This window comes from Thioclava sp. JE_KL1 (assembly GCF_009296265.1).
Lineage (GTDB): Bacteria > Pseudomonadota > Alphaproteobacteria > Rhodobacterales > Rhodobacteraceae > Thioclava.
The window spans coordinates 55,378-113,048 of record NZ_WBJS01000004.1 but is presented as its reverse complement, the minus strand read 5'-3'; the positions used below and the strand labels follow the sequence as shown (position 1 = coordinate 113,048).

The 57,671-nt window shown below is 63.9% G+C and carries 40 protein-coding genes (2 of these 40 only partly in view); 9 read left to right on the top strand and 31 right to left on the bottom strand.

The features are described from left to right. From F8R15_RS08385 to F8R15_RS08300, 18 genes are all read right to left on the bottom strand, one after another. Window positions 1-459, bottom strand: partial view of a SulP family inorganic anion transporter gene (locus F8R15_RS08385; protein WP_078550334.1) — the 5' portion only. 1,293 nt of this gene lie to the left of the window's left edge; the window shows 459 of its 1,752 coding nt (coding positions 1-459); the start codon lies at window positions 457-459; its stop codon lies off the left edge, out of view. A 24-nt stretch (window positions 460-483) separates the two neighbouring features. Continuing rightward, the gene (locus F8R15_RS08380) at window positions 484-924 is read right to left on the bottom strand and encodes a TIGR01244 family sulfur transferase (RefSeq protein ID WP_083076851.1); all 441 of its coding nucleotides are present in this window, start codon (window positions 922-924) and stop codon (window positions 484-486) included. A 68-nt stretch (window positions 925-992) separates the two neighbouring features. Continuing rightward, window positions 993-1,856, bottom strand: coding sequence for an MBL fold metallo-hydrolase (locus F8R15_RS08375; protein ID WP_368731029.1), 864 nt, complete (start codon window positions 1,854-1,856; stop codon window positions 993-995). A gap of 48 nt (window positions 1,857-1,904) precedes the next feature. Then, window positions 1,905-2,606, bottom strand: coding sequence for an HAD family hydrolase (locus F8R15_RS08370; protein WP_152844282.1), 702 nt, complete (start codon window positions 2,604-2,606; stop codon window positions 1,905-1,907). Beyond that, window positions 2,600-3,262 carry a phosphoglycolate phosphatase gene (locus F8R15_RS08365; RefSeq protein WP_078520689.1) on the bottom strand — a complete coding sequence of 221 codons (663 nt, stop codon included), beginning with the start codon at window positions 3,260-3,262 and terminating at the stop codon, window positions 2,600-2,602. The genes F8R15_RS08370 and F8R15_RS08365 overlap by 7 nt, the downstream gene beginning before the upstream one ends. After that, entirely contained in the window at window positions 3,259-3,813 is a 555-nt protein-coding gene (locus F8R15_RS08360; RefSeq protein WP_152844281.1) for a thioredoxin family protein, read from the bottom strand. The genes F8R15_RS08365 and F8R15_RS08360 overlap by 4 nt, the downstream gene beginning before the upstream one ends. 8 nt (window positions 3,814-3,821) lie before the next feature. After that, complete coding sequence (locus F8R15_RS08355) at window positions 3,822-4,778, bottom strand: MBL fold metallo-hydrolase (protein WP_368731021.1); 957 nt, start codon at window positions 4,776-4,778, stop codon at window positions 3,822-3,824. A 2-nt stretch (window positions 4,779-4,780) separates the two neighbouring features. After that, window positions 4,781-5,689, bottom strand: a complete 909-nt coding sequence (locus F8R15_RS08350; RefSeq protein ID WP_152844280.1) for an MBL fold metallo-hydrolase — start codon at window positions 5,687-5,689, stop codon at window positions 4,781-4,783. Between the two features lie 112 nt (window positions 5,690-5,801). Then, on the bottom strand, window positions 5,802-6,503 hold the full coding sequence (gene rpe, locus F8R15_RS08345) for a ribulose-phosphate 3-epimerase (protein WP_078550350.1): 702 nt from the start codon (window positions 6,501-6,503) through the stop codon (window positions 5,802-5,804). Window positions 6,504-6,518: 15 nt separating this feature from the next. Beyond that, window positions 6,519-8,846 carry a nitric oxide reductase activation protein NorD gene (locus F8R15_RS08340; protein ID WP_152844279.1) on the bottom strand — a complete coding sequence of 776 codons (2,328 nt, stop codon included), beginning with the start codon at window positions 8,844-8,846 and terminating at the stop codon, window positions 6,519-6,521. 12 nt (window positions 8,847-8,858) lie between these two features. Further along, entirely contained in the window at window positions 8,859-9,695 is an 837-nt protein-coding gene (locus F8R15_RS08335) for a CbbQ/NirQ/NorQ/GpvN family protein (RefSeq protein ID WP_078550355.1), read from the bottom strand. An 85-nt stretch (window positions 9,696-9,780) separates the two neighbouring features. Next, window positions 9,781-10,146 (bottom strand): ribulose bisphosphate carboxylase small subunit, encoded by a 366-nt coding sequence (locus F8R15_RS08330; RefSeq protein WP_078520682.1) that lies wholly within the window; start codon window positions 10,144-10,146, stop codon window positions 9,781-9,783. Between the two features lie 41 nt (window positions 10,147-10,187). Continuing rightward, window positions 10,188-11,621, bottom strand: coding sequence for a form I ribulose bisphosphate carboxylase large subunit (locus F8R15_RS08325; RefSeq protein ID WP_078540934.1), 1,434 nt, complete (start codon window positions 11,619-11,621; stop codon window positions 10,188-10,190). 71 nt (window positions 11,622-11,692) lie between these two features. Continuing rightward, on the bottom strand, window positions 11,693-12,772 hold the full coding sequence (fba, locus tag F8R15_RS08320) for a class II fructose-bisphosphate aldolase (protein ID WP_078540936.1): 1,080 nt from the start codon (window positions 12,770-12,772) through the stop codon (window positions 11,693-11,695). A 44-nt stretch (window positions 12,773-12,816) separates the two neighbouring features. Beyond that, the gene (gene gap, locus F8R15_RS08315; RefSeq protein ID WP_078601427.1) at window positions 12,817-13,818 is read right to left on the bottom strand and encodes a type I glyceraldehyde-3-phosphate dehydrogenase; all 1,002 of its coding nucleotides are present in this window, start codon (window positions 13,816-13,818) and stop codon (window positions 12,817-12,819) included. 13 nt (window positions 13,819-13,831) lie between these two features. Continuing rightward, a complete protein-coding gene (gene tkt, locus F8R15_RS08310; RefSeq protein ID WP_152844278.1) occupies window positions 13,832-15,805 on the bottom strand; it encodes a transketolase in 1,974 nt (657 codons plus the stop codon). A 17-nt stretch (window positions 15,806-15,822) separates the two neighbouring features. Continuing rightward, a complete protein-coding gene (locus tag F8R15_RS08305; protein ID WP_078520678.1) occupies window positions 15,823-16,695 on the bottom strand; it encodes a phosphoribulokinase in 873 nt (290 codons plus the stop codon). A 3-nt stretch (window positions 16,696-16,698) separates the two neighbouring features. Further along, window positions 16,699-17,694, bottom strand: a complete 996-nt coding sequence (locus tag F8R15_RS08300; RefSeq protein WP_152844277.1) for a class 1 fructose-bisphosphatase — start codon at window positions 17,692-17,694, stop codon at window positions 16,699-16,701. Between the two features lie 107 nt (window positions 17,695-17,801). Between F8R15_RS08300 and cbbR the strand changes: the two genes are divergently transcribed. Beyond that, window positions 17,802-18,731, top strand: a complete 930-nt coding sequence (cbbR, locus tag F8R15_RS08295) for a LysR family regulator CbbR (protein WP_078540940.1) — start codon at window positions 17,802-17,804, stop codon at window positions 18,729-18,731. 47 nt (window positions 18,732-18,778) lie between these two features. After that, window positions 18,779-19,750: a quinone oxidoreductase gene (locus F8R15_RS08290; RefSeq protein WP_152844276.1), complete on the top strand. Its 972-nt coding sequence runs from the start codon at window positions 18,779-18,781 to the stop codon at window positions 19,748-19,750. Between the two features lie 123 nt (window positions 19,751-19,873). Here the strand turns inward: F8R15_RS08290 and F8R15_RS08285 are convergent, their stop codons facing one another. The 6 genes from F8R15_RS08285 to F8R15_RS08260 are packed head-to-tail and all read right to left on the bottom strand — an operon-like array spanning window position 19,874 to window position 30,843. Beyond that, complete coding sequence (locus tag F8R15_RS08285; RefSeq protein ID WP_152844275.1) at window positions 19,874-21,499, bottom strand: alpha-D-glucose phosphate-specific phosphoglucomutase; 1,626 nt, start codon at window positions 21,497-21,499, stop codon at window positions 19,874-19,876. Further along, window positions 21,496-23,514, bottom strand: coding sequence for a glycogen debranching protein GlgX (gene glgX / locus F8R15_RS08280; protein ID WP_152844274.1), 2,019 nt, complete (start codon window positions 23,512-23,514; stop codon window positions 21,496-21,498). The genes F8R15_RS08285 and glgX overlap by 4 nt, the downstream gene beginning before the upstream one ends. After that, a complete protein-coding gene (gene glgA, locus F8R15_RS08275; RefSeq protein WP_152844273.1) occupies window positions 23,511-24,932 on the bottom strand; it encodes a glycogen synthase GlgA in 1,422 nt (473 codons plus the stop codon). Before glgA ends, glgX begins: the two co-directional genes overlap by 4 nt. 58 nt (window positions 24,933-24,990) lie before the next feature. Continuing rightward, entirely contained in the window at window positions 24,991-26,262 is a 1,272-nt protein-coding gene (gene glgC / locus F8R15_RS08270; RefSeq protein ID WP_078520671.1) for a glucose-1-phosphate adenylyltransferase, read from the bottom strand. A 26-nt stretch (window positions 26,263-26,288) separates the two neighbouring features. Next, entirely contained in the window at window positions 26,289-28,433 is a 2,145-nt protein-coding gene (gene glgB, locus F8R15_RS08265; protein WP_152844272.1) for a 1,4-alpha-glucan branching protein GlgB, read from the bottom strand. Between the two features lie 13 nt (window positions 28,434-28,446). Further along, a complete protein-coding gene (locus F8R15_RS08260) occupies window positions 28,447-30,843 on the bottom strand; it encodes a glycogen/starch/alpha-glucan phosphorylase (protein WP_216644116.1) in 2,397 nt (798 codons plus the stop codon). A 166-nt stretch (window positions 30,844-31,009) separates the two neighbouring features. Between F8R15_RS08260 and F8R15_RS08255 the strand changes: the two genes are divergently transcribed. The 3 genes from F8R15_RS08255 (at window position 31,010) to F8R15_RS08245 (ending at window position 37,480) form a co-directional block, all read left to right on the top strand. Beyond that, entirely contained in the window at window positions 31,010-32,596 is a 1,587-nt protein-coding gene (locus F8R15_RS08255; RefSeq protein WP_152844271.1) for an alpha-amylase family glycosyl hydrolase, read from the top strand. Between the two features lie 239 nt (window positions 32,597-32,835). Continuing rightward, complete coding sequence (gene mprF, locus F8R15_RS08250; protein ID WP_152844270.1) at window positions 32,836-35,442, top strand: bifunctional lysylphosphatidylglycerol flippase/synthetase MprF; 2,607 nt, start codon at window positions 32,836-32,838, stop codon at window positions 35,440-35,442. Window position 35,443: 1 nt separating this feature from the next. Continuing rightward, window positions 35,444-37,480, top strand: a complete 2,037-nt coding sequence (locus F8R15_RS08245) for a bifunctional DedA family/phosphatase PAP2 family protein (protein WP_152844269.1) — start codon at window positions 35,444-35,446, stop codon at window positions 37,478-37,480. 9 nt (window positions 37,481-37,489) lie between these two features. Here F8R15_RS08245 and F8R15_RS08240 read toward each other — a convergent pair whose 3' ends face one another. Both F8R15_RS08240 and F8R15_RS08235 read right to left on the bottom strand, forming a co-directional pair. Continuing rightward, complete coding sequence (locus F8R15_RS08240) at window positions 37,490-37,846, bottom strand: YigZ family protein (protein ID WP_078550384.1); 357 nt, start codon at window positions 37,844-37,846, stop codon at window positions 37,490-37,492. A 72-nt stretch (window positions 37,847-37,918) separates the two neighbouring features. Then, on the bottom strand, window positions 37,919-38,893 hold the full coding sequence (locus F8R15_RS08235) for an NAD(P)-dependent oxidoreductase (protein WP_256365674.1): 975 nt from the start codon (window positions 38,891-38,893) through the stop codon (window positions 37,919-37,921). A gap of 48 nt (window positions 38,894-38,941) precedes the next feature. Between F8R15_RS08235 and F8R15_RS08230 the strand changes: the two genes are divergently transcribed. After that, on the top strand, window positions 38,942-41,425 hold the full coding sequence (locus tag F8R15_RS08230) for a penicillin acylase family protein (protein ID WP_152844267.1): 2,484 nt from the start codon (window positions 38,942-38,944) through the stop codon (window positions 41,423-41,425). 46 nt (window positions 41,426-41,471) lie between these two features. On the opposite strand, the gene F8R15_RS08225 is transcribed toward F8R15_RS08230, so the two are convergent. From F8R15_RS08225 to F8R15_RS08210, 4 genes are all read right to left on the bottom strand, one after another. Continuing rightward, window positions 41,472-42,764, bottom strand: a complete 1,293-nt coding sequence (locus tag F8R15_RS08225; RefSeq protein ID WP_152844266.1) for an HlyD family type I secretion periplasmic adaptor subunit — start codon at window positions 42,762-42,764, stop codon at window positions 41,472-41,474. Between the two features lie 35 nt (window positions 42,765-42,799). Next, window positions 42,800-44,698 carry a calcium-binding protein gene (locus F8R15_RS08220; protein WP_152844265.1) on the bottom strand — a complete coding sequence of 633 codons (1,899 nt, stop codon included), beginning with the start codon at window positions 44,696-44,698 and terminating at the stop codon, window positions 42,800-42,802. A gap of 3 nt (window positions 44,699-44,701) precedes the next feature. After that, complete coding sequence (locus F8R15_RS08215) at window positions 44,702-46,474, bottom strand: type I secretion system permease/ATPase (RefSeq protein ID WP_152844264.1); 1,773 nt, start codon at window positions 46,472-46,474, stop codon at window positions 44,702-44,704. Between the two features lie 72 nt (window positions 46,475-46,546). Continuing rightward, the gene (locus F8R15_RS08210) at window positions 46,547-53,323 is read right to left on the bottom strand and encodes a peroxidase family protein (protein WP_152844263.1); all 6,777 of its coding nucleotides are present in this window, start codon (window positions 53,321-53,323) and stop codon (window positions 46,547-46,549) included. Window positions 53,324-53,577: 254 nt separating this feature from the next. On the opposite strand from F8R15_RS08210, the gene F8R15_RS08205 reads away from it, so the two are divergent. Together F8R15_RS08205 and F8R15_RS08200 are read left to right on the top strand one after the other, a co-directional pair. After that, complete coding sequence (locus tag F8R15_RS08205; protein ID WP_152844262.1) at window positions 53,578-55,068, top strand: sensor histidine kinase; 1,491 nt, start codon at window positions 53,578-53,580, stop codon at window positions 55,066-55,068. A gap of 191 nt (window positions 55,069-55,259) precedes the next feature. Then, window positions 55,260-55,922: a response regulator transcription factor gene (locus tag F8R15_RS08200; protein WP_172976189.1), complete on the top strand. Its 663-nt coding sequence runs from the start codon at window positions 55,260-55,262 to the stop codon at window positions 55,920-55,922. Window positions 55,923-55,961: 39 nt separating this feature from the next. Here F8R15_RS08200 and F8R15_RS08195 read toward each other — a convergent pair whose 3' ends face one another. Beyond that, window positions 55,962-56,735, bottom strand: a complete 774-nt coding sequence (locus tag F8R15_RS08195) for a 3-hydroxybutyrate dehydrogenase (RefSeq protein WP_078520656.1) — start codon at window positions 56,733-56,735, stop codon at window positions 55,962-55,964. Window positions 56,736-57,053: 318 nt separating this feature from the next. Between F8R15_RS08195 and F8R15_RS08190 the strand changes: the two genes are divergently transcribed. Beyond that, a protein-coding gene (locus F8R15_RS08190) for an extracellular solute-binding protein (RefSeq protein ID WP_152844260.1) crosses the window boundary here: on the top strand, window positions 57,054-57,671 show its start. The gene runs 1,209 nt beyond the window's last position; only the first 618 of its 1,827 coding nucleotides appear in the window; it begins with the start codon at window positions 57,054-57,056; its stop codon lies off the right edge, out of view.

Sequence of the window (57,671 nt, the reverse complement as noted above, 5' to 3'; positions counted from 1 at the left end):
GAAATGCTTCATCTGACCCGCAGCGATCAGGATGCCCACGGCGGAGGTGAAGCCCGACAGAACCGGGTGGCTGAGGAAGGCCGTGATGAAGCCCATCCGCAGGAAGCCCATGATCACCAGCATCACGCCCGACAGGAAGGCCAGCGCCACGGCGGCGGCGATATATTCAGGCGTGCCCTGTGCCGCAACCTTGCCCACCGCGGCCGCCGTCATCAACGAGATCACTGCGACCGGCCCCACGGCGAGAGGCCGCGAGGTGCCGAAGACGGCGTAGATCAGCAGCGGCAGCACCGAGGCGTAGAGCCCGTATTCCGGCGGCATGCCAGCCAGCAGCGAATAGGCCAGCGATTGCGGGATCAGCATGATCGTCACAATCACAGCCGCAATCAGGTCGGCCTCGAAGGTCGGGCGATCGTAGTCGCGCCCCCAGCTGAGGATCGGCAGGTAGCGTTTGAGCATCTCGGTCTTCGGATTAGGCGCGGATCAGGCCTGATCGCGGCGGCTGGCGTAATACTGCATCACCGGCACCAGCGAGGAATGGTCATAGCCCGCTTCGGCCGCCGTGGCGACGATCTTGTCGATCTCCATTTCGCCCGCTTGGCTGACCCCCCACAGATGCGACGAGCGGGTGCCCGAGCGGCAATAGCCCAAGGCGGGCTTTTCCGCGGCATCCATGATCGTCGCGAAATCGTCGACCAGTTCCAGGCTCAGTTCGCCGGGATAATAGGGAAGGTAATAGGGGGTGAGGCCATGCGACTGGCACAGCGCCGCGATTGCGTCCGAGCGCTGATCCGCGTCCTCGATCTCTTCGTCGGGGCGATTGATAATCAGCGTGCGAAAGCCCATTTCGGCGAGCTTCGGCACGTCCTCGGGTTCGATCTGCGGGGCGACGGAAAACTCGTCGGTAAGTTTGCGCAGTTCCATAATCTGTCCTGTTATCCTGCCTTTAGATGGAGACGGGCGGGATCATGCCCGCCCGCTCGCTTATGGTCTCAGAGCCCGTTCACCGGAACCTTGAGATAGGTCTTGCCCTCGTCATCGGCGGGCGGCATCTGGCCCGCGCGCATGTTGACCTGCAGCGAGGGAATGATGAGTTTCGGCATCGCCAGCGTCGCGTCGCGCTCGGTCCGCATCTTGACGAATTCGGCCTCGGACTTGCCGCCGCCGATATGGATATTGCGCGCCTTTTCCTCGGCGACGCTGGTTTCCCACGCGTATTCGTCGCGGCCCGGTGCCTTGTAATCGTGGCCCACGAAGATGCGGGTCTCGTCGGGCAGGGTGAGGATCTTCTGGATCGAGGAATAGAGCGTTTCCGCCGAGCCCCCGGGGAAGTCGCAGCGCGCGGTGCCGAAATCGGGCATGAAGAGCGTATCGCCCACGAAGGCCGCATCGCCGATCACGTAGGTGAGGCAAGCGGGCGTGTGGCCCGGCGTATGCAGAACGCGGCCCTCGAGCGCGCCCACGGAGAACGTGTCGCCTTCCTTGAAGAGCTTGTCGAACTGCGAGCCGTCGCGCTGGAATTCGGTGCCCTCGTTGAAGATCTTGCCGAACGTGTCCTGCACGACCTGAATGCGGTCGCCGATACCGATCTTGCCGCCGACGCGCTCCTGGATATAGGGCGCGGCGGAGAGGTGGTCGGCATGGACGTGGCTCTCGAGGATCCATTCCACCTCAAGACCGTGCTCTTGCACATAGGCGATGACCTCGTCGGCGGATTTGGTATCCGTGCGGCCCGAGGAATAGTCGAAATCGAGCACGCTATCGACGACGGCGCAGGATTTGCTGCCCGGATCTTTCACGACGTAAGAGACGGTGAAAGTCGCGGTGTCGAAAAACGCTTTGACGTCTGGTTTGATCATGGCGGCCTCCGTTAACCTGCCCAGCAGATAGTGCCGGGGATAATCTTATGAAATTGCGGCACTCTGTCCCAGTCCTCTCGTGATCTCGGGCGGTAAGGCATGCGAGAGGTCGGGAAGAACCCACTCCGCGCTCGAGAAATCGCCCCCGTCGGTATAGGCCGAAGGGGTTATCAGTACGCGCAGCCCGGCTCCTTGCGCCGATTGTAGACCCATTTCGCTATCCTCGAAAGCGATGCAGGCCTCGGGCGACAGATGCAACCGGTTCAGCGCCAGCTCGAACACGTCCGGCGCGGGCTTCTTTGTCTCCACCTCGTCGCCCGCTGCGATCGCGTCGAACAGGTGATCGGGATCGGCGCCCAGCGTCGCGCGGATCAGCGCATCGACATTGGGCCGGTTCGTGGTCGTGGCGATGGCGAGCTTCAATCCCGCGTCGCGCGCATTGGCGATCAGCCGCGCCACGCCGGGGCGCAGCGGCACCTCGCCGTCGGTGATGATCTCGACATAACGCCGGGTCTTGATCTTGTGCAGATCGGCGATTTCGTCGTCAGAGGGGCCGAAGCCCATGACCTCGCGGTGGCGCGCCATGCGCTCCTTGCCGCCGGTGGTCTTCAGCAGTTCGCGGTAGGTTTCCTGCGACCAGTTCCAGTCGACGCCGCGTGCCGCGAAAGTCTCGTTGAAGGCGCGGCGATGCGCTTCTTCGGTCTCGGCCAGCGTGCCGTCGACGTCGAAGATCAGGCCGCTTACCATTTCCAGCCCTCCACCAGACCGGGCAGCATCGCCCAATCCGAGAAGGCCACGTCATGGGGCACTTCGGTCAGCGGCGTCTTGCGATAGCCCTCGGAATAGATCGCGAAGGGCGCCTGCGCGTTCACTGCCGTCTCCGCATCGACCTCCGAGTCGCCGACATAGATCATCGCGCCGCCGCCGAGCGCCTGATGGCAATGGTGCAGCATCTGCGGCTCGGGCTTGCGGGTGGGCATGGAATCCCCGCCAAGCGTCAGCTCGAAATACTCCCAGAGACCGACATGGCGCAAAGCGGCCTCGGCGGGCGCGAAGGGCTTGTTGGTGCACACAGCCATCCGGCAGCCCATCTCCTTGAGCGTGTCGAGCGCGGCGATCACGTTCGGATAGGGCACGTTGCCCTCGACGTCCGTCTCGTAGCGCGCGATCAGCGCGTGCTCCACGCGGGCGAAAAGCGGCCCGTCCGGGTCTTCGCCCGAGGTGATGAGGAGCTGGCGCACGAGGTTGGGCACGCCCTTGCCGACGAAGCTGCGGATCATTGGCAGCGAGAGCGGCTCGAAGCCCATCTCGGTCAGCACGGCATTCGAGACGGCATGGATCGCGGGCACGGAATCGATCAGCGTCCCGTCGAGATCGAAGATGACGGAAGGGGCGTCGCTCATGCGGCTTTCCACTTGATCGAACAGCCCATCGACGGGATCTGGTCGCGCGGGCCTTCGCCGGTTTCCGCGACCATCATCATGCCCTCGTAAAGTTCGCGCTTGGCATCTGCCGAAGCCGCCTGCTTGGTCGAGGCATCGAGACGCCCGCGATATTGCAGCCCGTCCTCGGCGTTGAAGCCGAAGAAATCGGGTGTGCAGGCGGCGCCGTAAGCCTTCGCGACCGCCTGGCTTTCGTCATAGAGATAGGGGAAGGGGAAGCCCTTCTCCTCGGCCAGTTTGGCCATGTTCTCGAAGCTGTCCTCGGGGTAGTCGTCGACATCATTAGCCGAGATCGCCACGACCCCGATCCCCGCCTTCTGCAACTCCGCCGCATCGCGCAGGATGCGGTCGAGGATCGACTGGACATAGGGGCAATGGTTGCAGATGAACATCACCAGCGTGCCCTTGGGGCCACGGATGTCTTCAAAGCTGTATTGCTTGCCATCGGTGCCGGGCAGGGTGAAGCCCGGAGCCTTCCAGCCGAAATCGCAGACGGGGGGTGTGACGGCCATGAGACCTCCTATTCGAATTCCATTTCCTCGTAGACGACGCCCGCGTTCTTCGTCGCCAGTTCCTCGAACGTGTCGAGGTTTTTGTAGGGGCTTTGATCCACGTAGTAGGCCTCGGCCAGATCGCCACCATTGTCGATATGCTCGCCGATCTTGTCGCGCAGGTATTTCAGGTAGCCGGTCGTGCCACGCGTGACCTTGTCGAGATTGGTCGGGTGGCCGTGGCCGGGGATGATGAAGGCAGGTTCCAGCGGTGCGAATTTGGTCTCGAAGGTCTCGATCCAGCAGCTCGTGCAGGTTCCCGAGAAGATCGGCGGCATCCGTTCGGAGAAAGCGATATCGCCCGCAATCATGAACTTCTGTTCCGGCAGCCAGACCTGCGTATCGCCGGGGCTATGCGCGGGGCCGAGATGCATCACTTCGATCGTCATGTCGCCCATCTCGATGACGCGCTTGTCCTCGAAGGTCTCGGTGGGCAGTTTCGGATCGGTGCCTTCGGCGGTCTCCTTGCCGTAAGACTTCAGCGCCTCGAAGGCGCCACCTGCGTCATGCTCGAATTCGGCCGCCGCATCGACATGGGCGAGCACCGGCACACCCTGTTCGATCCAGTAATTATTGCCGAGCATCGCGTGGCCCTGACCGTTCTCGTTGATCACCAGCTTCACCGGCCGATCGGTCACCGCCTTGATCTCGTCATGCAGCGCACGGGCGAGCTGGTAGGACGCGCCGGAATTCACAACGACCACGCCATCGCCGGTGACGATGAAGCTGAGATTGTTGTTATGGCCCGCATTCTCATAGGTCGGCGGTGCGGTCGCGCCGATCGAGGTCCAGACGCCGGGGATCACCTCATAGGGTTTCGAATAGAGCACGGAGCCGGGATACATGTCCGGCACGTCCTCGGAGGCGAGCGCGGGGCTTACATGAAGAAGTGCCGCCAAGGCGCTGGTCAGGATTAGGTTTTTCACGTTTAGAGCTCCGCGACATAGCGATAGGCATCGCCGTCGCGCTCGACCCGGCCCAGACCGCCTTCGGGCAGGTGATAGCCGATGATCGGCAGCTTGTCGGCCGCAAGTTGGTCCAGCAGCGCCACGCGCGTCTTCGCGCCCAGCTCCGGGTTCTGATCCGAGCCCGCCTCCATGCCCGGCGCCGCGAAGGCGAGGTAGTGGTTCACGATCGCATCGCCGATGATGAAGGCTTGGGTCTCGCCGTTCTTGACGTGGAAGGACATGTGGCCGGGCGTGTGGCCGGGCGTCATCTGCGCCATGATGCCGGGCAGGATTTCCGCGCCATCGCCGAAGGTGTCGATCTGATCTTCAAGGATTTCGAGGCGCCGCAGCGCGCCTGCCGCGAAGGTCTTGCGACCGTCGTCGATCGTGTCGAGCGTCTCGGGATTCAGCCAATATTCGAACTCGTCCTTGCCCATCATGTGCTGGGCGTTGGCGAAGAAAGGCTCGTCGAAATCGTCGAGCACGCCCCAGAGGTGATCGGGGTGGCCATGGGTGAAGACGACATGGGTCACGTCATCGGGCGCGACTTCGAGCGCATCCATCGCTTCCATCAGCTTGCCGGCCGAGGGCATGAAATCATTGCCCGAGCCCACGTCGAACAGCACCGTGTTGGTCCCGTCGCGATAGAGCGTGACGTTGCAGGGCGGCTCGACCGAGTCACCGGTAATGCCGTAGCTCTCGAGGATCGGCTTGGCGTCGGGGTTGTCGCTCACGAAGCTGAGCGGCAGGACGAGATTGCCATCGGACAGCGTGTCGAGCCGGGCCGACCCCATTTCGAGGGTCTGGGCGGCGAAGCTGAGCCGGGGAAGGGCGGTCATGGCGCCCATCGCCAGCCCTCCGCGCAGAATGGTGCGTCGCGTGAAAGTCATGCCAGTCCTCCCTTACTGGTATTCAATTCCACGAATATGAACGAGAGGCGGCGGCAGGGCAAGCGATCAGATCACAAGAATGCGACCGTGCCGCCCCGCGCAGTTCCGGCCGTCATTGCGCCGCTTTGAGAGCGCCCTGAGCCGCCTCGCGGATCGCGCGCATATTCGCGCCATAGACCTCGGGTTTGTCGACCGAACCGCCCTTGAAGACCGCAGAGCCCGCCACGAAGCAATCCGCACCGGCTTCGACCAGCGGGCCGACCGTGGTCGGATCGACGCCGCCATCCACCTGAATGTGAATCTCGCGATCGCCAATCATTTCGCGCACTTGGCGGACCTTGTTGACGCTGCCGGGGATGAATTTTTGGCCACCAAAGCCGGGGTTCACGCTCATCACCAGAACCATATCGACGAGGTCGAGCAGTTCCGAAATCACGTTCGCGGGCGTGCCGGGGTTCAGCGATATGCCGCATTTCACGCCCTGCGCCTTGATCGCCTGCAGCGTGCGGTGCGGGTGCGGACCGGCCTCCCAATGCGCCACGATCATGTCGGCGCCAGCTTCGGCATAGGCCTCGATATAAGGGTCGACCGGCGCGATCATCAGGTGCACGTCCATGAAGGTCTTCACATGCGGGCGGAACGCTTTCACGGCGGGCGGGCCGAAGGTGAGGTTCGGCACGAAATGCCCGTCCATCACGTCGACATGGACCCAGTCGGCCCCCTGATCTTCGATGGCGCGGATCTCTGCGCCGAAATTGGCGAAATCGGCCGACAGGATCGAGGGCGCGATCTTGATGGAACGGTCAAAGCTCATGGGGTCCTCCGGGGATCATTTCGTCAGTTGCGCGAACAGGGTCGGCAGTTTCTCGGGCAGGCGCTCGACCTGATCGATCACAGTGAAGTTGTTGGCCCCGAAGATGCGCGACACATAGGCGTCGGCCTCGGGGTCCAGCGTCAGACAATAGCTGTTAATGCCGATCTGCTGGAGTTCCGCAACCGCCTTCTTGGCATCCATGCGCAGATATTGCGGGTCGCGCTCGTCGATATCGGCCGGTTCGCCATCGGTCACGATCAGTAGCAGCTTATGCGCCTCGGGACGCAGCGACAGGTGATGGGCGGCATGGCGCATCGCAGCGCCCATCCGGGTCGAGAGTCCGCCTTTCATGCCCGCAAGGCGGCCTTTGACCTCGGAATCGAGCTTCTGCTCGAAATCCTTGAAGCGCTGATATTGCACGTCGTGGCGGCCATCCGAGGAAAAGCCGTGGATCGCGAACGGATCGCCAATGCCCGAGATCGCCGAGGCCACGAGCGCCGAGGCCTCGCGCGTCAGTTCAAGCACGGTCTTGTCCGAGCCGCGCACGGTCTCGTTCGTGCTTTCCGAAAGGTCGAGCAGGATGCAGACCGCCAGATCGCGCCGGTTGATGACGTTGCGCATGGTGATCCGCATGTCGGGCTGCATGCCGATCCGCTGCATCACCATCGCATCGACGGCGGCGTTGATATCCAGCTCGTCGCCATCCTCCAGCCGCCGCTGGCGCGAGATGCCCTGCGGGCGCAGCCGGTCGACGATCTGCTTGATGCGATGCCGGATGCCGCGATGGGCGGTCAGGATCGTGTCGATCTCGTCCGGGTCGCCCATCGGCGGGCGGTGTTCATAGACGGTCGACCACGACGGGCGCATCAGCTGCACCTTGTAATCCCATTCGCCGTAATGAAACGGGTCCGAGATCGGGGCCTTGCCCTCCATCTCGTTATAGCTGACGCCTTCATCCTCGTAGGGGAACAGTTCTGACGAGAGCACCCAGACCTCCTGCGCATCGTCGCCCGCGGTCTCGACATCGACCTCGTTGACGAATTCCATCAGGCCCACGCGCTTGCGCACCTGACCTTGCGTGGGCTGGTAGGCGTTCTGGTTCGACCAGTCGTAATCTTCGAGCGACCAGATGAAGCGGTTGTCGTCGCGATACGGAATTTTCAGAGATTCGAGAATGCGCAGGGACGGCACCGCGCGGCGCTGCGCGAGCAGGTTGAACAGCTCGACCCCCAGCGACCAGGAGAACATCGTCTCGCGCGCATTGCCCGCGATCTCGCCGTGGAAGGTCTCGACGAGATTGTCGATCTCCAGATCGCCGGTGCGGGTGCCGGGCGTGTTGAGCGCGCGGGCGACTTTTTCCAGCAGATACATCGTCTCGTGTTCGTAAGCTCCGGGCGGCGTGTCCGGCATCAGCCGGTCGAACATCGCGCGCAGCCCCGGAAAGGCCTGCGTCGCGCAATATTCGACCCGGGCATCCTCGATCATGCCGATCAGGAATATCTGCGCAGGGTTGAGCGATTCCTGCCCCAGCCCGTGATCGGAATAGACGATATGGGCCGCCATATGGGCGCACATCGCGCGGTAGAGATCGAGGCCGGAGGCGCCGATGATCCCGTCCACCGCGTCGGGCAGGTGCAGCGCGCCGTCCTCGATGAAGGGGCGGAAGCCCTCGAAGTCGGCGGCAGAGGGGCGCAGGAAGAAGTCGCGGGCCCAGAAGGCGCGGAGATAGAAATTCAGCCGTCGCTGGCTGTCGATGAAGAGCGTGCCGCGGCGTTCCTGTTTCAGGACCGCGCGGCTGTCTTCCGAGACGAGCCCGAAATAATCCGCCTGTTTCGGCAGGTCGCGGCGATAGGCCTCGGCCCCGAAATCCACCCAGCGGCGCAGGCCCGAGAGCGTGAGTTTGCTCAGCAGCTCTTCGAGCACGCCGAACATCGGGCGCAGGCCGCGCGGCGCGCGGGCCGCCAGCCGGTGCAGCAGCGCGAGATAGCCGCGCAGCAGCTCCGGGTCGCCGAAACGGTTGGCGGCGCCGGGCAGCGTGTCGAGCATTAGCACCAAAATCTCGCCCGAGACCATCGAGGCCAGCTTCAGCACCGCTCCCACGACATCGCGGATCACGTCCTCGCCGCATTCTTTGGCGACCTGCGGCATCTCGTCGAGATAGGAGATCAGCAGGCGCGGCCCCTTGCCGAGCGAGGTCATGGCCTTTGCGCCGTCCATGTAATCCTTCAGACCGGCGGGCGACATCATCCGCGCCGCCTCGTGGAAGAGCCCGTCGAGGGTCTCCTCCAGCTCCGGCGCGGATTTGATCAGATCGGCGGCGTAATCGTCGAGATCGACCTTCATCGGACGCGCTCCTTACGCCACCTTCGAACTGTCGGTGATCTCTGGGAAGAAGGTCTGGACGGCCGCCTGCAACGTGTCGCGCATATCCGCGTCGTCGGTCAACGGCTCCACCAGCGCCATCTGGCAGGCGGCGGGCGCGGGAATGTCCTGCGAGATCAGCTGGCCCGCGTAGACCAGAAGGCGCGTCGACATGCCCTCATCGAGCCCGTGGCCCTTGAGGTTGCGCGAGCGTTCGGCCACCTGCACGAGGCGTTCGGCGGTCTTGAGGTCGATCCCGGCCTCGTGGCTGACAATCTCGGCCTCGGTCGCGGCCTGCGGGTAATCGAAGGACATCGCCCCGAAGCGCTGCTTGGTCGATTGCTTGAGGTCCTTCATCATCGACTGGTAGCCGGGGTTGTACGAGATCACGACCTGAAAATCGGGATGCGCGTCGACCAGCTCGCCTTTCTTTTCCAGCGGAAGCTGACGGCGGTGGTCGGTCAGCGGGTGAATGACGACGGTGGTGTCCTGACGGGCCTCCACGACCTCGTCGAGATAGCAGATCGCGCCGATCCGCGCGGCCACCGTCAGCGGTCCGTCCTGCCACTTGGTGCCGTTGATATCGAGGAGGAACCGCCCGATCAGGTCGGACGCGGTCATGTCCTCGTTACAGGCCACGGTGATCAGCGGGCGCTGCAGCTTCCACGCCATATATTCGACGAAACGCGACTTGCCGCAGCCCGTGGGGCCCTTGAGCATCACCGGCATCCGCACGTCATAGGCGGCGGCATATTGCTCGATCTCATTGCCGACGGGCCGGTAATAGGGCTCGGTCTTCACACGGAACTGGTCTGGGTCGATATCGCTCATGGGTGGCTCTCCGTCGCGCAGGAAAATCCAAGGAAAATGGGGCAGGGCGGGCCACCGCGATCGGCAGCCCGCCCCTCGTGTCAGATCAGGCAGAGGCCGACATGTCGGCGCGGTGCACCACCATCGAGGTGCCCTGCGTCTGCTTGAAGTTGTCGTAGCCCACGAGGCGGACATGGTTGCCCGGGTTCGCCTTCTTGCACATTTCGATCTCGCGGAAGATCGCATCGACATCGGTTTCCCCGAACATCGGCAGCTTCCACATATACCAGAAGTTCGAGCGCATGTTCTCGGGCTCGGTATGCTCGATGGCCGGGTTCCAGCCCTTCGAGACGATGTACTCAACCTGCTTGCGCAGCTCGTCGTCATTGAGCTGGGGCAGATAGGAGAAGGTGCCCATCTTGCGGCTGTTCGGGTCCGAAATACGCGAGCCGTAATCTTGCATTTCACTCATGGTGTCAGTCCTTTCTCAGGCGTTGGTGGGAGGGGCGCGCCTTAGCGGTGCGCCACGTCCAGCTTGTCCACGGTGTCGAACTCGAACTTGATCTCTTTCCACGTCTCCATGGCGATCTTGAGTTCGGGCGAGTGCTTGGCGGCCGAGGTCATGATATCTTTCGACTCCTTCTCGAGATCGCGGCCTTCGTTGCGTGCCTTGACGCAGGCCTCGACCGCGACGCGGTTCGCGGCCGCACCGGCTGCGTTGCCCCAGGGGTGGCCCAGCGTGCCGCCGCCGAACTGAAGGCAGCTGTCATCGCCGAAGATGTTGACCAGCGCGGGCATGTGCCACACGTGGATGCCGCCCGAGGCCACCGGGAGCACGCCCGGCATCTGGCCCCAGTCCTGATCGAAGAAGATGCCGCGCGAGCGGTCTTCCTTGACGTATTTGTCGCGCATCAGGTCGATCCAGCCCAGCGTCGCCTCGCGATCGCCTTCGAGCTTGCCGACAACGGTGCCCGAGTGCAGGTGGTCGCCGCCCAGAAGGCGCAGCATCTTCGCGAGAACGCGGAAGTTGATGCCGTGCTTGGGGTGGCGGTCGATCACGCCATGCATCGCGCGGTGGACGTGCAGCAGCATGCCGTTATCGCGGCACCAGCGGCTCAGCGAGGCCTGCGCGGCCCAGCCCATCGTCAGGTAGTCCGACATGATGATCGGCGAGCCGATCTCCTTGGCGAACTCGGCGCGCTTGTACATCTCTTCGATGTTCGGCGCGGTGACGTTCAGGTAGTGGCCCTTGCGCTCGCCGGTTTCGCGCTCGGCTTTCTCGATCGCTTCCTGACAGAACTCGAAACGGTCGCGCCAGCGCATGAAGGGCTGCGAGTTGATGTTCTCGTCATCCTTGGTGAAGTCGAGTCCGCCCCGCAGCGCCTCATAGACCGCCCGGCCGTAGTTCTTCGCCGACAGACCCAGCTTCGGCTTGATCGTGCAGCCCAAGAAGGGACGGCCGTATTTGTCGAGCTTGTCGCGCTCGACCTGAATGCCGTGGGGCGGGCCGTCGCAGGTGGTCACGAACCACAGCGGGAAGCGCACATCTTCCAGACGCAGCGCACGGACGGCCTTGAAGCCGAACACGTTGCCCACGAGCGAGGTGAAGACGTTGACGACCGAGCCTTCCTCGAACAGGCCCATCGGGTAGGCGATGAACGCGTAGTAGCTCTCGTCGTCGCCCGGCACGTCCTCGATCGCATAGGCGCGACCCTTGTAGTAGTCGAGATCGGTCAGCAGGTCGGTCCAGACCGTGGTCCAGGTGCCGGTCGAGGATTCCGCAGCGACGGCGGCTGCGGCTTCCTCACGCGGGACACCGGCTTGCGGCGTGATCTTGAAGACGGCGAGCACGTCGCTGTCTTTCGGCGTGTAGTTCGGCTCCCAGTAGGTTTCACGGTACTCTTTGACGCCGGCGCTGTATTTACCGGGATTTGCATGCTGGTTCATCGGGGTCTCCTTGTCTCCCTAAATCCGATATCTGCGGCCCCGGGCGCTCGACTGCCGGGATCGCGGGTGTGTCAGGCGGCTTTGGCCGCGGAAATCACCGGGTCGAGCGATCCGTCGGCATAGCGCTTGGCCATGTCGTCGAGGTCGATCACCTTGATCTTGCTGGCATTCCCGGCAGTGCCGAAGCGCTGGAACCGGTCGAGGCAGAGCTTCTCCATCTCTTCCATCGCGGGGATCATGAATTTGCGCGGGTCGAACTCGGTCGGCTTGTCCTGCGCGACCTTGCGGAACTGAGCCGTCAGCGCCATGCGGTTGTCGGTGTCGATATTCACCTTGCGCACGCCCGACTTGATGCCGCGCTCGATCTCTTCGACCGGGACGCCGTAGGTCTGGGGCATCTCGCCGCCGGACTCGTTGATCAGGTCCTGCAGATATTGCGGCACGCTGGACGAGCCGTGCATCACGAGATGCACATTCGGGATCTTCGCGTGGATCTTCTCGATCTGGCTGATCGCGAGGATGTCGCCCGTGGGCTTGCGCGAGAACTTGTAGGCGCCGTGCGAGGTGCCGCAGGCGATCGCCAGCGCGTCGACCTTGGTCAGCTTGACGAAATCGAGCGCCTCGTCGGGATCGGTCAGCAGCTGGTCATGGCTGAGCTTGCCAACCGCGCCCGAGCCGTCTTCCTCCGCCGCTTCGCCGGTCTCGAGATTGCCGAGCACGCCAAGTTCGCCCTCGACCGAAGCGCCGACCCAATGGGCCATATCGGCCACGCGCTTGGTGATCGCGACGTTGTAGTCCCAATCGGCGGGGGTCTTCATGTCTTCCTTCAGCGAGCCGTCCATCATCACGGAGGTGAAACCATGGCGGATCGCGGTAAGGCAGGTGGCCTCGTTATTGCCGTGGTCCTGATGCATGCATAGCGGGATATCGGGATACATCTCCGACAGCGCCTGGATCATGTGGCGCAGCATGATGTCGCCGGCATAGCTGCGCGCGCCGCGCGAGGCTTGCATGATGACGGGGGCGTCGCATTTCGCCGCCGCCTTCATGATGGCGATCCCCTGTTCCATGTTGTTGATGTTGAACGCCGGCACGCCGTAGCCGTATTCCGCGGCGTGATCGAGCAGTTGTCTGAGCGTAATCAATGCCATATCAGGTGTTCCTTACGTTGTGGGCCAAACGGTTCGAACCGCGGTTAGAGGAGCTTTCCCATCGCGACGGCGGTATCAGCCATGCGGTTGGAGAAGCCCCATTCGTTGTCGTACCAGCTGAGAATGCGCACCATCCGACCGTCCATCACTTTGGTCTGGTCCATGTGGAAGACCGAAGAGTGAGGATCGTGGTTGAAGTCGCTGGAAACATTGGGTTTATCGGTATAGCCGAGGATGCCCTTCATCGGGCCGTCAGCGGCCGCGCGGATAGCCGCGTTGACCTCTTCCACAGTGGTATCTTTCGCGGCCTCGAAGACCAGATCGACGACTGAGACATTCGGCGTCGGCACGCGGATCGCGACGCCGTCGAGCTTGCCATTGAGCTCCGGCAGCACCAGACCCACGGCCTTCGCAGCGCCGGTCGAGGTGGGGATCATGCTCAGCGCGGCGGCGCGGGCGCGATACATGTCGGAATGCATCGTATCGAGCGTCGGCTGGTCGCCGGTATAGCTGTGGATCGTCGTCATGAAGCCTTTCGAGATGCCGATCGCGTCATTGAGCGCCTTGGCGACCGGCGAGAGGCAGTTCGTGGTGCAGGACGCGTTCGACACGACCAGATCGTCCTTGGTCAGCGCACCGTCATTGACGCCGAAGACGATGGTCTTGTCGGCGCCCGCCGCCGGGGCCGAGACCAGAACACGCTTCGAGCCGTTCTCGAGGTGGAAGGCCGCTTTCTCGCGCGCGGTGAAGATGCCCGTGCATTCCATCGCGATGTCCACGTCGCCCCAGGGAAGTTCCTTCGGGTCGCGGATCGCGGTGACCTTGATCTTGCCGCGGCCTGCGTCGATCCAGTCCTCGCCGGTGGTGACCTCCTGCGGGAAGCGGCCGTGGACGCTGTCGAATTGCAGCAGATGGGCGTTGGTTTCGACCGGGCCCAGATCGTTGATCGCGATCACCTCGATATCGGTGCGACCCGATTCAATGATCCCGCGCAGCACGTTGCGGCCGATACGTCCAAACCCGTTGATGGCAACTTTAACCGTCATTCTCGTTAGTCCCTCAGATCAGTTCTTTTGCATCCGAAACAATCGCTTCGGACGTGATGTTGAAGTGTTTGTAGAGCGCCGGGGCAGGGGCCGAGGCCCCGAAACCGGTCATGCCCACGAAGCGGTCCTCTGGGCGCAGGAAGAGATCCCAACCCTGACGGATCGCCGCTTCGCAGCCGACGCGCGGGGCATCGCCCAGAACCTCGGCGCGATACGCTGCGTCCTGTTTCTCGAAGAGTTCGAAACACGGTGCGGAGACGACCGCCGCGTTGATCTCTTGCTCGGCCAGCTGGTCGGCCGCCGCCATCGCGATCTCGACCTCGGACCCGGTGGCGATCAGCGTCACGTCGCGGGCTTCGGGGGCGCGCAGCAGATAGGCGCCGCGCGCGGTGAGGTTCTCGTCCGTATGTTCGGTGCGAACCGTCGGCAGACCCTGACGCGAGGCCACGATCATCGTCGGCGTGGCCGTCGAGGTCATGGCGATTTCCCAGGCCTCGGCGGTCTCCACCGCATCAGCCGGCCGGAGGATGAGCAAGTTTGGAATGGCTCGGAGCGAGGCCAAATGCTCTACCGGCTGATGGGTGGGACCGTCCTCGCCGAGGCCGATCGAGTCATGGGTCATGACATAGCAGGTCGGCACGCCCATCAGCGCCGACAAACGAATAGCGGGGCGGCAGTAATCGGCGAAGGCCATGAAGGTGCCGCCATAGGGCCGCAGCCCGCCATGGAGGACGATCCCGTTCATCGCGGCGGCCATGCCGTGCTCGCGAATGCCGTAATGGATGTAATCGCCGGTGAAATCGGTGGGCGTGATCGATTTCATGCCCGAGGATTTCGTGAGGTTCGAGCCGGTCAGATCGGCCGAGCCGCCAACGGTGAAGGGCAGGGTGGCGTTGACCACTTCCAGCGCCATCTGGCTCGCCTTGCGGGTCGCGACCTTAGGTTTGTCTTCCGACAGTTTGCGCTTGTAGGCGGCGATCGCGGCGGTCAGAGGGCTGGTGTCAGCCTTTTCGGCGGCGAGGAATTCGGCGCGGGCGGTTGCGGTGTTCAACCGCTGTTCCCACTCCGCCCGCGCACGCGCGCCTCGCGACGCGATCCGGCCCCATTCGTCGTAAATCGCCGCAGGGATGTCGAACGGCGGATGATCCCAATGCAGCTGCTTGCGCGCGGCGGCGATTTCCGCGTCGCCCAGCGGTGCGCCGTGGACATCGTGGCCGCCTTGCTTGTTCGGTGCGCCGAAGCCGATGATGGTGCGGCACGCGATCATCGAGGGGCGCGGATCCTGACGGGCGGCCTCGATCGCGTCGGCGATCTCGGTCGGCGTATGGCCGTCGCATTCGAGCACGTGCCAGCCAGCCGCCGCGAAACGCGCTTTCTGATCCATCGAGGTGGACAGATCCGTGTCACCGTCGATGGTGATCGAATTGTCGTCCCACATCACGATCAGCTTGCCGAGCCCAAGATGCCCCGCGAGGTCGATCGCCTCGTGGCTGATCCCTTCCATCAGGCAGCCGTCGCCCGCGATGACATAGGTGAAGTGATCCACCAGATCAGCGCCATAGCGCGCGTTCTTCATCTTCTCGGCAATCGCCATGCCCACGGCGGTCGCGATACCCTGACCGAGCGGCCCGGTGGTCACTTCGATCCCCTCGGCATGGCCGTATTCCGGGTGGCCTGCGGTGCGCGAACCCAGCTGGCGGAACGCCTTGATCTGGTCCATGCCCATGTCTTCATAGCCCAGCAGATGGTTGATCGCGTAGATCAGCATCGAGCCGTGGCCCGCCGACAGAACGAAGCGATCGCGGTCGGGCCATTTCGGCGCGGTGGGATCGATGTTCATGAAGCGGTTGAACAGAACGGTCGCCACATCGGCCATGCCCATCGGCATCCCGGGATGGCCCGAATTGGCCTTTTGCACCGCATCCATCGCAAGCGCACGGATCGCATTCGCCATGCGCGTTTCTTGAGTGATTTGAATGTCTTTCATCACCTTGTTCATCCTTCTCAAGCCCGCTTCGATTCACGCACGATGCGTTCGATGAGGGGGGTGAGGATCAGCTGCATGGCCAGATCCTGACGGTTGCCGGGAATGACGATCGAGTTGGCGCGGCTCATCCAGGAGCCGTTGATCATCGAGGTGAGATAGGGGAAATCGATGCCGCGCGGGTTCTTGAAGCGGATCACCACGAGGCTCTCATCCGCCGTCGGGATCCAGCGCGCCACGAACGGGTTCGAGGTGTCGACGACCGGCACGCGCTGGAAGTTGATATCCGTTTCGGTGAATTGCGGCGTGATGCAGTTCACGTAGGAATGCATGCGGCGCAGGATCACGTCGGTGACCGCTTCCGTCGTGTAGCCCCGCGAGGCGCGGTCGCGATGGATTTTCTGAATCCATTCGAGGTTGATCACCGGAACCACGCCGATCTTCAGGTCGGCCAGCGCCGAGAGGTTCACCTCGTCATTGACCACGCAGCCGTGCAGACCTTCGTAGAAAAGCAGGTCGGATTCGTCCTCGAAATCGCTCCACTCGGTGAAATGACCGGGCGGCGTGCCCCATTTCTCGGCCTCGGCATCGTCGTGGACGTAATGGCGGGTCTTGCCCTTGCCGGTCTCGCCATATTCGCGAAAGACGCGCTCCAACTCCTTGAGTTCATTGGCTTCATAGGAGAAGTGGGAAAAGCCCTGATCGCCCGCGTCGTAGCGCTTTTGCAGCTCTTCCTTCATGTCGGCGCGGTTGTAGCGGTGGAAGGCGTCCCCCTCGATCGAGACCGCGGAAATCCCTTCGCGACGGAAGATCTGATCGAAGGTCGATTTCACCGTCGAGGTGCCTGCACCGGAGGAACCGACGACGGAAATGATGGGGTGTTTCTTGGACATGTATCAGCTCCGGAAGAGGCCGCGGGTGTTGAAGAGCGCGTGGGCTTCATCCTGCGGCAAGTCGTGATAGGCGGCGACGCGGGCGACCTTGCTGGCCGAGCCGAATACGAATGGCGTGCGGGCATGCAGCCGGTCGGGCGTCGCGGACATGATGGGATCGGCGCCGTCGGTGGCCTCGCCGCCGAGCTGCTCGATCAGCATCGCGATCGGTGCGCATTCATAGACGTGGCGCAGACGGCCGCGCTCGTAGCCGTCGCGGTCGTCGCCCGGATAGAGGAAGACGCCGCCGCGCGAGATGATGCGATGGGTTTCGGCCACCAGCGAGGCGATCCAGCGCATGTTGAAATTGCGCCCGCGCGGACCTTCGGCACCGGCGACGAGATCGTCGATGAACGCGCGGATCGGCTGCGGCCAGTGGCGATAGTTCGACGCGTTGATCGCGTATTCCGAGGTCTCGGAGGGCAGGGGCTTCGGATCGGCCACGCGGCGCCAGATGTCGCTGCCGGGCTCGAGAACCCATTGCTGCACACCCTTGCCGAAGGTCACGACCAGCGCGGTCTGCGGCCCGAAGATGATGTAGCCGCCCGCGATCTGCTCGTTGGCCGGGCGCAGGAAGCTGGCATCCATTTCGTCGGCGGCCTCAAAGATCGAGAAGATCGTGCCGATCGAGACATTCACGTCGATATTCGAGGATCCGTCGAGCGGATCGATGGCAAGCGCGAGCGTGCCGGTCCCGAAATCGACCACCTCGTCTTGTTCTTCCGAGGCGTAATGGCGGACCGCACCACCGCGCAGTGCGTCCATAAAGGCCTCATCCGCGATCACGTCGAGCGCTTTCTGACCGTCGCCACCGGCGTTGGTGCCTGCGGCCTCAGCCAGATTTCCCTCGAGCCCGTTGCGCGCAATCATGCGGGCAAGCTGGGCGCCGACGCTGGTCAGGCGGGTCATGGTGTCGGCAAGATCGGCAGAAATACCGAGGCCGTCGAAACTCACGGACATCTTCTTCTCCTCCAAAGTCGATGTTCTTGTGAGCCAGACCATTGCCCGGATCGAATTTTTATGAAATTTAAATAAAGGGAATATGCGTTAAGGGAATTTGAAGTCACATGCGGATGAACGCTGTAACGCTGAAGCAATTGCGCGCGCTTGATGCGGTGGCGCGGGGTGGGTCTCTGACGGCCGCCGGGGAAAGCCTGAACCTCACAACGCCCGCAATTCATACGCAAATTCGGGGTTTGGAAGATGCGGTCGGGATGAAATTGATCCAGCGCGCCGTCGACGGTGCGGGCTCCGAGCTGACCGAGGCCGGCAAGGCGCTGCGTGAAACCGCGCTGCGGATCGAGGACAACTTGTCGCAGGCCGAAGCGACGCTGAGCGCCATTGCGCGCGGGCAGGTGGGTCGGATCACGCTCGGCGTCGTCTCGACCGGCAAATATTTCGCGCCGCGGCTGGTGAAGATGCTGCAAGACGCCCATCCCGAGATCGAGGTCGCGCTGCGCGTGGGCAACCGCTCGGCCATCATCGAGGGGATCGAGCGCGGCAGTTTCGACATCGCCGTGATGGGCCGTCCGCCGCGCCATCCGCCGGTTGTGGCCGAACCGATCGGCCAGCATCCGCATGCGCTGGTCGCACCGCCCGACCATCCGCTGATCTCCAAGGCCGACGATCTGGAGCAGCTTTTCGGCGAGACCTTCATCTCGCGCGAGGAAGGGTCGGGGACGCGCATCCTGATGTCGCGCTGGCTCGACCGGGTCGGCGACGGGCGGCTCTACGACACGCTGGAGATGGACAGCAACGAGACGATCAAGCAGGCGGTGATGGCGGGTCTCGGCATCGCGTTTCTCAGCCTGCACACGGTGACGGACGAGCTGGAGACCGGACGCCTGGCGCTGATCCCGGCGCCGGGATTGCCGCTGATGCGCCACTGGTTCCTCGTGCGCCGCGAGAGCGAACGCCCGCGCGAACTGGCGCTGCGCGTCTGGGATGAGATCGTCGAGATGAACGGCGCCTTCCTGCCGCATCCGATCCCGGATTGACGCCGGGGCCGCGCGCAGTACCTTTGCGCGGCAACAGGGAGGATAACATGGCTTATGCGATGGCAATCTCGCGCCCCGGCGGGCGCGACCAGTTCCACAAGATCGAGATCGAGGTCCCCAAGCCGGGCCCCGGCGAAGTCACTTTAAGACATTCCGCTATCGGATTGAATTTCATCGATGTTTACTTCCGAACGGGGCTTTATCCGTGGCCAGTGGAGAGCGATCTGATCACCGGCGGCGAAGCGGCGGGTGTGATCGAGGCGGTCGGCGATGGCGTGGATCTGCAGGTCGGACAGCGCGTGGCCTATACGCAGCCCAACGGCGCATATGCGAGCCACCGGGTGATGGCTGCGAAAAACGTCGTGCCGATCCCGGACGATATTTCCGATGAGGTCGCAGCGGCGGTGATGCTCAAAGGTCTGACCGTGCATTACCTGATCCATCACTCATATCCCGTAAAGTCTGGCGACACCGTGCTTTTCCATGCGGCGGCCGGTGGCGTCGGCTCGATCGCGGGACAATGGCTGAAGGCCAAGGGCGTGCGCGCGATCGGCACGGCTGGCGGGCCTGAGAAATGCGCGCGGGCGCTCGAGCACGGCTATGACGCGGTGATCGATTACCGGTCCGAGGATTTCGGCGCAGAGGTCAAACGGCTCACCGATGGCGCGGGCGTCGCGGCGGTCTATGACTCGGTGGGCGCGGATACGGTGATGACGTCGCTCGATGTGCTCAAACGGTTCGGCACGCTGGTGTGCTTCGGTCAAAGCTCGGGTCCGGCGGATCAGTTCAAGATCGGCGATCTGGCGCGCAACTCGCTGTTCCTGACGCGTCCGACCTTGTTCCAGCACACGGATCAACCGGGCTGGTTGCGCAACTCCGCTGCAGAACTTTTTGAGATGATTGGGAAAGGCGAGATCAAGATCGACGTGCCACAGACGTTTTCTTTGGAGGATGTCGCCGCTGCCCATGAGGCGCTGGAGGGCCGGAAAACGGTCGGGAGCACGGTTTTGACACCATAATGGGCGTCAAATCGCACTTATAATTTACATAATACCGATTATCGGTATTAATCTAGTATGAAAACGGGGGGCGATTTCAGCCCCCCGACTTTGTTTTTCGGCTGGATTTGCCGCCAGATGGGATCAAGTGATGACGTCGGGTTTCTCGCGCCCCGTGCGTTCGCGGATGCCCACCAGCGCCTCTGTCGCCCGGATGATCGGTGCGAGCGCCTCCTGCGGATCATGGTCTAGCCCATCCGGTCCCGGGGCATAGCGCTCGAGATACACGCGCAGCGTCGCGCCCTCGGTGCCTGTGCCCGACAGACGCAGCACAACGCGCGAGCCACCTTCGAACAGAATACGGAAACCCTGACCTTCCGCGACCGAGCCATCGACTGGATCGGTATAGGAAAACTCGTCTGAGCTTTCGACCGTAAGCCCTTCGACCTGCGTCCCTTTCAGCTTTCCGAGGCGTGCGCGCAGATCGTCCAGCATCGCCTCTGCCTGCTCGGTCGGCAGCGCCTCGTAATCGTGGCGCGAATAGTAGTTGCGGCCGTAGCGCGCGAAATGATCGGCCATGATCTCGGCCACCGACATCTTGCGCACGGCTAGGATGTTGAGCCACATCAGCACTGCCCAGAGCCCGTCTTTCTCGCGCACATGGTCGGAGCCCGTGCCGAAGCTTTCCTCGCCACAGAGCGACACGCGCCCCGCATCCATCAGATTGCCGAAGAACTTCCAGCCCGTCGGCGTCTCGTAGCAATCGAGGCCAAGCGCCTCGGCCACCCGATCCGCCGCCGCAGAGGTCGGCATCGAGCGCGCGACGCCCTTCAGCCCGTCTTTGTAGCCCGGCACGAGATGCGCATTTGCGGCCAGCACCGCGAAACTGTCCGACGGCGAGACATAGGTGCCCGCGCCCAGGATCATGTTCCGGTCGCCATCGCCATCCGAGGCCGCGCCGAAATCCGGGGCGTTTTCGCCCATCATCTCGTCCATCAGTTCATGCGCCCAGGTCGGGTTCGGATCGGGATGCATGCCGCCGAAATCCGGCAGCGGCGTGCCATGCGTGACGGTCCCTGCCGGCGCGCCGAGACGGTTCTCGAAAATCTCCACCGCATAAGGTCCGGTGATGGCGCACATCGAGTCCATCCGCATCCGGAAGCCCGCTTTAAAGACGTCCCGCAACGCGTTGAAATCGAATATCGTTTCCATCAGATCGGCATAGGCGGTCACCGGGTCCACGACTTCGACGGTCATCTCTCCGAGCGGCGTCTCGCCAAGGCTGTCCAGATCGGGATCTGCCGCATCGAGCAGATGATATTCTCGGATTTCCTGCGTGCGCTTGTGGATCGCCGAGGTGATCGACTCCGGCGCGGGACCGCCATTCGCGGAGTTGTATTTGACGCCGAAATCCTCGTCCGGACCGCCCGGATTGTGGCTGGCCGAGAGGATGATCCCGCCATCCGCCTGGCGCTGCCGGATCAGGTTCGACGCGGCGGGCGTGGACAGCCACGCACCCTGCCCCACGATCACCCGCGCGGCCCCGTTGGCGGCTGCCATTTTCAGGATCGTGCTTGCCGCTTCGCGTCCGAAATAACGCCCGTCCCCACCGAGAACCAAAGTTTTGCCGCGCAGGCCGCCGATCGCGTCGAAGGTCGATTGCACGAAATTCTCGAGGTAGCTCGGCTGCATGAAAACGCGGGTTTTCTTGCGCAGCCCCGAGGTGCCGGGTTTCTGGCCGTCGATGGGCTGGGTCGCGTGGCGGGTCATGATTTCTCCTGCACTGTGGCGCGGGTAAAGACTTGAACGGATTGTGCGGCAAGGCAAGCCTCGGGGGCGTCGATTTGTTCCGCTTCTCGTCCCGGCAAGGCGGAATCGAGCGCGCGAGTCCATCTTCCGGGCGGCAATGCGATGTGCCGTTCGGGCCCTGCGTTGAGGATCACATAGACGGCTTCGCTGCCGGCCTCACCGGCCGGACCTTCGGCAGCGCCGCGGATTTCGACGCCGATGCAGCGCAGTTCGGGATCGTTCCAATCATGCGGCTCGGGTTCCTCGCCAGAGGCAAGCCGCCAGATCAGATCGCGCATCCCGTCCTGCTTGCGGATCAGCGAGTGCAGATAGCGGTTTTGCCGCAGGACTCGGTGATCTTTTCGTATCTGGATCAGATGCTTGACGAAGGTTTTTAAAGTGTCGTCGGGTGCGGTCCAATCGACCCAGCCGATCTCGTTATCCTGCGCATAGGCGTTGTTATTGCCGCCCTGCGAATTGCCGATTTCGTCGCCCGCCAGCAGCATTGGCACGCCCTGGCTCATCAGCAGTGTCGCAAGCAGCGCGCGCTTGCGCAGGGCCTGCGCCTCGGGATCTTCCAGCGCCTCCGAAAAATTCGCGTCATGGCCGTCACGGTTCTCCTCGCCATTCGCGAGGTTCTGCTTTTCACCATAGGAAACAAGGTCTTGCAGCGTGAAACCGTCATGGGCGGTGATGAAATTCACCGAGGCCGTCGCGGGCCGTCCCATCTGGTCGAAGATTTCCGCTGATCCCGCCACGCGCCGCGCCAGATCGCCCGCCATGCCACGGTCGCCGCGCCAGAACCGGCGCGCATCGTCGCGGAAACGGTCGTTCCATTCGGTGAACGGATGCGGGAAGCCGCCGAGATAGTAGCCGCCTGGACCGATATCCCAGGGCTCTGCGATCAGCTTAACCCCTCGCAGCACCGGATCTTGCTCAATCGCGGCGAGGAACTGCGCATGCGCCTCGACGGCGCCCGACGTGCCGCGCGCCAGCGTTGCCGCCAGATCGAAGCGGAAGCCATCGACGCCCATCTCCTCGACCCAGTGGCGCAGGCAATCCATCACCAGCCGCAGACAGAGCGGGTTCGACAGGTCCAGCGTATTGCCGGTTCCGGTCTCGTCGATATAGGCGCCGTCGGGCGTCAGGCGGTAATAGCTCGCATTGTCGATCCCGCGCAGGCTGAGCATCGGCCCGATCGCATTGCCCTCGCCCGTGTGGTTGTAGACGACGTCGAGGATCACCTCGATCCCGGCGCCATGAAAGCGCCGCACCATCTCGCGAAATTCACCGCGCGGATCGGCGCCGGAATAGCGCGGCTCCGGCGCGAAATTGGCGATGGGCTGGTAGCCCCAGTAATTGCTCAAGCCCTTCTCGACGAGGAAACGATCATCGAGATAGGCGCAGCTCGGCAGCAGTTCGATTGCGGTGATCCCGAGATCGGTGAGATGCGACAGGATCGGATCGGAGGCGAGCCCCGCCCAGGTGCCGCGCAAGGCTTCGGGCACCTCCGGATGGGTCATCGTCAGCCCCTTGGGATGGGCCTCGTAGATCACCGTCTCGGACCAGCCATGGTGAGGCCGATCCCATTCGGGCCGCGCGATCTCGGCTACGACGGATTTCGGCGTGACGCTTGCGCTGTTGCGCCGGTCGGGTTTAGATTTTCCATATTGCATAGGGGCTTGCCAGCTGATCTTCGAGTCGATCTCGCGCGCATAGGGGTCGATCAGCAGCTTCACCGGGTTGAACCGATGCCCCGCCTCGGGCGCCCAGGGCCCATGCACCCGGTAGCCATAACGCGCGCCCGGCTTGAGCCCCGCGACGAAGCCGTGCCAGGTCGGCCCGGTGCGCCCTGGCAGGTCGATCCGCTGCTCGCCAGATTTGGTGAACAGGCACAGCTCCACCCGCTCGGCATGGGCCGAGGCCAGCGCGAAGTTCACGCCGCCCTCGCAGGGCGTGGCGCCCAGCGGGTCCGCTTTGCCGGGGCTTATCTTCATCGACCGAGAAGCGCGTCGTAAAGCGCGGCGTAGCGTGCGGCCGATCCGTCCCAGCCCCAGTCGGTCTTCATTGCCCGGCGCTGCATCGCGGCCCAGCCCTTGCGATCGGCATAGAGCGCGATCAGCTTCATCAGCGCCTGCCGCAACGCGAGATCGTCGACGGGATGGAAGACGATCCCGGTCGATGCGCCTGCAGCCTCGGTCGCGGGCGTCGCGCCCACCACCGTATCGGCGAGACCACCGACGGCGGAGACCACCGGCAGGCACCCATAGCGCAGCCCGTAGAGCTGGGTCAGCCCGCAGGGCTCGAAGCGCGAGGGCACCAGCACCGCGTCGCCGCCTGCATACATCCGATGGCTCAGCGCCTCGTCATAGCCGATCTTCACGCCGACCCGGTCGGGGTGACGCGCGGCAAGGTCCCGCATCGCATCTTCCGCCCAGCCGTCGCCCGATCCCAGCACCGCAAGACCGCCGCCCGACTCGAGATAGGGCCTAAGCGCCGGAGCGAGCAAATCGATCCCCTTCTGCGGCGTCAGGCGCGAGATCAGGATCGCCAGCGGTCCCGGCACATCGAGATCAAATTCGGCCTCCAAGGCTTTGCGGTTCTTCGATTTTCCGCCGGGTTTCGCCGCCGAGAAGGACGTCACTTCCGGATCGGTCTCGGGGTTCCAGACATCCAGATCGATGCCGTTGAGAATACCGTGCAGATCGCCCGCGCGCGCCTGAATGACACCTTCCAGCCCCATGCCGAACTCGCCGCGCATCAGCTCTTCTGCGTAGCGCGGGCTGACCGTGGTGATCGCGCTCGCCGCAACCAGCCCGGCTTTCAGCGTCGAGATGTCGCCCCAGAATTCCACACCCTCGCGGGTGAAATCCCAGGTCTGCAGCCCGAGCGCCGCCAGCTTGTCGCGGCCGAACCGGCCCTGAAATGCGATATTGTGGATGGTCATCACGGTCGGGATGCCGGTGCCGCGCAGATACCATGGCACGAGCCCGGTCTGCCAATCGTGGCAATGCACCAGATCGGGCTGCCATTTGCCCGCGCCCTCGCGCGCGATCTCGGCTGCGACGAAACTGAGCGCTGCGAAGCGTTCGGCATTGTCGGGATAGTCGCGCCCGTCTTGCGAATACGGGCCCCCGTCCCGGTCGAACAGGTGGTCGGCCTGCAGCGCCAGAACCTCGATGCCGCCCGCCTTGCCCAGCACCAGACGCGCCGGGCCGCCATAGAGGCTCTCGCTTTCCCAAACCAGTTTCGGTGATTTCAGCTTTTTCAGAATCCCGCGATAGGCCGGGATCATCACCCGCATCTCCCAGCCCTGCCCTTTGAGCGCGGCGGGCAAGGCGCCTGCCACATCGGCCAGACCGCCCGTCTTGATCAGCGGGACCGCTTCTGACGCAACCGAGAGCACGCGTTTCATATCTTCGCTCTTTCCAAATATCCCGGGGTGCGGGGCAGCGCCCCGCTCTCTAATCCCGTTAGTCCAATGCCGCCGCGCGTTTGTCGAGCATCGTCTGCGTGATCAGCACGACACCGCCTTCCGACCGGCGGAACCACTTCTCGTCCTCCTCCGGGTCTTCGCCCACGACGAGCCCTTCGGGAATATGCACGCCTCGGTCGATCACGCATTGGCTCAGCCGCGCATGCCGCCCGATATCGACGTAAGGCAGCACGACGGCCTCCTCCAGGCTCGCGAAACTATGCGCGCGCACGCCGGTATAGAGCAGCGAATTGCGCACCTCCGCGCCCGAGACGATGCAGTCGCCCGAGACCAGCGAGGAGATTGCCGAGCCACGTCTGCCATCCTCGTCATGGATGAATTTCGCGGGCGGCACGATCTCGGCATAGGTCCAGATCGGCCATTCGGTGTCGTAGAGATCCAGCTTCGGCGTGAAATCGGTCAGGTCGATATTGGCCTGCCAGAACGCGTCCACCGTGCCCACGTCGCGCCAGTAAGGTTCGGTCTCAAGCCCCGTCGTCACGCAGCTATCCGAGAACTTATGCGCCATCGCCTTGCCGTGCTTGACGATCTGCGGGATCAGGTCATGGCCGAAATCATGGCTCGAATTCGGGTCTTCCATGTCCCGGATCAGAAGCTCGCGCAGGAATTGCCAGTCGAAGACATAGATCCCCATCGAGGCCAGCGCATGATCGGGATCGCCGGGCATCCCGGGCGGGTCGGCGGGCTTTTCGAGGAAATCGGTGATCTGTCCGGTCTTGTCGATGGCCATCACACCAAAGGCGGTCGCCTCCATCCGCGGCACGGTCAGACAGCCGATGGTGACATCGGCCTTGGTCTCGACATGCTGGCGCAGCATCACCTCGTAATCCATCTTGTAGATGTGGTCGCCGGCGAGGATGATGACGTATTTCACGCCGTAATCTTCAATGATATCAATGTTCTGCGCCACCGCGTCGGCAGTGCCTGCATACCAGCGACTGTCGGCCACGCGTTGGCTCGCGGGCAGGATGTCGAGATATTCGTTCCGCTCAGCGCGGAAGAAATCCCAGCCGCGCTGGATGTGGCGGATCAGCGAATGGGCCTTGTATTGCGTCGCGATCGCCATCTTGCGGATGCCGGAGTTGAGCGCGTTCGACAGGGCGAAGTCGATGATCCGGGTCTTGCCGCCGAAATAGACGGCGGGTTTCGCGCGCCGGTCGGTCAGTTCCTTCAAGCGGCTCCCCCGGCCGCCCGCCAGCACGAAGGCCATGGCCTGTGCGCTCAGGCGCGTGTTGGGCTGTGGTTTCATATTCCTCCCCCTCCTCTGGGCACCGCTTACGCGGGCGTGAACATCACGACTGACAGCGGCGGCAGATACACCTCCGCGCTGTGGGCGCAGCGCCCCTGCGCGTGGTCTTCGGCGCGGATCGCACCGAGATTGCCGCGGTTCTCGCCGCCGTAGAAACCGGAATCCGTGTTGAGTATCTCGCACCATTCGCCGCTTTGCGGCAGGCCGATGCGGTAGCTGTGCTCGACCGGGGTCAGGTTCGCGACCACGACGACCGGATCGGCATCGGGCGCGCGACGCTCGAAGATGAAGACCGAGGCCTCGGAGTCGTCGGCGGCGATCCATTCGAATCCGTCCGGCTCGCAATCGCCCCAATGCAGCGCAGGCGTCTCGCGATAGAGCCGGTTGAGATCGCGCACCAGCGCGCGCAGCCCGTCATGGCGCGGATCGTCGAGCAGATACCAGTCCAGCTCGCGCTCATGGCTCCATTCCGACCATTGGCCGAATTCCTGCCCCATGAAGAGAAGCTTCTTGCCCGGATGCGCCCATTGGAACGCGTAGAAAGCGCGCAGATTGGCGTATTTCTCGGGGTCAGTTCCGGGCATCTTGCCCAGCATCGAACCCTTGCCGTGCACCACCTCGTCATGGCTGATCGGCAGGATGAAATTCTCGCTGTAAATGTACGAGCTCGCGAAGGTCAGCTCGTTATGGTGGAACTTGCGATAGAGCGGATCGCGCGCGAAATAGCGCAAGCTGTCATTCATCCAGCCCATGTTCCACTTGTAGCCGAAGCCCAGCCCGTCCTCATGCACGGGGCGCGTCACGCCCGGATAGGCGGTGCTTTCCTCCGCCACCGTCATGATGCCTTCCGCGCCGCCATAGGAGGCCGCGTTCATGTTCTGCAGGAATTCGATCGCCTCGAGGTTCTCGCGCCCGCCATATTTGTTGGGCACCCATTCGCCCGCGGCCCGCGAATAGTCGCGGTAGAGCATCGAGGCCACCGCATCCACGCGCAGCCCGTCGAGGTGGTATTCCTCAAGCCAGAACAGCGCGTTGGCGAGCAGATAGTTCGACACTTCCCGCCGCCCGTAATTGTAGATCAGCGTGTTCCAGTCCTGATGGAAGCCCTCTTTCGGGTCGGCATGCTCGTAAAGCGCGGTGCCGTCGAAATGTCTCAGCCCGTGATCGTCGGTCGGGAAATGCCCCGGCACCCAGTCGAGGATCACGCCGAGGCCCCGCCGATGCGCCGCGTCCACGAATTCCGCGAATTCCTCGGGGCGGCCGTGGCGGATCGTCGGCGCATAAAGCCCGATCGGCTGATAGCCCCAGGAGCCGTCGAACGGATGCTCGGTAATGGGAAGCAGCTCGATATGGGTGAAGCCCATGTCGCAGACATAATCGACCAGCTTTTCGGCCAGTTCGTGGTAAGAGAGCGGTCTGCCTCCCTCGTCCCAGATCCGCATCCAACTCCCGAGATGCACCTCATAGACCGAGATCGGCGCGTGGCGTTCCTGCGCCTCGGCGCGGGTCTGACACCACGCGCTGTCGCCGAAACGATGCCGCCCGAGTTTGCGCACGACCGAGGCCTGCGCGGGCGGGTGCTCTGCGCCGAAGCCGACCGGGTCGGCCTTCAGCGGCAGCACCGTGCCTTCGGTGTCGAGCAACTCGTATTTGTAGAGCGCGCCTGCATGGATGCCGGGAACGAAAATCTCCCACACGCCGGACGCGCCGATGCGGCGCATCTGGTGGCGGCGGCCGTCCCAGAAGTTGAAATCGCCCACGACCGAGACCCGGCGCGCATTGGGCGCCCAGACCGCGAAATGGACGCCTTCGACGTCCTCATGGGTGATCACATGGGCGCCGAGCTTCTCCCAGAGCCGCGTATGCGTCCCCTCCCCGATCAGGTATTCGTCGATCGCACCCAGCACCGGCGCGAAGCCGTAAGGGTCGTCGAAATCCCACGTCGTCTGCTCGTGTTTGGCGCGCAGTCGGTAGGTTTTTCCGGTCCATTTGCCGGTGAAAATCCCCGGCACGACGGGCTCCAGCGCGACCTCTGTCTTGCCAAGCGCCCAGACCTCTTCTGCGCCGGGCACCAGCGCCACGATTTTCCCGTCATGCAGACCCAGCACGGAAAATGGATCGGGATGTTGCGCGTGGATAAGCGCTTCGGCCTCGTCGCGGGAAACTGTCATAGCGCTCCTTGGTTCACAGGGCCGATTGCGTGGTCCAGATCTCGTCCATGTAGCCCTTGATCGCCCGGTCGGAGGAGAAGAACCCCATCCGCGCGGTGTTCAAAACAGCCATCTTCGCCCAGCCTGCGCGATCGGCGAAGGCCGTGTCCACATCTTTCTGGGCCGCCGCGTAGGCCTCGAAATCGGAAGCGACGAGGAAATAATCGCTATGCCACATATTATGAACAAGATCGTGATAGCGTTCTGGTTCCTCAGGAGAAAACCGTCCCTCTGCGATCATCTGCAGCACATCCTGCAAAGGCTGGCTTGCAAGGATGGCGTGGCGCGCATGTTCGGGATCGCGCCGGCGCTCCATCACCTCGTCGGCGGTCATGCCGAAGAGGAAGAAGTTCTCCGCCCCCACCTGTTCACGAATTTCCACATTCGCGCCATCGAGCGTGCCGATGGTCAGCGCGCCGTTCAGCGCGAACTTCATATTGCCGGTGCCGGAGGCTTCCTTGCCCGCGGTGGAAATCTGCTCTGACAGATCTGCGGCCGGGATCAGCCGCTCGGCCATGGAGACGTTGTAATTGGGCGGATAGACGATCTTGAGGCGCCCATCGACGTAAGGGTCGTTATTGACCACCTCGGCCACGTCATTGATCAGCCGGATGATCTGTTTCGCCGTGTGATAGCCCGGCGCCGCCTTGCCGCCGAAGACCTTCACGCGCGGCTGGAACTCGGCCTGCGGGTTCTCGCGGATCGCATGCCATTCGGCGATGGTTTGCAGGATGTTCAGAAGCTGGCGCTTGTATTCGTGGATCCGTTTCACCTGAATGTCGAAGATCGCATCGGGGTCGAGGGTGATCCCTTGGGTGTCGCGCACCCAATCCGCCAGATGCACCTTGTTGCGCCGTTTCGCGGCCATGAAAGCGTCGCGGAAGCTCGCATCCTCGGCGTAAGCCTCCAGCCCACGCAGCTTGTCGAGATCGGCCTCCCAGCCATCGCCGATCGTGTCGATGATCAGATGCGACAGTTCGCCATTGGCCATGCGCAGCCAGCGGCGCGGCGTGATTCCGTTGGTCTGGTTGATGATGCGCCCGGGATGCAGTCGGTCCAACTCGGGAAATAGGTTGCGCTTGATCAGCTCGGTATGGAGCGCCGAGACCCCGTTCACCTTATGCGAGGTGATGAAGGCCAGTTCGCCCATCCGCACTTCCTGATGCTTCACGATCCCCACGTAATGCGCGCGTTTGGGGAATTTGCGCCGGTGCCAGCTGTCGATCTTCTCGATGATCTGCATATGGCGCGGCAGCACGGTGCCCATCAGATAGGTCGCCCAGCGTTCGAGCGCCTCGGGCAGCAGTGTGTGGTTCGTGTAGCCCAGACATTGCATCGTGATGTCGAGCGCGGCGTCGAACTCCATGTCATGCAGATCGGTGAGGATGCGGATCAGCTCCGGCCCCGCGATCGCCGGATGCGTGTCGTTCATCTGGATCGCGACGAACTCCGGCAGCTCCTCGATCGTGTGCCCGGCGGCCAGATGGCGGCGCATGATGTCCTGCAGCGCGGCGGAGGTCAGGAAATACTCCTGTTTGAGGCGCAATTCCTTGCCCGCATAGGTCGTGTCATCGGGATAGAGCACGCGGGATAGCGTGCGCGCCAGCGCCTCGGGTTCGGCTGCGGCGGCGTAATCGCCGTGATTGAAGCGTGCGAGGTCGAACTGCTCGGTGGGCTTGGCCGACCACAGACGCAGCGTGTTCGCCCATTTGCCCTCCCAGCCGATGATCGGCATGTCATAGGCTTCGGCCAGCACCGTCTCGCCTGGCACCCAATGCGGCTTGCCGTCCAGCGTTTCGACATGGCCCTTGAAGCCGATCTCATAGGCCGCCTCGGGCCGTTCGAATTCCCACGGGTGGCGCTGCTTGAGCCAATCCTCCGGCGTCTCGACCTGACGCCCGCCCTCGAAGCGCTGCTTGAAGAGGCCGTGTTCATAGCGGATGCCGTAGCCATATCCGGGGCAGCCCAGCGTCGCCATGCTCTCCATGTAGCAGGCGGCCAACCGCCCTAGCCCACCATTGCCGAGCGCCGCGTCGGGCTCGTTCTCGACCACGGCTTCCCAGTCCTGACCAAGCGCTTCCATCGCCTCGCGGCAGGTGGCGCGCAACCCGAGGTTGATCGCGGCATCCTCGAGCATCCGCCCGATCAGGAATTCCATCGAGAGGTAGTAGACCCGCTTGCGTCCCTCTTCCCATGTCCGCCGGGTCGCTGCGAACCACGGCGCCACGACCCGGTCGCGGATCGCCAGAGACAGCGCCATGCGCCAATCATAAACCGAGGCGTGGTCGGGATCCTTGCCCATCGAAAAAGTGATGTGGTGCAGAATTTCTTCGCGAACTGTCTCGGCACTGGGCAATTGGGTGTCTTTCAAGGGGGAGGTCTCCGGAACGCGTCAGATAGCAATTGATTGATGTGCCGCCCCCTGCTCAAGGTCAAGCGAAGGCGCAGAAACGGCCTGAGCAGTGGTTGCCGTTTGCGCTAACAAGTCTACCCTTGCCGCGATAACGGGCAACAGGAAACTGAAAGAGGAGCGATTCATGGCGAAGGATTGGTGGCGCGGGGCGGTTATCTACCAGATTTATCCGCGCAGCTTTCAAGACGACTCGGGCGACGGGATCGGCGATCTTAAGGGGATCACGCGCAGGCTCGATCATGTCGCCTCGCTGGGCGTCGATGCGATCTGGCTGTCGCCGATCTTCACCTCACCGATGGCGGATATGGGCTATGACGTCTCCGATTATCGCGGCATCGATCCGCAATTCGGCACGCTGGAGGATTTCGACGCGCTGGTGGCGCGCGCCCATGAGCTGGGTCTGAAAGTCGTGATCGATCAGGTGATCTCGCACAGCTCCGATCAGCATCCGTGGTTCAAGGACGCCAAGAAAGGCGGAGCCAAGAAGGATTGGTATGTCTGGGCCGATCCCAAGCCCGATGGCAGCCCGCCCAACAACTGGCAGGCGGTGTTCGGCGGATCGTCCTGGGAATACGCCCCCGAGCGCGGCCAGTATTACCTGCACAACTTCCTGATCGAGCAGCCTGACCTGAACCTGCACAATCCCGAGGTTCAGGACGAATTGCTCGACGTGTTCCGCTTCTGGCTGGATCGCGGTGTCGATGGCTTCCGCCTCGATACGGTGAACTACTACTTCCACGACCCGAAACTGCGCGACAATCCGGCGATGGACCCCGATCCCGAACGCTGGCCGCCGGTCTCGACCTACGACATGCAGGATCACGAGTTCGACAAGAACCGTCCCGAAAACGTCCCCTTCCTCAAGAAGATGCGCGCGGTGATGGACGACTACGAGGCGCGCACGCTGATCGGTGAAGTCGGCGAAGCGCCCCATCGCGCGCTCGGCATCATGGAAGAATACACCCGCGGCGATGACCGTCTGCACATGGCCTACAGCTTCGACATGCTGGGCCCGAAATTCACGCCCGCGCATTTCCGCGGCAAGATCGAGGGCTTCTTCAAGGGCGCGCCCGACGGCTGGCCGAGCTGGTCCTTCTCGAACCACGATGTGCAGCGCCATGTGACCCGCTGGGCGAAATACGGCACCGAGGACAGCATCGCGCGGCTGGCGATTGCGATGCTCGCGTCCTTCCAGGGCACGATCGGCATCTATCAGGGCGAGGAGCTCGGCCAGACCGAGACCGAGATGGAATATCACGAGCTGACCGACCCGCCCGGCCTGCGCTTCTGGCCCGAGAACAAGGGCCGCGACGGTTGCCGCACGCCGATGGTCTGGGACGAGAGCACGAATGCGGGCTTCTCCAAGGCCAAGCCGTGGCTGCCGGTAAAGCCGCCGCAAGCGGCCCGCGCCGTGGCACTGGAAGAGGCCGATGAGGGCTCGGTGCTCGCCTATTACCGCAACGTTCTGGCTTTCCGGAAGGAAAACCCGGTGCTGCGCGAGGGCACGTCGACCTTCCTCGACCTGCCCGATCCGGTGCTTGGCTTCATTCGCGACGATGGCGCGATGAAATTCGCCTGTTACTTCAATCTCGGCCCCGATCCGGTGACGCTCGAAGCTGACGGGGAGCTCGTCGGGCCCTGCCTTGCCGCAACGCTGGAGGGCGGCACGCTGTCGCTCGGCCCGAATGGCGCGGCTTGGGTGAAGCTCTAAGAGCCCATGACGCGGCGGCCGGGTCTGGATTTAAACCTGCCGCCGCCTCACGGACCCATGACGGCGTCGGGAGCGTTTGCTCTCGGCGCCGCGTGTGTTTCTGTTTTCTTTCTCTAGTAAGTCGCGCGGTCTCGGCCAATAAGGTGCGTTCGGGACGATTTCTTACGGAATTTTAAGAAGGCCATAAATTCCTTCTGCGATTGTCCCGCCAGAGATAGGAAAAAACGTGGAAATATAACATGGCTCTCGCTGATCCGGCGCAACCTGCCCCGCCCCAATCGCGTGTGAAGATTCTCTGGCCGATTGCGCTCGGGCTCGTGCTGTTCCTGATGGGGCTGTGGGCGCTGCATCATCTTCTCGCGAGCATCGACGTCCATCAGGTCATCGCGCAGATCAAGGCGACGCCGTGGCCCACGCTCGGCGCGGCCGTCGGCGCGACCGCTTTGGGTTATCTGGCGCTGGTCGGCTACGATTTCTGGGCGCTGCATTACCTTGGAAAACAGCTGCCGCTGCGCACTGTCGCGCTTGGCGGGTTTCTGGGCTACGCCTTCGGCAACACGGTCGGGATCAGCGTGATCTCGGGCGGGGCCGTGCGCTACCGCATCTATTCAGCCGCTGGTCTGAACGCCTTCGAGGTCGCGGCGCTGTCGTCCTATATCGCGCTCGCCATGGGGCTCGGGCTGACGATGGTGGGCGCTCTGGCGCTCTGCGTGCATCCGGCAGCGCTTGCAGGCGTCATCTCCGCGCCGGAGCCCCTGATCCGTATCGGGGCCTTGGTCGCGACGGCTCTTATTCTGGGCGGGGCGTTCTACCTTTCTTATACCGGGCGCGCCCTGCGTATCCGGAACCGCGAGATCGCGATGCCCGCGCCGCGCATCCTCGTGGGGCAACTCGCCGTGGCGCTGTTCGATTCGACCATGGCGGCTGGCGCGCTCTGGATCCTGATGCCCGCAGGCACCCCGCCGTTTGCGAGCTTTGTCGCGATCTACGCCGCAGCCAGCATGGTCGGCATCCTGAGCCACGTGCCCGGCGGCGTCGGCGTGTTCGAGACGGTGGTGATCGCCGCCCTGCCCGCGGGCGTGCCCTTGGGCGAGGCGGCAGCGGGCCTTCTGGCCTTCCGGATGATCTATTTCCTGCTGCCCTTCGTCATCGCCTTCGTCGTGGTCTCGCTGAACGAGGCTCGGCTTGCCGGCGGTTGGGCCACGCGCGTCTTCGGCGAAATATCAGAGCCGATGCGCCCGGTGATCACCGGTATCGAGGGGCTCGCCCCCCGGATCGCCGGGGTCGCGGTGCTGGGCCTCGGCTTCTGGATGGTGATCGTCGCGCTGATGCCGGTGCTTGGCCGACAGGGCGGAGAACCGGGGCTGATCACGGCGGTTCTCGCAGAAGGCGGCACGCAGCTTTGTGCCCTCGCGGGTGTGCTGTTGATCGTGCTGTCGCATGGCTTGGTGCGCCGGGTGAGACTTGCCTATTGGCTGGTACTTGCGGGGCTGGTGCTTGGCGTGATCTCGGTTTTGGCGGCCGATCTCGACATCGACAACGCGGTTGTCCTGTCGCTCGCCGCGGTCGTGCTGCTGCCGTTTCGCGGGGCCTTTCACCGTCGGGTCGCGCTGACCGAGGGCGGCTACGGCCCCCTGTGGTTCGCGGTCATCCTTGGAATGGTGGCCTCGGCGGCGGTGTTTTTCTTCCTCGCCTATGCGGCGCATCCCTATTCCAACGCGCTCTGGCTCGATTTTACCGCGAGTTCACCCACACCACGGGCGCTCAGGGCCGGACTTCTGATCAGCGCGCTACTGCTCGGGTTTCTTCTTTGGCTGACACTGCGCCCGATGCGCCGCTTCACCTTTTCCGTCGATCCGGAACAGGACATCGCGGTCGCTGAAATCCTCACCGCCCAAGACGTGCCGCAGGGCTGGTTCGCGCTGACGGGCGACAAATGCGTGATGTTCTCGCCCGACCGCTCGGCCTTCCTGATGTATGCGCAACGCGGCGGGATGCGGGTCGTGCTCGGCGATCCCGTCGGCCCGCCCGAGACCGCGCGGCAATTGGCGTGGGAGTTTCACGAACGCGCGGTGAGCGAAGGGCTCACCCCCGTTTTCTACGAGGTCTCGACGAAGAACCTGCCGCTCTGGATCGAGATGGGCTACGCGCTGCACAAGATCGGCGAAGAGGCCGTGGTCGACCTTCAGAAATTCTCGCTCACGGGATCGAAATTCAAGACGATGCGGGCCGAGCAGAACCGCGCCCTGCGCGAAGGATTCACGCTTGAGATCGCTTCCCCGCCGCACGCGCCCGAGCTGATCGCGACGCTGCGTGACGTGTCCGATGCGTGGCTGGCAGGCCAGAAAGGCCGCGAGAAAGGCTTCTCCATCGGCCGTTTCGATCCGCGCTACCTCAACCATTGCGAGATTGCGCTGATCCGGCGCGACGGCGAAATTCTCGGTTTCGCGAACCTTTTGGGCGGGCCGGATGCACGGCGTTTCGCGATAGATCTGATGCGGTACCGCCCAGAGGCGGCCGACGGCGTCATGCAATTCCTGTTCATCTGCCTGATCGAGGCGTTGCGCGACCGCGGTGCAACCGAGCTCAGCCTTGGCCTCGCGCCGCTGGCAGGCCTGCCCGACCGTGCCTCCGCGCGGTTGACCAGCCGCCTTGGCAATCTGATCTATCGTCACGGCGGAAGTTTTTATAACTTCGAAGGGTTACGCCGGTTCAAACAGAAATTCCGGCCCGAATGGCGGCCCCATTATGTCGCGCTCCCGCCCGGCACCTCCCCCTATCTCGCGCTCACCGAAATCACGCTGCTGATCTCGGGCGGTGCGCGCAACCTACTGACGAAGGACTGAAATGCTAGACGCCATCCACCAAGTGCTCCCGAATCTCGCCGCTTTGGGGATCTTCGGCTATTGGGTGATCGGGGCGGCGGCGGGGCTGGAGGCCTTCCTGCCGACCGGGATTTTCCTGCCCGGCACCCTGCTTGTCGATGCCGGCGGGGTGATGGTGCAGCAGGGGATGCTCGACCCTCTCGACCTAATGTGGTTCGTGGCGATCGGCTCGGTCCTCGGCGGAGAGGCCACGTTCTGGCTTGGTCGCCACGCGCGGCGCGGCATGCTCGGGCGCTGGAATGTCGAAGGCATGGCCGCCTATCGCCGCGCGGAAAAGCTATTTGCGCGCCATGGCGGCTTCGCGATCGTCATGGGGCGGTTTCTCGGCCCCGTGGCGGGCTTCGTGCCCTTTGCTGCCGCCCTCGCCGGGATGGAGACGCGCCGCTTCCGCATCTGGAACCTGCTGAGCGGCTTTCCTTACGCGATTTTCCATGTCGGCTTCGGCTATGCGCTTGGTGCGGGGTTCACCAAGCTCGGCCCGATGATGACGCGCAACACCTTGTTCCTGCTGGGGCTCGTCGTGATCGCCGCGCTGATTTTCTGGATCCTGAGGCGGCTCGACCGGGCGGTGCCCTATCTCCTCGCGATGGCAGGCGGGCTGATGGACGAGATCGCCCGCCACCCCCGCGTCGACAGCTGGGGCGGGCGCCATCCGAAGACGGCAGCATGGATCGCGCGCAGGCTCGACCGAAGCAAGTTCTCCGGCCTGCCGCTGAGCCTTCTGGCACTCGCCTTCCTCTACCTCGCCTCGGTGCTGGTCGGGCTGTCGCTCGACTTCCTGCAAAGCGACCCGATCGTGCAGATCGACGCGCGGCTGGCGGCGCTGATGCGGCTGTTCTGGACTCCGGGCCTCATCCAGATCTTCACCTGGATCACCGCGCTCGGCGATACGCAGCTCGTGGCGGCGCTGCTCGTGCTGGCGCTTGTCTGGCTCGCGTGGCTGCGTCGGTTCGATCTGGCTGCGGGGCTCGTGGTCTCGCTCGGGCTGGACCTGATCTCGGTGATCATTCTCAAGGCAAGCTTCGGGCGGCCGCGCTCGATCCTTGGCTATTTCCATGAGACCTCGGGCAGTTTCCCCTCCGGCCACGCGACCCTCTCGGTCGCCTTTTACGGGATGCTCGTCTTCCTCCTCTGGCGGCTGACGCGGCTCGGGGCGCTGAGCGCGAGCTTTCTGGCGGCCTTGGTCGCCGGTCTGATCGGGTTGAGCCGCCTCTATCTCGTCGAACATTACCTGAGCGATGTGATGGGCGGCTGGCTTCTCGGCGCGATGTGCTTGCTGGTGGGTATCGCGGTGGCCGAGTGGTTGTATCCGCGATGGGCCGGAGCGCCGCGCGCCCGGTCGCGCTGGCAGATGGGCGTGATCGGCGTCGTGACGCTGGCTCTGCTGGGCTTCACGATGGTTCGCGTGCGCGATTATTCCAAGGCGCTGAACCCGCCCCCCGTGGCGCAGCCTCTAATCGTGATCTCGGAAGGGGCCGAGCCGCAGGCGCTGCGTGACGCGCCGCTGATGGCGCAGACACTCGATGCGGATCAACAGTTCCCGCTCTCGATCGGGCTCTGGGCGACGAACCCCGATCAGATCACGACGGCGCTGAGCGCGATCGGCTGGCAACGCGCCGATGCGGTGACCCTCAAGACGCTCGCGGGCGCGGCCTTCGGGGCTGTGCGCGATACGATGCGCCCCGGCGCCGCGCTCGCGCCGCTGTTTTGGAAGAACGAGCCGAGCGGGCTTGGCTTCACCCGCGTGCCGGATGGCGACGCGACCGACAAGATGCCGCGGCTTCGGCTGTGGCAGACGCGCTATACCGACGCATCCGGTGCGCGGCTCTGGATGGGGGCGATCACCCGCGATGACGGGCTGGTGCCGAGCGACGGATCGACGGCGGGGCCGCTGGCATCCGATCTTACGAAGGCATTGACCCAGAACGGCGCGGCCAAGCCGGTGGGCCAAATCTCCGGTACGACCGCGTCGGATATCCCGGTTCTGGCGCTGCGGTAGCGGCGCGCTTCAGCCCGCCCGAAGGTCTTCGAGATAAATGCGAACCGCTTCCTGCACATGGCGGAAGCGGTCGCCGCCCAGATGCTTGCCGCCGAACCAGCGGGTGACGACGATGATGTGGTCGTAGAGCTCTTCGCGCTCGAGCATCCGCAGGATCACCATGCCCGCGCCCGCCTCACCATCGTCGTTCTTTACCGGGGCCTCCGCCGTCAGAAGCGCCCAGGTGTTATGCGTGGCCTTGGCGTATTTCTTCTTCCGGCAGAGTTCCTTGACGAAGGCCTTGGCCTCCTCTTCCGAGGCGCAAGGTCCGCCCGAGACCGCGTATTTCGAGCCGCGGTCGCTGATGATGTTCTCGAGGATGCGCATGGCGCAGGTTTAGGTGCCAAGCGCCGAAGCGGCAAGGGCGGGCGGCAGACCGTGCCCCGCCGCCCTGCCCGCTCAGCCCAGTTTGCGCAGACGCGCGATCAGCGAGGAGGTATCCCAGCGGTTACCGCCCATCGCCTGCACGTCCTTGTAGAACTGATCGACCAGCGCGGTCACGGGCAGCGAGGCCCCGATCTCGTCGCCGGTCTTCAGGCAGATCCCCAGATCCTTGCGCATCCAGTCCACCGCGAAGCCGAACTCGAATTCGTCCTTCGCCATGGTCTCGTAGCGGTTCGCCATCTGCCACGAGCCGGCGGCCCCTTGCGAGATCACCTCGACCACGGCGGCGATATCGAGGTCGGCCTTCTCGGCGAAGTTCAGGCTCTCGGCGAGGCCCTGCACCAGACCCGCAATCGCGATCTGGTTGCACATCTTGGTCACCTGCCCGGCGCCGCTTTCGCCCAGTCGGCGGCAGATCTTGGCATAGGCGTCGATCACCGGCTCGGCCTTGTCATAAGCCGCCGCGTCGCCGCCGCACATGACCGACAGCTGACCGTTTTCGGCCCCGGCCTGCCCGCCCGAGATCGGCGCGTCGATGAAGGCCACGCCATGGCCCGCCGCCTCGCCCGCCAATTCGCGGGTCACGGCAGCTGAAACCGTCGTGTGATCGACGAAGACCGCGCCGGTTTTCATGCCCTTGAACGCGCCATCCTTGCCGAGGCAGACCTCGCGCAGATCGTCGTCATTGCCGACACAGGACATCACGAAATCCGCGCCTTTCGCGGCTTCGCGCGGCGTCGCTTCGGCCGTGCCGCCATGCTCTGAGACCCATTTCTCGGCCTTGGCGACCGTGCGGTTATAGACCGTGACCTCATGGCCCGCCGATGCGAGATGCCCCGCCATCGGATAGCCCATCACCCCAAGCCCCAGAAATGCAACTTTCGCCATCGACCTCTCCCTTGCGTGAATACGAAACCGCGCCCTGTGTAGCGCGAGCGCGTTGATTGTAGCGTCGGGCTCAACTACTAACGCGCCAACCGGGCGCGTCAACTCATGCGCCGGGAGGCGGGATTTCGGGTGAGGCGCGCAGAGGGCTCGATGTATAAGGCATTTCGATGGGGCGTTCGGCTGATCATGGCCGCGATCGTGGGTGTGGTGCTCGTCGGGGGGCTGATCTATTTCTTCGCCTCGCGCTCGCTTCCCGATTACGACGCGACCTATAAAGTCACCGGGCTCACCGCCCCGGTCGAGATCGTGCGCTCCACCGAGGACGTGCCGCATATCTTCGGCAAGGACGACCCGGATGCCTTTTTCGCGCTGGGGCTCGCCCATGCACAGGACCGGCTGTGGCAGATGACGCTGATGCGCCGCACGGTGCAGGGGCGGCTGTCGGAAGTGTTCGGGCAGGAGACGCTGAAAACCGACGAGCTGATGCGCCGGATGGGCCTGTATCAGGCGGCGGTCGACTCGGTGTCCTCGCAGGACGATTACACCAAGGCCGCGCTTGAGGCCTATGCGCGTGGCGTCAACCAGTGGATCGAGATCGTCAACGAGGGCGCGATGGGGCGCGGCGCGCCAGAATTTTTCCTCTTCGACAGCAAGATCTCCTACTGGACGCCGGCGGATTCGCTCGCGATCATGAAGCTGATGGCGGTGCAGCTGTCGAACCAGCTGCAAGACGAGGTGCTGCGCGCCCGTGTGTCGCTCGTCGGCAAGGACCTCGTGCGCGATATCATGCCCGACGATCCGCAACAGGCCACCGCTGCCCTGCCCGATTACGCGAGCCTGTTCCCGACCATGCAAAAGGGCATTCAGACGGCGGAGAACGGAGCGCCGGGGGCGTTTTCTCCCTTCCCCGCACGCGGCTCAGCCGGGGCGTCTAACGCATGGGCCGCAGGGCCGGACCGCTCGGCTGCGGGTGGCGCGCTTCTGGCCAACGATCCGCATCTGGGTCTCACGGCGCCCTCGATCTGGTATCTCGCGCGGCTGCAGCTGCAATCGGGCGGCGTGATCGGCGGCACGATCCCGGGGATGCCGCTGGTGCTGTCGGGGCGCAACAAGGATCTGGGCTGGGGGCTGACCACGGCCTATGTCGACGATCAGGACCTGCATATCGAAGAGATCGACCCCGACGATCCGACGAAATACCGCACGCCCGACGGCTGGAAGCGTTTCAAGACCAAGCGCGTGATCGTCGAGGTGAAGGACGCCAAGCCGGTCACGCTGACCCTGCGCTGGACCGATAACGGCCCGGTGCTGCCCGGCAGCCATTTCGATCTGGCGACGGTCACGCCGCCGCATTCGGTGATGTCGCTCAGCTGGACCGCATTCGATCCGCAGGACACGACGATGACCGGCGCGATGGACCTGATGCGGGCGCATTCGATACCGCAGGCAATGGATGCGGCGAAGAAGATCGTCGCACCCGCGCAGAACATCACGCTGGCCGACAAGGACGGGGTGGCGCTGGTCACGGCCGGGAAAATCCCGCTGCGCGACCGGGCGAATGACACCCAGGGCCGGATGCCGAACGCGGGCTGGAAGCCCGAGAACCGCTGGAAAGGGTTCCTGCCCTTCAAGGACAATCCGCAATTCGTCGAGCCGAAAAGCGGCATCGTCGTGAACACCAATAACAAGACGGTGGACCGGCCCTTCCCCTATAACGTCTCGTTCCACTGGGGCGACACGCAGCGCATTCAGCGCCTGTCGAAACTGATGGGCGAGCGCGAGGTGCATTCGCGCGACAGCTTCATCTCGGCGCAGCTCGACACGGTGTCGCCTGCCGCGCGCGGTCTGCTGCCGCTGGTGGGCGCGAACCTGTGGTATACCGGCGATCCCGCGCCCGCCGGCACGCCCGAGCGGATGCGTCAGCGCGCGCTCGAGATGCTGGCGAGCTGGGATGGCGAGATGTCCGAGCATCTGCCCGAGCCGCTGATCTACGCCGCCTGGATGCGCGAATTGCAAAACCGGCTGATCCGCGACGAATTGGGCCCGCTGGCGAAGAAATTCGACCATCTGGAGCCCCTGTTCATCGAGCGTGTCTTCCGCGACACCCAAGGCGCGAGCCATTGGTGCGACATCATCCAGTCCGCCCCGAAAGAGACCTGCAGCGATATCGCGCGGCAGTCGCTCGATGCGGCGCTCTTGGATCTGTCGAAGAAATACGGGCCGAATATCGAGAGCTGGCGCTGGGGCGATGCGCATATCGCCGAGCAGGACAATCAGGTGCTGGGCAAGGTGCCGGGGCTGAAATGGTTCGTGAATATCCGGCAGTCGACCTCGGGCGGCGATTTCACCCTGATGCGCGGGCGCACCAAGGGCGGCGACGGCTCTGATCGCTTCGCCAATGTTCATGCGGCGGGCTATCGCGAAGTGCTCGATTTCGCGGATCCCGACAGTTCGGTCTTCATCATCTCGACCGGGCAATCGGGCCATCCGCTGAGCCGCCACTACGACGACCTGTCGGAACTGTGGCGCTCGGGCGAATATATCCCGATGTCGCTCGATCCGGCGCTGGCGCGTGCGGCAGCGGCGGGGATCACCCATCTGGTGCCGAAAGGTGCGGCGAAGCCGGGCAATTGATCCGGTTTGAAACTCGGGGCGGACACTCGCCCGCCCCGTCTGCCCCTCAGTCCTCGCGCATCGTACGCTGCACCTGGTCGGCGACCGGCTTGAGCAGATAGGAGATCGCGGTGCGCTCGCCCGTCTGGAAGAACACTTCAACCGGCATCCCCGGGCGCAGGCCCCGCCCGTCGGGGAGCACCGGTGCCTCGGTCAGCGCGACGGCGCAGAGGTAATAGCTCCCGCCGCTTTCGTCCTTCGTGGCCGAAGCCGCGACCACGCGCACCTCTCCCGCCACCTCCGGCGTCGTGCGCTGGTTGAAGGCGGTGAAGCGCAGCCGCACCGATTGGCCCGGCATGACCTGATCGATATCGGTGGTGCGCAGCCGCGCCTCCACGATCAGCTCGCCATCGGGCACGATCGCCATCACCCGCTCGCCGGGTGCGATCACACCGTTCACCGTATGCACGCCCAGCTCGTTCACCACGCCTGCGATCGGCGCGCGGATCTCGGTGCGCGAGAGCCGATCGCGCGCGGCCACGGCGCGCTCATGCAGTTCGGCCAGTTGGGCGTCGATGTCGCGAAGTTCCTTCTGCGCGGCGGTGCGGGCCTGATGGTCCAACTCGAGGATACGCAGGTTCGACTCGCTGATCTGGCCCTTCACCCGCGCAATATTGGCCTCTATCTCGCCCGAGACCCCGTCGAGCCGCGCCATGTCGCGCTCGACCTCGGTGATCGCGCCTTTCTCGGTCAGCCCTTTCTTCAGAAGCTTCTGCAGCCGGTCATGATCTTCGCCGCGCAGACGGCGTTCGATATCGTTCGACTGGCGCTGCGCTTCGAGGGCACGGATCTCCTCGTCGAACTGGTCGACTTGGGACAGAAGCTGGTCGCGACGCAAATCCTGCATCGCACGGTCATGGGCCAGAAGCTGGCGTTCGCCATCGGCAATCGCAGCCGTCTCCTCGGCGGTCTCGAACCCGTCCGGGAACACGATCTCGGCTGCGCTGTCGCGCACCGCGATCAGCCGCGCGCGCCGACCGGTGAATTCGCGGATCTGGGTCTCGACGATCCCCAATTCCGAGCGCAGCTGCGTATCGTCCAGCAGCACCACCACGTCGCCCGCCTGCACGAGATCGCCGTTCTCCACGCGGATATCGCGGATCACGCCGCCATCCGGGTGCTGGACCACCTTCAGTTGCGATTTCACCGCAACCTGCCCCTGCGCGATCACCGCGCCGGAGAGTTTCGCCTGCGCCGCCCAGCCCCCGAAGACGAGGATCAGCGCGCCCAGAAACGCCGTCGCGAACAGAATGCGCGCGCGGATCGAGAACAGGGCCGGATCGTTTTCAGTCTTGGTCATTTTCGGTTCCCCCCACCAAAAATTCGCGCAGCCCGTCAGGCGGGCACGTCGCAATCAAACAGGAAATTGGTTTCTTCGAGCGTGAGATGGCCGTCGAGTTCGATCTCGAAATCGTAATCCTCGATGCTGCCATCCTCGTGCTGCGCGCTCAGCTTGGCCTTTACGATAGTGAATTCATGCGCGTCGTCTCCGTCTTCGATCTCGTAGGCCACGAAAACGCCGCCGCGTGCCTCGGGGACCTCGCCGGTCGCTCCTGCAAAGAACAGGCGCATTTCGCCATAGCCTTCGCCCATCGGGTCGATCTGCGAGAGGTCGATCCGGTCGCCGGGTTCGAAATCGGTGATCCGGTCATGGCCTTGGCCCGCGTTCTGGATAGATGCGAGCGAGGTGAAGACGAAGACGTCCTCTCCCGCGCCACCAGAGAAGAGGTTGCAGGCATCGCTTGCGACCAGCTGATCGGCGCCCGCGCCGGAGGTAACGTTCTCGATGCTGACGAGCGTCGCCTCGCCCGCAGCGCTCGTCATCGTCCCGGCAGACAGGTCGACGGTGACCGACTCCGCGATGCGGCTGAGGTCGAGTGTGTCGGCGTCTCCGCCGCCATTGTAGCTGTCGCCCGCGCTTTCCGAAATTTCCGCGACCACGATGCGGTCGTCGCCCGCGCCGCCGGAGACGAGGTCTTCGCCTGCGCCCCCGTCGAGCTGATCGCAGCCTTCACCGCCCATCAGCGTATCGTTGCCCGCGCCGCCATCGAGGCTGTCCGCGCCCAAGCCGCCGTCGAGATAGTCGTTGCCGTCCTCGCCATGCAGCGCATCCGCGCCCGCCTCGCCGAAGACGATATCGTCGCCCGCACCTGCGAAGACCGTGTCATTGCCCGCGCCGCCATAGATGACATCCGCGCCCGCGCCGCCGATCAGCACGTCGCAGCCATCGCCGCCGTCGAGCATGTCCTCGCCTTCGCGGCCATAGAGGATATCGTCGCCCCCCTCGCCTCGGATCGCGTCGCGGTCGGGCGTGCCGGTCAGCAAATCGTCTTCAGCGGTGCCGATCACGTCGTGATAGTCGGGCGGTAGGATCAGTGCTGTCGCGGTCTGACCGATTGCCAGCTCGCCATCGCTGAGATCGTATGTGATGACCAACTCGCCCTCGAACCCCTGATCGGGTTTGATGAGCCATTCGCCCTCGCCATGGGCGATCACCTCTCCCCCTTGGGCCTGCATCGACAGGATCGAGAGCGGGTCGCCGTCGGGATCGCTCGCCCCGCTTAGCAGAATAGCAGCCACGATAAAGAAGCTCTCGTCACGCCGGCCGGGCGAGAGGCGCACCGGGCCATTCGTCTCGGGCGCGCGGTTGCGCGGGACCTCGGGCGCCGGACCCGGCTGACGGGGCTCATCAGGCGCGCGGTCCCCGCTCTCGCGCGCCTTGCGCGCCGCGGCACGGGTCGAGGAGAAGACCGGAACTTTTGGAAAATCGAACTCCTTTACCTCGATCGACTCGGGGAAGAAAAGCGTATCGTCCTGCGCATCCACCGTCGCCTTGTGCTTCGCGTGCCAGCGTTGCGGAGAGAGCGCAAAAGGGGCCGGATTTGCGCCCGGGAACAGGATCACGTTCTCGGGCAAGGGATCGGGCTGCTCCTCCTCTTGCGCCAGTGCCGCGCTCGGCCCCATTTCGGGGATGTGATGCGCGTTCGGCGTCTGCGGGCCGGCGGGGGCGTCGGGATCTGCCGGGGGGTGGGCCGGGCCGTCCTGAACACCTTCCGCCTGCGCCGCATCCGTGCCGAAGAGCTTGCGCGCGAGCGCCGCCCAGGCAAGAGCTACCAGCCCCACCGCCGCGCGGCCGGGCCAGACCGAGCGCCCCTCGGGCGCACGGTATTTCTGTATCGGCGCGAGCGCCGCTTCGTCATCCGGGATACCGAGCTTGAGCTTGTCCTGGTCCATGGCTCAGCCCACCGCCTGCTCGATGCTGTCCCCCAGCTCCGCCGCTGCTGCGGGGCGTTTGCCCTTGGGCAGCGGTTTGAGCCCGACGGATCGATTGACGATCTCGTCTTTCGGACCGAAGGCCACCAGCTTGCCGCCCTGAACGAAGCCCACGAGATTGACGGATTCCAGCGCCTTGGGGCGATGCGCGATCACCACGACGATGCCGCCGCGCGCCCGGACCGATGCGATGGCCGCGCTCAGAGCCGCTTCGCCATCGGCGTCGAGGTTCGAGTTCGGCTCGTCCAGCACCACGAGGAAGGGCGCCCCATAAAGCGCGCGCGCCAAACCGACCCGCTGACGCTGGCCCGCGGAAAGCGACGTGCCGAAGGGACCAAGCTGCGTCTGGTAGCCGTCGGGCAGATGGATGATCGTCTGATGCGCGCCCGCAGCCTTCGCCGCCGCCACCACATCCGCATCCGTCGCGTCGGGGGCAAAGCGCGCGATATTCTCGGCGACCGTGCCTTCCATCAGCGAAACCTCCTGCGGCAGGTAGCCGATATGGTCGCCCAGAAGGTCCACGCGCCATTGATCAAGCGCGGCTCCGTCGAACCGCACATGCCCCCGCAATAGCGGCCAGATGCCGACGATCCCCTTGGCGAGGGTGGTTTTGCCCGAGCCCGAGGGCCCGATCAGACCGAGCGCATCGCCCGATTTCAGATCGAAGCTGACATCGCCCAGCAGCACCGCTCCGGAGCCCGGCGCGACGACCGTCATCCCCTCGACGGTGAAGCTCTCGGTCGGCGGGGGCAAGGCGACCATTGTGTCGTCATCCTCGAGCGTCGCGAGCGTGTCGCGCAGCCGCGCATGGCTGCGGCGGGCGGCGACGAACCCCTTCCAGTTGCCGATCGCCATCTCCACCGGCGCCAGCGCGCGCGACGCGGCAACCGAACAGGCGATAATCGCGCCGGGCGACAGCTCGCCCACAATGGTCAGGTAAGCGCCAAGCCCGAGAAGCGCCGATTGCAGCATCATCCGGGTGACCTTCGACAGCCCGCTGAGCGTGCCGGTGATGTCGCTGGTGCGCGCATGCAGGCGCAGATGCTCGGCATTGGCGGTGTCGAACCGCTCGACCGCGCGGCGACCGAAGCCCATCGCGTGCAGCACATCGGCGTTGCGGGTGTTCGTATCGGCGATCATCGCGCGGGCGATGGAGGCTTTCTGCAGTTCCCGACCCGAGCGGCGCGACATCATCTCTGTGATGACGGTGAGCGTGATCAGCACGCAGGCGCCACCGATGGTCATCAGCCCCAGCAGCGGGTGAAGCAGATAGACGAAGCCGAGAAACAGCGGCATCCACGGCAGGTCCAGAAGCGCGATGGCCCCGGCCCCCGAGACGAAGCTGCGGATCGTGTCGACGTCGCGGCCCCGCTCCAGCGCCTCGGATGTGGAATAGCCGAAACGCGGCATCTCGATCGCGACGCGATGCGTGAGCGGCGCGAGGCGGTTATCGATCCGCGCGCCGACGCGCACGAGGATCTGGTTGCGCAGCACATCGAACAGGCCCTGAAACAGGTAGAGCGCGATGGCGAGAACCGAGAGCGCCAGCAGCGTCGGGACCGAACCGCTGGTCAGCGCCCGGTCGTAGATCTGCAGCATGTAGAACGAGCCTGTCAGCGCGAGCAGGCTGATCACGAAAGACAGGCCGAGAAGAAAGACGATCAGCCCGCGATAGCGGCCGAGACGTTCGGAAACGAGCTCTTCGCTGGCTTGGAAACGGCGACGTGCATTGCTCATGTGATCCTCCCACCAAGATCTTGAGACTTTGAAAAATCACGCCCGGCGGACCCCTCCGCCGGGCGCTACCCCTTAGTTCACCCCATTGAAATCAGCGGCGTCGAGCATGTGACGGCCCGCGATATCGATCTCGAAATCGGCATCCAGATCGTCGTCGACATTGCCCGCGACAATCGTATGCTCGCCGTCGTCGCGCATCTCGTAGGAGACCCGCAGCTCGCCCGCGGCGCTGAAATCGCCCGCCGCGAACAGGACGAAGGATTGCGAACCGGCCGCGCCCTGATCGGCGTCGATCCCGCTCAGGTCGATCTTGTCGCCCGGTGCGAAACCGTTGATCCGGTCGCCATCGGCATCGGCGGCCGCGTTGAACACGAAAGTGTCGTGGCCGCCGCCGCCATCCATCACGTTGACCGCGCTGTTGGCGATGATCGTGTCGTCGCCGCTGCCGGTGATGACATTCTCGAAGCTGTAGATCTGATCCGCGGTCTCGCCGATCATCACCTGACCGTGGCCGTTTGTGCCGTGGCCGAGATCGACCTCGACCGAGGCCTGGATCGCGGCGTAGTCGAGCGTATCCGAGCCCTCCCCGCCCCAGTAGCTGTCGGCGCCGTCGTCTTCGGTCGCGATCACCGTGTCGTCGCCGTCATCGGCAAAGACCATATCGCGGCCCTTGCCAGCCTCGATCACGTCGTCGCCTTCGCCGCCGAAGAGACGATCCGCGCCCCCGTCACCGAAGATCATGTCGTCGCCCTCGTTGCCGAGCGCATTATCCGCGCCGCCGCCTGCGAAGATGACGTCATTGCCCTCCATGCCGATGAAGGTCTCGGCGGTGTCGTCGCCGACCAGCACCAGCCCGTCGGGCATCGCGCTGTCGGATCCGTCATCGCTGCCGCTGCCGCTATCCGAGCCGTCCGGGTTCGCATTGTCCGGACGCGCGCCGTGGCGTGCATCGACAAGCACGTCCTGCGACCGCGTTCCGCCGACCAGCACGTTGTCGCCGCCGCCACCGTGGAAGACGATGCGGTGATCGGATTCGAGTTGCGAGATGTCCACGACATCGTCGCCATCATCGCCGTTCACCGTGATCGTCGAGTAGTTCAGGCTGGTGCCGGTGAAGTCGCCTACGATTTCGACATTGTCGCCGCGCCACCCGCCGGTATTGCCGCCGTCGAGCCCGCCGTTGCCGTTATCGGCGGTCACGTCGAGCGTGTTGATCGTGATCTCCTCGATATTGGCGAGCTCGGCGATCACCTCGCCATCGCGGGTGATGACGATTTCGGCGGCCGCGTTCTGCACCGTGATATTGGCCGCCATCGCAGCCGCGACAGTATAGATCACGAAGTTCTCACGGGTGTTGTTGCCGGTGACGACGAAGCGGTCCCCCGCGGCACCATTGGCCCCGCCATCCACGAAATCGCGCCCGTCGGGCCGTTCCGGCTGGTTGCGACGCAGATTGGTCACGTTCCAGACGATGGTGTCGTTGCCATCCCCGCCGGAAATCGTGTCATTGCCTTCGCGGCCGTAGATCGTGGTGTCATTCGTCGCGCCGGTCAGGTTGATCACCTCGTCCGTCGCATCGCCGGTGACGATATCGAAGGTCTCGGTGACCTGCGTACCAGACGCGTCGGTCGCGCGGATCGTAGCGGTGAGCGCCTCATTGTCGCCAAGCCCGCCCTGAATGCGCACCTGATCGTCATTGAAACCGCCAAGCCGCACCTCCGGCGAGCCGGAAAGCAGCTCGTAGGTCGCCTGACCGCCGAAGGGCACATCCGCGCTCAGCCGGGCGATGGTGCCGCCGCCACTGCTGCCGGTCGCGTTCCACATGATGTCCGACATTGGATCGGGATTGAGCGAAATCGTCTCGCCATTCGCGAACTCGGCCCATTCGACGCCCACGAGGATATCCACCCCATCGGTCGCGACCGGATTGCCCTGATTGTCGGTGCCGTTGCGCAGATCGGTGATCTTCACCGCCTGCTGGCCGTTCATCGAGATCAGCTCGATGCGGTAGTCGTCGCGGTTGCCGGTGTAGAGCGCGGTGTCGGTGCCCTCCGTACCGGTATCGCCGAGGATGTGACCGAGCGAGCCGTCCGAGAACTGAACGCGGGTGTCGCCGGTGCCGTACCAGTCTTCGATGAAGCCGGTCACGGTCACGCTCTGGTCGTGACGGTTGTCGCCGATCCAGTAGAGGTTCGAGTCCACGATCACGCTGTCGCCGAAGATGAAATCGGCCTGCCCCGTGCCCTCGTCGCCGCCATCGCCGAGGCCGGTGAGACGGTCGTCTCCGCCGCCGCCCACGAGATAGTTGTTCATCCCGTTCGAGCCGATGCCGTTCTCATCCGCGCCGGTCAGATCGTCGTTATATTGCGAGCCGACGAGACCTTCGAGGAAGGCATATTGGTCCATCAGGACCGAGCCAGTGCCTGCGTTGTTCGAAGTCTGCAGGTTCGCGACGACGTTGATATAGGCGTCCTCGTAGGAGCCGATATCCATGTCGCCCTCGGTGCCGTCGCCGTTGAACTCGATCACCGGATTGAGCTGCGCCGGGCTGTCCCCGTTGAGACGGTCGCCATCATTCGCGGTCGGGCCGAGGCCCCCTTCGAGCAGGTCGTTGCCCGAGCCGCCGTTGATGTTGTCGTCGCCGACGCCGCCGACCATCCAGTCCGCGCCGTTGCCGCCGAACATCTCGTCGACGCTGTCGCCGCCATCCATGTAGTCGTTGCCGTCACCGCCCATCATCAGGTCGGTGTCGCCCTCGCCGTAGAGACGGTCATTGCCGTCGTCGCCGAAGACCTCGTCGATGCCGTCGCCGCCATGGACCTCGTCATCGCCCGCGTTGCCGTGGGAGGTATCGAGCACACCCGGGCCCGCAAAGATCGTGTCATTGCCATTCCCGCCGAGAATGAAGTCGTCATTCTCGTAATCGGTGATGTAGTCGTCGCCGTCGCCGCCATAGATATGGTCGTTGCCCTGCGCGCCCTCGATGCGGTCATTGCCCTCATCGCCATAGAGCACGTCATCGCCCAGGGCCCCGACGATGAAGTCGTCGCCCGAGAGGCCGATCACCGTGATATGGCCGTCATTTGCGGGTCCGCCGGGGATGCTCTCGGTGAGTTGGACATTGTCGAAGAGCGTGTATTGGCCGGTGCCGTCGGTCTCGACCACGATGCTCAGGCCCAGGCCTGCGAGATCCGCGGGCACAGCACCGGTGCTCAGGGTGACCATGTCCCAGGCATCGTCCGTCGTGACGTCGTCGTCATCGAGCGGCGGCGCGAAAACGGCGCTGGCCAACGCGGTGCCATCCGAGGCCACCAGTTTGACCGTGCCGCCGGTCGCGACATAGCCGATCTTGTCGCCCACTTTGAGCGTCAGGGTGTAGACATTTCCCTCGACGAGCTCCGTGCCGGTGTCGGCCGTCATCGATGCATTGCGACCGAGCTGGGCGACCTGCGTGCCTTCGGGCAGGAAGGGCACCGAAGCTTCGGTGGGAGCCCAGGTGCCGCCGGTGCCGTTGAGGGTCCAGCCCTCGATCGCCCCGTTGAGATAGGTGCCGCGCGCATTGGTCGGGGCTCCCGCCGCGACGAGATCCTGCGCCTCGAAGCCACCATTTGCGAGCGCGACGTCGCGCACCTCGTCGGGCAGTCGCTCCAGCGTCGCGTTGAAGTAGTCGTTGTCACCATAAGCGTCATCGACACCCAGCAGACCGTCGCGCGCATTGTCGTGGTAGTCGCCGCTCGAGGTCGTCCCGTCGAGCACATAGGTGGCCGAGGGTGTGGCGAAGGCGTCCGGGATATGCTCCAGCCCGGTGGTGCGCATGATCAGATGGGCGAATTGCTCGCCGATGATCTGATCGCCCAGATGGTGGCCAACCGGCATCCGGTAGAGGTAGTAGAAGCGGTCGCCATCCTGCAGGCGCTGGGTGAAGTCCAGCATGATGAAGCTGAAGGTGGTGCCCAGCGGGCCGTCGAACATCGCCTGTTCGGCCAGACCGCCGACCCAGAGGTCGATATCCCAGAAGCCCTGATCGCCCTGCCCGCCCGAGAGCGACCAGCCCACGCCCGGCGTATAGGTCGGCTCTCCCGAACCGCGCATGAACATCAGTGCTTCGTCATGCAGCGGATCGGACGCATCGGCTGCGGCATCGAGGATCGCCTGCGCCGCCGCGCGGATTTCGTAAAGCTCGCCCGTGCCCGCTTGATAGGCGTCGCGCGCGGCTTGCAGCCCGAACGTGCCGTCCTCATCCCGCCCATAAGCGGCGATGAAGTTCACCAGCGATTCCGGCGTGCGTAGATGCGCCCCGAAATCTTCCCAGCTGTGATAGGGCGCGATGCCGGAGCCGTTTGTGTTGTTAGACGTGTTCTGGGTCAGCCCGTCGAAGACTTCCATGCGCAGCTCGTTCAACGTCGGCAGCCCGACATCGCGACCGCGCGCAATGTTCAGCGCTGGAAGATCGAGCGGCACGCCCACCAGCGACTGTTGCAGCGCGGCGGTGACGAATTCGTCCATCTCGTTGCCCTGCTGGGTCAGCAGACCCGCCGCGATCCCGGACGCGCCATAGACGTCGAACTGATCGGGATTGAGGAAGACGTCGAAGAGCCCCTTCTCGACATAGGTCGGCACGTAGCCCGGCTCGCCCGGGTTGACGCCCGCCTCGTCGGTCACCGCGATCTGGACGGTCTCGCGCAGTTGCGAGTGGCCCAGACGGAACACGGCCTGCGCGAATTCGAGGCTGATATTGAGGTTGATATCGGCCGAGTAGGACACGAATTCCGGCAGCGCCGGGTAAAGCGTGCCCATGTATTGGTCGACCGCGATATGGTTGTATTCGCTCTCGGTGATGATGCGTGCGGCCTGATAGACGCGCTCGCCATCCCAGGTGAGGCTGTCGACGATGGCCTGCACAGCCGCGTCGTCGGTCAGATCGGTGCCAGCCCAGCTGTCGAAGGTGATCTGGTCGATATCCACCGCCAGCCAACCTTCATTCGCCGCATCCGTGCCGTTCAGCCCGTCGATATCACCGCTTGCGATCGCATCGCGAACCGCCGACATCATGACGTTTTGCGCCTGGATGTTGTGCTCTTCGTGGAAGACGTGGTGCACCGAGGTCAGCGTGATGTTCTCGTTCACGCGGCCATCGCCCGAGACCTTGTGACGGGCCAGAAGCGCGTCATCGTAGGTGAAGGCGCCCGCATTCGGGTCCGACGCCGGGTCGAGCTCATTGCCCTGGAAATCGGCGCCCGGCGCGGCGCCATGCGCGATATCCAGAAGGATCGCCTGATTGGTGGTGCGCACCTCGCCGATATCGGCCGCGGCGCATTTGCCCTCCATCGCGTCCTGCAGGGTCCAGCGCACGAAGGGGTCATAGCCCGCAGCTGCCACATCGGCAAAGGAGGTGTAGGTCATGCCCCCGATCTCGATCCCGGTCGTGGAAGCGATCGCTTCGAGATCGGCGATGCTCTGATCCGAGCGGAAGAGGAAATCGCTCTGCGGGGTGAAGTTCATCCGGCCGATCGCATCTGCGTTGATCCACGGGCAATCGAGCACATCCGTGTCGACCAGTTCGATCCCGATCCGAGCCGCATTGACCTTCATGTCGGCCCAGGTCGCCAGCTCGTCCTTGCCCGTGACCTCCGTGCCATCGGGTGCGACTGCTGCCCCCATCGAGACGTCGAGTTCCACCAGATTGCCATTCGCATCGGGGCGGTGGACGATCCCGTCCTCGGCCCCGGTGATCAGCTTGCCGGTGAGGACGCCATTGGCATCGTATTGGCGCAGCAGCACGTTGACCGCCTCATGCGAGCCGTAGGTCTGGCTCTGGTCGATCATCAGGCCGGTATTGTTGTTGTAGAGCGGCGTGACACCCGGCAGCAGGTTGCCCTGATCGTCGAAATCCGTATCGGGGTTCGATAGCTTCGCGCGGCTCAACATCATCATGTTCGAGACGCCGGGGATGTAGGCCGGATCGGCGGGGTCGATCCAAAGCGGATCGTTCGGGCTCAGCGGGATCATCACCACGCCGCCGGTCTTCTGGATGAAGTCCAGACCGTGATCGAAGAACTGACCGAAGGCCACGAACCATTCGTTATAGGTGACACCCCCGAGGATGCCGGGGTTCGGCATGAAGGCGGTGGTGATGTCGCCCACGACGGAGTTCGACACGTCCACGGCCGAGCCGCCCAGATTGTTCATCGCGGCGACCGCTGCCGGGTTGTAGTTCGGATCGGTCATGTCGACGTTCGAACTGGTGATCAGCTGCGAGATCAGGCGCGGAGTGGAATCCACCACGACCGAGCTGTTGAGAATGTCGAGCGTCGAGCCGTCCGTGCCGAACTGGTATTCGGCCTGCGCATCCGACATTGCCACCATCATCGACATCGCGTCGACGGTCGGAATGTAACCCTCCGCGCCGGGAGCCACGCCATTTGCGTCGGCCACGAACATCGAAGGCGACATCGACATCGGGTTGTCGACCAGCACCTGCTTGGAGGTCGCGACATAATCGGGATCGTCGGGAAGACGGCCCTCGCTGTCGGGCAGCACAAGCGTCACCCACATCTTCTGCACGGTGGCGTAAGAGGTGCCGTATTCCGGCTCGGTCGGGTGGTTGGTGGTGAACATGCGCAGGAACTCGGTATCGGCCTGTCCCCAATCGGGATGCACATTGCCGCCCGTCCAGACGATGGTGCCATCCGCACCGACGGTATAGCCGCCCGCGAGGTTGTTGTTATAGCCCGACACCTCGCGCACCCCGTTCGGGTCGAGCGCGCTCGTCAGTCGGGAATAATCGTTCAGGATATTTGCTTGTTGCAGCAGATAGTCGAGATCGGCTCCGGCCAGTTTGATCGTCATGTCAGCCCCCTAAGACCAAATCGGGCCGCATCGCGGTCCCGTGTCACACCCATCGCCGGTGCTTGGCTCATCAGGAGGCTGTGCGAGACGGCACTTACCCCTGTGCCTCGCCTCGCGCCGTCACCCCCCACAAGCACGGCGCTTTTTCCTGTCTTCCATCAGGCCAGCAAATCGAGGGGGCGAAAATTGTCTTAGGTCGAACGAGATTTTCCCCTATGGTCGGGAACGCTCCTCGCCAAAGGACGCAAGGGACTATGGGACAAAGGTCTAAGAGTGATGCGACCAAGGTCGGGGGTTTGGGGGCCCCGGACCCGGTGCAGACGGTGCGAAATCCGCTGCGCTGGTTTCTGGGGTTTTCGCTGTCGCTGCAGTTTCTCGTGGGGCTTGGGCTGGTGCTCAGCCTCCTGCTCGCCTCCCTCGCGTACTGGATCAACAACCGTGCGACGACGCGGCTGCTCGACGCCTCTGCAGACACCGCCGCCTTCTACATGCAGAACCTCTTGCAGCCGCATGTGCAGGCGCTGGGCCAATCGGAGGCCTTGCTCCCCGGGGATTTCGCAGCCCTGGATGCGCTCGCGGAGGGGTTTCGCAAACAGGGCAATTTCCTCGCCATCAAGATCTGGAGCCGCGAAGGGAAGCTGGTCTTCGCGCCCGAGACCGGGCATGGCCACGTCCTACCCGACGACGAGATTTTCGAGGCACTCGAGGGGAAGGTCTTCGGGCGCTTTCCCGATCTGGAGGACGCCGCCCATGATGCCGAACGCGCGCTGGGCGTGCAGCTCTATGAGATCTACGCCCCGCTGCGCGATCTGGAGACCGGCGCTATTCTGGCGGTGGGCGAATTCTACCAGAATGCCGACGTGGTCCGGGGCGCGCTGCTGACCTCCGCCAAGACGACGTGGCTCTTCGTCGGGCCGGTGGCGATCATCGTCTTTACCATGCTCTACCTGATCGTGCGGCGCGGCAGCCTGACGATCGAGCGCCAGACCGTCGAGCTCCGCCGTCAGTTCGCCGAGCGCGAGCGTCTGCTGCTGGGCAATTCGCAATTGCACCGCTCGATCGCCGAGGCAGCCCAGAACGCCGCCAATATCGACGAGCGCGCGAAACGGCGCATCGGGGCGGACCTGCATGACGGGGCGTGCCAGCTTCTCTCCTACCTGGTGCTGGAGATCGACCGGCTGGAGCATATGATTCGTTCCCCCGGCGCGACCGATGAGCCGAAAGCGGCCGGGATTGTCGCGGAAATCAAGAAAGTCGCGCGCAAGACGATGGAGGAAATCCGTGCCATCTCGGGCGGATTGGTCGCGCCGCAATTCGACGCCGCGCCGACGCTTGCCGCGCTGATCGAAACGCTCGCCACGGACCATGGCCGACGCACCGGGGCGCAGGTCACACTCGCGCTTGCGCCGGGCGCGCCGGAGCTGACCGAGACGACGCGGCGCACCTTGGGTCGGATCGTGCAGGAAGCCCTCGCCAACGCCGCGCGTCACGCGCCCGGATCGAGCCAGAAAATTGAAACCTATCAAGAAGATGGCTCGTTCGTCCTGCGCATTTCCGACAGTGGCCCGGCCCCCGGCTGCACCGTCGAGCAAGAGCGCGAATACCGCGAGGGTGGGCTTGGTCTGCCGGGAATGCAATTCCGGGCGCAATCGCTCGGCGGCACGCTCGAATTCCGACGTCTCGAGCCGCAGGGCGCGGAGGTGGTTTGCCGCATTCCGCTCGCTCCAGACGCCCCCTGCAGGTGACGCGCACGTAATCCTAACGGTCTATAGCCATAGCCAGATGGGACTATTCTGTAAGCGTCTTTCTTTATTGTGTTTATTCAGGACACCTTCATTCTGTTGGTCAGGGGGAAGAAGGATTTCGCGGCATTCCGGACGGCATGGCCGTCGCGCGTTGGGGAACGCGGTTGCGGGATCGTTTAAGGGGTATTTCCATGTCTAATTTCGTGCCGACGACGGCTTGTATTGTCGATGATCATCCAATTTTCCGGCAGGGGCTGTGTGCCGTCCTGCAAGACGCGCTCGGGATCGACGTGATCGATCAGGGCAGTTCTGCCATCGACGCGATCGAGCTGGCCCGGACGCGCAGGCCGGACGTGATGATCCTCGATCTCAGCATGCCCGGCGGCGGGCTGAACGCGCTGCGCAAGATCATCGACCATGACCCGTCCATGCAATGCATCCTGCTGACCGCCTGCGACGAGCCTGCAACCGCGATCGAAGCGATGAGCGCGGGGGCAAAGGGCTACATTCTCAAGGGCGTGGGCGTCTCGGAGTTGCAGGCCGCGATCGACGCGATCCTGCATGGCGGCACCTTCGTCTCGCCCAGCTTTGCGGCGGCGCTGCTGCAGGCGGCGCTATCCGGTCAGGAGAAATCCGAGAGCGAGAACCTCACCCATCGCGAAATGCAGGTGCTGCGGGAGTTGGAACGCGGCAAGACCAACCGCGAAATCGCCACGCGCCTCGCCATCAGCGAGAAGACGGTGAAGTTCTACATGACGAATATCATGCAGAAATACGGGGTGAAGAACCGCCTGGAGGCCGTGATCGCCCATCGTCAGGCGCATGAGCGCGCGCTCTCGTCGCGCCCCTATTGATCCGGCGGAGCGTTGCCGCTCCGCCAGAGGGGTTTCCGATTACAGTGCAGTCCAGCCGCCATCGACCGAGATCGTGGTCCCGGTGATCTGTGCCGCCGCGTCCGAGCACAGGAACACCGCGGTGCCGCCGATCTGCTCGACCGTCGCGAATTCCTTCGAGGGCTGACGCGCGAGGATGACCTTCTCGATCACCTCTTCCTCGGTCATGTTGTATTCCTTCGCGGTGTCGGGGATCTGCGCCTCGACTAGCGGGGTCTTCACATAACCCGGGCAGATCGCGTTGACGGTGATGTCTTCCTTCGCGGTCTCGAGCGCGGTGACCTTGGTCAGGCCCACAACGCCGTGCTTGGCCGAGACATAGGCCGATTTATAGGGCGACGCGGTCAGACCATGCGCGGAGGCGATGTTGACCACCCGGCCCCAGCCCGCCTTGCGCATCATCGGAAGCGCGACGGCGGTGGTGTGGAAAGCCGAGGTCAGCATGATCGCGATGATCGCATCCCATTTCTCGACCGGGAAGTCCTCGATCGGCGAGACGTGCTGGATGCCCGCATTGTTCACGAGGATATCGCATTTGCCCGCCTGCTCGATCAGCGCGCGCGCCTCGGCGCCTTTCGACAGATCGGCCTTGATGTAGCGTGCGGTGACGCCGAATTCCTTCGCGATATCGGCGGCGAGCTGATGGTCCTCATCGCGATCGGTGAAGGAGTTGATGACGACATCGGCGCCGGCCCGCGCCAGTTCGCGCGCGACCCCGAGACCGATCCCGGAATTCGACCCGGTAATGACGGCGGTTTTTCCCTGAAGCGACATGTTCTCTCCTTCGGTGGCGATAAGTTACGGATTCGCCGGGATCATGCCGTGCCGCGCCTGCGAACGCCATGCTGCAAGCGCAATACCGCGTGATATCGCGGTGAGGACCTTGTTTTCTTGGGGGATGACGTAAAAAAAGACGCCCGCGCTAGGGCGGGCGTCAAGTCATGAGGCAGGTTTCATACAGGCAAGAAACCTATCGAGCAGTGCATCCCTTATAAGCAATCCTGCGCCGCTCTCCAAGGGAAAAGTTTGCGCAGTTTCAAACCTCTCGCTAGCTTGGCGCCAATAAATGCAGGCAAGGCAGGGATTGTTAACATGACGAGATCGGTGTTTTTCCATTTACTCGGCGGGGCGCTTTTCGGGCTCGCCCCTGTATTTACAGGGATCGCCGCCGCGGAGCCACAACCTGCGATTGCAATGTACGGAGAGCCTGCACTTCCGGCCGGCTTTACCCACCTGCCCTATGCCAATCCCGACGCGCCCAAGGGTGGCGAGATCAGATTTGGCGTGGCCGGCATGTTCGATTCGCTTAACCCGTGGATTTTGAACGGCCGCCCGGCGGAGGGAATCAGCCGCTATGTCGCCGAATCGCTGATGGGCCGCTCGATGGACGAGCCTTTCACGTTGTACGGGCTTCTCGCCGAATCGGTGGAGACCGATCCTGATCGCACCTGGGTGGAGTTCACCCTGCGCCCCGAGGCGAAGTTCTCCGACGGCAATCCGGTGACGGTCGCGGATGTGATCTGGTCCTATGAAACGCTCGGGACCGAAGGCCATCCGCGCTACCAGAACGCCTGGTCGAAGGTCGAGAAGATCGAGAAGACCGGCGAGCGCAAGGTCCGCATCACCTTCAAACCCGAGGTGAAGGACCGCGAAATGGCGCTGATCATGGGGATGCGCCCGGTGCTGGAGAAAGCGCAGTGGGAGGGGCAC

Bases quoted from the DNA above. Each gene is read 5' to 3' on its own strand.
- F8R15_RS08380 (WP_083076851.1), bottom strand. From the start codon at position 924: ATGGAACTGCGCAAACTTACCGACGAGTTTTCCGTCGCCCCGCAGATC.
- F8R15_RS08370 (WP_152844282.1), bottom strand. From the start codon at position 2,606: ATGGTAAGCGGCCTGATCTTCGACGTCGACGGCACGCTGGCCGAGACC.
- F8R15_RS08365 (WP_078520689.1), bottom strand. From the start codon at position 3,262: ATGAGCGACGCCCCTTCCGTCATCTTCGATCTCGACGGGACGCTGATC.
- F8R15_RS08360 (WP_152844281.1), bottom strand. From the start codon at position 3,813: ATGGCCGTCACACCCCCCGTCTGCGATTTCGGCTGGAAGGCTCCGGGC.
- F8R15_RS08350 (WP_152844280.1), bottom strand. From the start codon at position 5,689: ATGACTTTCACGCGACGCACCATTCTGCGCGGAGGGCTGGCGATGGGC.
- rpe (WP_078550350.1), bottom strand. From the start codon at position 6,503: ATGAGCTTTGACCGTTCCATCAAGATCGCGCCCTCGATCCTGTCGGCC.
- F8R15_RS08340 (WP_152844279.1), bottom strand. From the start codon at position 8,846: ATGAAGGTCGATCTCGACGATTACGCCGCCGATCTGATCAAATCCGCG.
- F8R15_RS08335 (WP_078550355.1), bottom strand. From the start codon at position 9,695: ATGAGCGATATCGACCCAGACCAGTTCCGTGTGAAGACCGAGCCCTAT.
- F8R15_RS08330 (WP_078520682.1), bottom strand. From the start codon at position 10,146: ATGAGTGAAATGCAAGATTACGGCTCGCGTATTTCGGACCCGAACAGC.
- F8R15_RS08325 (WP_078540934.1), bottom strand. From the start codon at position 11,621: ATGAACCAGCATGCAAATCCCGGTAAATACAGCGCCGGCGTCAAAGAG.
- fba (WP_078540936.1), bottom strand. From the start codon at position 12,772: ATGGCATTGATTACGCTCAGACAACTGCTCGATCACGCCGCGGAATAC.
- gap (WP_078601427.1), bottom strand. From the start codon at position 13,818: ATGACGGTTAAAGTTGCCATCAACGGGTTTGGACGTATCGGCCGCAAC.
- tkt (WP_152844278.1), bottom strand. From the start codon at position 15,805: ATGAAAGACATTCAAATCACTCAAGAAACGCGCATGGCGAATGCGATC.
- F8R15_RS08305 (WP_078520678.1), bottom strand. From the start codon at position 16,695: ATGTCCAAGAAACACCCCATCATTTCCGTCGTCGGTTCCTCCGGTGCA.
- F8R15_RS08300 (WP_152844277.1), bottom strand. From the start codon at position 17,694: ATGTCCGTGAGTTTCGACGGCCTCGGTATTTCTGCCGATCTTGCCGAC.
- cbbR (WP_078540940.1), top strand. From the start codon at position 17,802: ATGCGGATGAACGCTGTAACGCTGAAGCAATTGCGCGCGCTTGATGCG.
- F8R15_RS08290 (WP_152844276.1), top strand. From the start codon at position 18,779: ATGGCTTATGCGATGGCAATCTCGCGCCCCGGCGGGCGCGACCAGTTC.
- F8R15_RS08285 (WP_152844275.1), bottom strand. From the start codon at position 21,499: ATGACCCGCCACGCGACCCAGCCCATCGACGGCCAGAAACCCGGCACC.
- glgX (WP_152844274.1), bottom strand. From the start codon at position 23,514: ATGAAGATAAGCCCCGGCAAAGCGGACCCGCTGGGCGCCACGCCCTGC.
- glgA (WP_152844273.1), bottom strand. From the start codon at position 24,932: ATGAAACGCGTGCTCTCGGTTGCGTCAGAAGCGGTCCCGCTGATCAAG.
- glgC (WP_078520671.1), bottom strand. From the start codon at position 26,262: ATGAAACCACAGCCCAACACGCGCCTGAGCGCACAGGCCATGGCCTTC.
- glgB (WP_152844272.1), bottom strand. From the start codon at position 28,433: ATGACAGTTTCCCGCGACGAGGCCGAAGCGCTTATCCACGCGCAACAT.
- F8R15_RS08255 (WP_152844271.1), top strand. From the start codon at position 31,010: ATGGCGAAGGATTGGTGGCGCGGGGCGGTTATCTACCAGATTTATCCG.
- mprF (WP_152844270.1), top strand. From the start codon at position 32,836: ATGGCTCTCGCTGATCCGGCGCAACCTGCCCCGCCCCAATCGCGTGTG.
- F8R15_RS08245 (WP_152844269.1), top strand. From the start codon at position 35,444: ATGCTAGACGCCATCCACCAAGTGCTCCCGAATCTCGCCGCTTTGGGG.
- F8R15_RS08240 (WP_078550384.1), bottom strand. From the start codon at position 37,846: ATGCGCATCCTCGAGAACATCATCAGCGACCGCGGCTCGAAATACGCG.
- F8R15_RS08230 (WP_152844267.1), top strand. From the start codon at position 38,942: ATGTATAAGGCATTTCGATGGGGCGTTCGGCTGATCATGGCCGCGATC.
- F8R15_RS08225 (WP_152844266.1), bottom strand. From the start codon at position 42,764: ATGACCAAGACTGAAAACGATCCGGCCCTGTTCTCGATCCGCGCGCGC.
- F8R15_RS08220 (WP_152844265.1), bottom strand. From the start codon at position 44,698: ATGGACCAGGACAAGCTCAAGCTCGGTATCCCGGATGACGAAGCGGCG.
- F8R15_RS08215 (WP_152844264.1), bottom strand. From the start codon at position 46,474: ATGAGCAATGCACGTCGCCGTTTCCAAGCCAGCGAAGAGCTCGTTTCC.
- F8R15_RS08210 (WP_152844263.1), bottom strand. From the start codon at position 53,323: ATGACGATCAAACTGGCCGGAGCCGATCTCGACTATCTGCTGCAACAA.
- F8R15_RS08205 (WP_152844262.1), top strand. From the start codon at position 53,578: ATGGGACAAAGGTCTAAGAGTGATGCGACCAAGGTCGGGGGTTTGGGG.
- F8R15_RS08200 (WP_172976189.1), top strand. From the start codon at position 55,260: ATGTCTAATTTCGTGCCGACGACGGCTTGTATTGTCGATGATCATCCA.
- F8R15_RS08195 (WP_078520656.1), bottom strand. From the start codon at position 56,735: ATGTCGCTTCAGGGAAAAACCGCCGTCATTACCGGGTCGAATTCCGGG.